This is a genomic window from Methanimicrococcus hacksteinii, assembly GCF_032714515.1.
Taxonomy (GTDB): Archaea; Halobacteriota; Methanosarcinia; order Methanosarcinales; family Methanosarcinaceae; genus Methanimicrococcus; species Methanimicrococcus hacksteinii.
In genome coordinates, this window is the sequence record NZ_JAWDKC010000019.1 from 57672 (window position 1) to 115342 (window position 57671).

Annotated in this window: 52 protein-coding genes, 1 tRNA gene and 1 CRISPR repeat array (1 of these 54 only partly in view); of the genes, 23 read left to right on the forward strand and 30 right to left on the reverse strand. The window is 44.4% G+C overall.

Going from position 1 to position 57671, the window contains the following annotated elements:
- Positions 1–852: a CRISPR direct-repeat array (repeat unit 32 nt; unit sequence GTCGCATCCCTTGCGGATGCGTGGATTGAAAC); it begins 3009 nt to the left of the window's first position.
- Positions 853–931: 79 nt separating this feature from the next.
- Together MmiAt1_RS05945 and MmiAt1_RS05950 are read right to left on the reverse strand one after the other, a co-directional pair.
- Positions 932–1004 (reverse strand) — tRNA-Glu (locus tag MmiAt1_RS05945).
- 131 nt (positions 1005–1135) lie between these two features.
- On the reverse strand, positions 1136–2107 hold the full coding sequence (locus tag MmiAt1_RS05950) for a type II secretion system F family protein (protein ID WP_318785974.1): 972 nt from the start codon (positions 2105–2107) through the stop codon (positions 1136–1138).
- Between the two features lie 94 nt (positions 2108–2201).
- Here MmiAt1_RS05950 and MmiAt1_RS05955 point away from each other — a divergent pair, with 94 nt between their 5' ends.
- Together MmiAt1_RS05955 and MmiAt1_RS05960 are read left to right on the forward strand one after the other, a co-directional pair.
- Positions 2202–3854 carry a type II/IV secretion system ATPase subunit gene (locus MmiAt1_RS05955; protein WP_318785975.1) on the forward strand — a complete coding sequence of 551 codons (1653 nt, stop codon included), beginning with the start codon at positions 2202–2204 and terminating at the stop codon, positions 3852–3854.
- The gene (locus tag MmiAt1_RS05960) at positions 3851–4753 is read left to right on the forward strand and encodes a type II secretion system F family protein (protein WP_318785976.1); all 903 of its coding nucleotides are present in this window, start codon (positions 3851–3853) and stop codon (positions 4751–4753) included. Before MmiAt1_RS05955 ends, MmiAt1_RS05960 begins: the two co-directional genes overlap by 4 nt.
- On the opposite strand, the gene MmiAt1_RS05965 is transcribed toward MmiAt1_RS05960, so the two are convergent.
- Together MmiAt1_RS05965 and MmiAt1_RS05970 are read right to left on the reverse strand one after the other, a co-directional pair.
- Positions 4754–5302, reverse strand: coding sequence for a hypothetical protein (locus tag MmiAt1_RS05965; RefSeq protein WP_318785977.1), 549 nt, complete (start codon positions 5300–5302; stop codon positions 4754–4756).
- A 379-nt stretch (positions 5303–5681) separates the two neighbouring features.
- Positions 5682–7178 (reverse strand): catalase, encoded by a 1497-nt coding sequence (locus tag MmiAt1_RS05970; RefSeq protein WP_318785978.1) that lies wholly within the window; start codon positions 7176–7178, stop codon positions 5682–5684.
- Between the two features lie 260 nt (positions 7179–7438).
- Between MmiAt1_RS05970 and MmiAt1_RS05975 the strand changes: the two genes are divergently transcribed.
- From MmiAt1_RS05975 to MmiAt1_RS06000, 6 genes are all read left to right on the forward strand, one after another.
- A complete protein-coding gene (locus MmiAt1_RS05975) occupies positions 7439–7834 on the forward strand; it encodes a hypothetical protein (RefSeq protein WP_318785979.1) in 396 nt (131 codons plus the stop codon).
- A 105-nt stretch (positions 7835–7939) separates the two neighbouring features.
- Positions 7940–8500, forward strand: a complete 561-nt coding sequence (locus MmiAt1_RS05980) for a DUF367 family protein (protein WP_318786028.1) — start codon at positions 7940–7942, stop codon at positions 8498–8500.
- Positions 8501–9930: 1430 nt separating this feature from the next.
- Entirely contained in the window at positions 9931–10710 is a 780-nt protein-coding gene (locus tag MmiAt1_RS05985) for a thymidylate synthase (RefSeq protein WP_318785980.1), read from the forward strand.
- A gap of 108 nt (positions 10711–10818) precedes the next feature.
- Positions 10819–11580 carry a uroporphyrinogen-III C-methyltransferase gene (gene cobA / locus MmiAt1_RS05990; protein WP_318785981.1) on the forward strand — a complete coding sequence of 254 codons (762 nt, stop codon included), beginning with the start codon at positions 10819–10821 and terminating at the stop codon, positions 11578–11580.
- Between the two features lie 62 nt (positions 11581–11642).
- Complete coding sequence (locus tag MmiAt1_RS05995; protein ID WP_318785982.1) at positions 11643–12437, forward strand: uroporphyrinogen-III synthase; 795 nt, start codon at positions 11643–11645, stop codon at positions 12435–12437.
- Positions 12438–12593: 156 nt separating this feature from the next.
- On the forward strand, positions 12594–12824 hold the full coding sequence (locus MmiAt1_RS06000; protein WP_318785983.1) for an Lrp/AsnC ligand binding domain-containing protein: 231 nt from the start codon (positions 12594–12596) through the stop codon (positions 12822–12824).
- Positions 12825–13970: 1146 nt separating this feature from the next.
- Here the strand turns inward: MmiAt1_RS06000 and MmiAt1_RS06005 are convergent.
- From MmiAt1_RS06005 to MmiAt1_RS06045, 9 genes are all read right to left on the reverse strand, one after another.
- Positions 13971–15950: a threonine--tRNA ligase gene (locus MmiAt1_RS06005; protein WP_318785984.1), complete on the reverse strand. Its 1980-nt coding sequence runs from the start codon at positions 15948–15950 to the stop codon at positions 13971–13973.
- Between the two features lie 435 nt (positions 15951–16385).
- The gene (locus MmiAt1_RS06010) at positions 16386–16673 is read right to left on the reverse strand and encodes a TfoX/Sxy family protein (RefSeq protein WP_318785985.1); all 288 of its coding nucleotides are present in this window, start codon (positions 16671–16673) and stop codon (positions 16386–16388) included.
- Between the two features lie 2 nt (positions 16674–16675).
- Positions 16676–17500, reverse strand: coding sequence for a transglutaminase-like domain-containing protein (locus MmiAt1_RS06015; protein ID WP_318785986.1), 825 nt, complete (start codon positions 17498–17500; stop codon positions 16676–16678).
- 77 nt (positions 17501–17577) lie between these two features.
- Positions 17578–17964, reverse strand: coding sequence for a hypothetical protein (locus MmiAt1_RS06020; protein WP_318785987.1), 387 nt, complete (start codon positions 17962–17964; stop codon positions 17578–17580).
- Positions 17965–18028: 64 nt separating this feature from the next.
- A complete protein-coding gene (locus tag MmiAt1_RS06025) occupies positions 18029–18331 on the reverse strand; it encodes a hypothetical protein (RefSeq protein WP_318785988.1) in 303 nt (100 codons plus the stop codon).
- Between the two features lie 104 nt (positions 18332–18435).
- The gene (locus tag MmiAt1_RS06030; protein WP_318785989.1) at positions 18436–18705 is read right to left on the reverse strand and encodes a hypothetical protein; all 270 of its coding nucleotides are present in this window, start codon (positions 18703–18705) and stop codon (positions 18436–18438) included.
- Positions 18706–18831: 126 nt separating this feature from the next.
- The gene (locus MmiAt1_RS06035) at positions 18832–19191 is read right to left on the reverse strand and encodes a hypothetical protein (RefSeq protein WP_318785990.1); all 360 of its coding nucleotides are present in this window, start codon (positions 19189–19191) and stop codon (positions 18832–18834) included.
- Positions 19192–19560: 369 nt separating this feature from the next.
- The gene (locus MmiAt1_RS06040; protein ID WP_318785991.1) at positions 19561–21525 is read right to left on the reverse strand and encodes a phosphoadenosine phosphosulfate reductase domain-containing protein; all 1965 of its coding nucleotides are present in this window, start codon (positions 21523–21525) and stop codon (positions 19561–19563) included.
- A gap of 61 nt (positions 21526–21586) precedes the next feature.
- Complete coding sequence (locus tag MmiAt1_RS06045; RefSeq protein WP_318785992.1) at positions 21587–21958, reverse strand: TIGR00304 family membrane protein; 372 nt, start codon at positions 21956–21958, stop codon at positions 21587–21589.
- 233 nt (positions 21959–22191) lie between these two features.
- Here MmiAt1_RS06045 and MmiAt1_RS06050 point away from each other — a divergent pair, with 233 nt between their 5' ends.
- Complete coding sequence (locus tag MmiAt1_RS06050; RefSeq protein WP_318785993.1) at positions 22192–23487, forward strand: proteasome-activating nucleotidase; 1296 nt, start codon at positions 22192–22194, stop codon at positions 23485–23487.
- Positions 23488–23592: 105 nt separating this feature from the next.
- On the opposite strand, the gene MmiAt1_RS06055 is transcribed toward MmiAt1_RS06050, so the two are convergent.
- The 3 genes from MmiAt1_RS06055 to MmiAt1_RS06065 all read right to left on the reverse strand — a co-directional run bounded on the left by MmiAt1_RS06055 (position 23593) and on the right by MmiAt1_RS06065 (position 26538).
- Positions 23593–24042: a hypothetical protein gene (locus MmiAt1_RS06055; RefSeq protein ID WP_318785994.1), complete on the reverse strand. Its 450-nt coding sequence runs from the start codon at positions 24040–24042 to the stop codon at positions 23593–23595.
- 154 nt (positions 24043–24196) lie between these two features.
- The gene (locus MmiAt1_RS06060) at positions 24197–25525 is read right to left on the reverse strand and encodes an NAD(P)/FAD-dependent oxidoreductase (protein WP_318785995.1); all 1329 of its coding nucleotides are present in this window, start codon (positions 25523–25525) and stop codon (positions 24197–24199) included.
- Between the two features lie 170 nt (positions 25526–25695).
- Positions 25696–26538: a methanogenesis marker 8 protein gene (locus MmiAt1_RS06065; protein WP_318785996.1), complete on the reverse strand. Its 843-nt coding sequence runs from the start codon at positions 26536–26538 to the stop codon at positions 25696–25698.
- Between the two features lie 320 nt (positions 26539–26858).
- Between MmiAt1_RS06065 and MmiAt1_RS06070 the strand changes: the two genes are divergently transcribed.
- From MmiAt1_RS06070 to MmiAt1_RS06090, 5 genes are all read left to right on the forward strand, one after another.
- Positions 26859–28025, forward strand: coding sequence for an LL-diaminopimelate aminotransferase (locus MmiAt1_RS06070; RefSeq protein ID WP_318785997.1), 1167 nt, complete (start codon positions 26859–26861; stop codon positions 28023–28025).
- Positions 28026–28126: 101 nt separating this feature from the next.
- Positions 28127–28855 (forward strand): UPF0280 family protein, encoded by a 729-nt coding sequence (locus tag MmiAt1_RS06075; RefSeq protein ID WP_318785998.1) that lies wholly within the window; start codon positions 28127–28129, stop codon positions 28853–28855.
- A 231-nt stretch (positions 28856–29086) separates the two neighbouring features.
- Complete coding sequence (locus tag MmiAt1_RS06080) at positions 29087–30046, forward strand: mechanosensitive ion channel family protein (RefSeq protein ID WP_318785999.1); 960 nt, start codon at positions 29087–29089, stop codon at positions 30044–30046.
- Between the two features lie 155 nt (positions 30047–30201).
- Entirely contained in the window at positions 30202–30366 is a 165-nt protein-coding gene (locus tag MmiAt1_RS06085; RefSeq protein WP_318786000.1) for a hypothetical protein, read from the forward strand.
- Positions 30367–30470: 104 nt separating this feature from the next.
- Positions 30471–31772 (forward strand): phenylacetate--CoA ligase family protein, encoded by a 1302-nt coding sequence (locus tag MmiAt1_RS06090; protein WP_318786001.1) that lies wholly within the window; start codon positions 30471–30473, stop codon positions 31770–31772.
- A gap of 220 nt (positions 31773–31992) precedes the next feature.
- Here the strand turns inward: MmiAt1_RS06090 and MmiAt1_RS06095 are convergent, their stop codons facing one another.
- A complete protein-coding gene (locus MmiAt1_RS06095; RefSeq protein WP_318786002.1) occupies positions 31993–32412 on the reverse strand; it encodes a nucleoside 2-deoxyribosyltransferase in 420 nt (139 codons plus the stop codon).
- Between the two features lie 939 nt (positions 32413–33351).
- The gene (locus tag MmiAt1_RS06100) at positions 33352–35361 is read right to left on the reverse strand and encodes a heavy metal translocating P-type ATPase (RefSeq protein ID WP_318786003.1); all 2010 of its coding nucleotides are present in this window, start codon (positions 35359–35361) and stop codon (positions 33352–33354) included.
- Positions 35362–35648: 287 nt separating this feature from the next.
- Here MmiAt1_RS06100 and MmiAt1_RS06105 point away from each other — a divergent pair, with 287 nt between their 5' ends.
- The 4 genes from MmiAt1_RS06105 to MmiAt1_RS06120 all read left to right on the forward strand — a co-directional run bounded on the left by MmiAt1_RS06105 (position 35649) and on the right by MmiAt1_RS06120 (position 39040).
- The gene (locus MmiAt1_RS06105; protein ID WP_318786004.1) at positions 35649–36104 is read left to right on the forward strand and encodes a hypothetical protein; all 456 of its coding nucleotides are present in this window, start codon (positions 35649–35651) and stop codon (positions 36102–36104) included.
- A gap of 53 nt (positions 36105–36157) precedes the next feature.
- Positions 36158–37180, forward strand: coding sequence for an N-acetyl-gamma-glutamyl-phosphate reductase (gene argC, locus MmiAt1_RS06110; protein WP_318786005.1), 1023 nt, complete (start codon positions 36158–36160; stop codon positions 37178–37180).
- Between the two features lie 296 nt (positions 37181–37476).
- Complete coding sequence (argJ, locus tag MmiAt1_RS06115) at positions 37477–38694, forward strand: bifunctional ornithine acetyltransferase/N-acetylglutamate synthase (RefSeq protein WP_318786029.1); 1218 nt, start codon at positions 37477–37479, stop codon at positions 38692–38694.
- A gap of 70 nt (positions 38695–38764) precedes the next feature.
- On the forward strand, positions 38765–39040 hold the full coding sequence (locus tag MmiAt1_RS06120) for a hypothetical protein (RefSeq protein WP_318786006.1): 276 nt from the start codon (positions 38765–38767) through the stop codon (positions 39038–39040).
- 72 nt (positions 39041–39112) lie between these two features.
- Here MmiAt1_RS06120 and MmiAt1_RS06125 read toward each other — a convergent pair whose 3' ends face one another.
- From MmiAt1_RS06125 to MmiAt1_RS06165, 9 genes are all read right to left on the reverse strand, one after another.
- Entirely contained in the window at positions 39113–39673 is a 561-nt protein-coding gene (locus MmiAt1_RS06125) for a DUF805 domain-containing protein (protein ID WP_318786007.1), read from the reverse strand.
- A gap of 263 nt (positions 39674–39936) precedes the next feature.
- Entirely contained in the window at positions 39937–40701 is a 765-nt protein-coding gene (locus tag MmiAt1_RS06130) for a sensor histidine kinase (protein WP_318786008.1), read from the reverse strand.
- A gap of 151 nt (positions 40702–40852) precedes the next feature.
- Positions 40853–42541: a hypothetical protein gene (locus tag MmiAt1_RS06135; RefSeq protein ID WP_318786009.1), complete on the reverse strand. Its 1689-nt coding sequence runs from the start codon at positions 42539–42541 to the stop codon at positions 40853–40855.
- A complete protein-coding gene (locus MmiAt1_RS06140; protein WP_318786010.1) occupies positions 42542–43864 on the reverse strand; it encodes a Coenzyme F420 hydrogenase/dehydrogenase, beta subunit C-terminal domain in 1323 nt (440 codons plus the stop codon).
- Positions 43865–44326: a hydrogenase iron-sulfur subunit gene (locus tag MmiAt1_RS06145; RefSeq protein ID WP_318786011.1), complete on the reverse strand. Its 462-nt coding sequence runs from the start codon at positions 44324–44326 to the stop codon at positions 43865–43867.
- Positions 44326–47352: an FAD-dependent oxidoreductase gene (locus MmiAt1_RS06150; protein ID WP_318786012.1), complete on the reverse strand. Its 3027-nt coding sequence runs from the start codon at positions 47350–47352 to the stop codon at positions 44326–44328. The genes MmiAt1_RS06145 and MmiAt1_RS06150 overlap by 1 nt, the downstream gene beginning before the upstream one ends.
- A gap of 2 nt (positions 47353–47354) precedes the next feature.
- Positions 47355–48296: a CoB--CoM heterodisulfide reductase subunit B gene (hdrB, locus tag MmiAt1_RS06155; RefSeq protein ID WP_318786013.1), complete on the reverse strand. Its 942-nt coding sequence runs from the start codon at positions 48294–48296 to the stop codon at positions 47355–47357.
- A gap of 46 nt (positions 48297–48342) precedes the next feature.
- A complete protein-coding gene (gene hdrC / locus MmiAt1_RS06160) occupies positions 48343–48867 on the reverse strand; it encodes a CoB--CoM heterodisulfide reductase subunit C (RefSeq protein WP_318786014.1) in 525 nt (174 codons plus the stop codon).
- Between the two features lie 322 nt (positions 48868–49189).
- Positions 49190–49516 carry a hypothetical protein gene (locus tag MmiAt1_RS06165; protein WP_318786015.1) on the reverse strand — a complete coding sequence of 109 codons (327 nt, stop codon included), beginning with the start codon at positions 49514–49516 and terminating at the stop codon, positions 49190–49192.
- 383 nt (positions 49517–49899) lie between these two features.
- Between MmiAt1_RS06165 and MmiAt1_RS06170 the strand changes: the two genes are divergently transcribed.
- Positions 49900–50022, forward strand: coding sequence for a hypothetical protein (locus MmiAt1_RS06170; RefSeq protein ID WP_318786016.1), 123 nt, complete (start codon positions 49900–49902; stop codon positions 50020–50022).
- Positions 50023–50027: 5 nt separating this feature from the next.
- Here the strand turns inward: MmiAt1_RS06170 and MmiAt1_RS06175 are convergent, their stop codons facing one another.
- Complete coding sequence (locus tag MmiAt1_RS06175) at positions 50028–51692, reverse strand: sodium:solute symporter family protein (RefSeq protein WP_318786017.1); 1665 nt, start codon at positions 51690–51692, stop codon at positions 50028–50030.
- Positions 51693–51803: 111 nt separating this feature from the next.
- Positions 51804–51914, reverse strand: coding sequence for a symporter small accessory protein (locus MmiAt1_RS09390; protein ID WP_338140873.1), 111 nt, complete (start codon positions 51912–51914; stop codon positions 51804–51806).
- Positions 51915–52844: 930 nt separating this feature from the next.
- Here MmiAt1_RS09390 and MmiAt1_RS06180 point away from each other — a divergent pair.
- The 4 genes from MmiAt1_RS06180 to MmiAt1_RS06195 all read left to right on the forward strand — a co-directional run bounded on the left by MmiAt1_RS06180 (position 52845) and on the right by MmiAt1_RS06195 (position 56123).
- Complete coding sequence (locus MmiAt1_RS06180; RefSeq protein ID WP_318786018.1) at positions 52845–53564, forward strand: CbiM family transporter; 720 nt, start codon at positions 52845–52847, stop codon at positions 53562–53564.
- 74 nt (positions 53565–53638) lie between these two features.
- Entirely contained in the window at positions 53639–54127 is a 489-nt protein-coding gene (locus MmiAt1_RS06185; protein WP_318786019.1) for a hypothetical protein, read from the forward strand.
- A gap of 87 nt (positions 54128–54214) precedes the next feature.
- Positions 54215–55018, forward strand: a complete 804-nt coding sequence (gene cbiQ, locus MmiAt1_RS06190; protein WP_318786020.1) for a cobalt ECF transporter T component CbiQ — start codon at positions 54215–54217, stop codon at positions 55016–55018.
- A gap of 28 nt (positions 55019–55046) precedes the next feature.
- Entirely contained in the window at positions 55047–56123 is a 1077-nt protein-coding gene (locus MmiAt1_RS06195; protein ID WP_318786021.1) for an energy-coupling factor ABC transporter ATP-binding protein, read from the forward strand.
- A 108-nt stretch (positions 56124–56231) separates the two neighbouring features.
- On the opposite strand, the gene MmiAt1_RS06200 is transcribed toward MmiAt1_RS06195, so the two are convergent.
- The gene (locus MmiAt1_RS06200) at positions 56232–57407 is read right to left on the reverse strand and encodes a Fic family protein (protein ID WP_318786022.1); all 1176 of its coding nucleotides are present in this window, start codon (positions 57405–57407) and stop codon (positions 56232–56234) included.
- Between the last annotated feature and the right edge of the window lie 264 nt (positions 57408–57671).

Below are 57671 nucleotides of genomic sequence, written 5' to 3' on the forward strand. Positions count from 1 at the left end.
CGAGTGCGCCGCCAATTTCCGCGGCAAGACGTCGCATCCCTTGCGGATGCGTGGATTGAAACCGTGTACTCCGATTGCTGGATCCCATGCAATACAGTCGCATCCCTTGCGGATGCGTGGATTGAAACGTTAAAAACATAAAGATAAGTTGCATTTGCCGGAGTCGCATCCCTTGCGGATGCGTGGATTGAAACTAAGCTATATCAGACTTATTACCTACTCTTACAGTCGCATCCCTTGCGGATGCGTGGATTGAAACGCACAGGCGTGAACAAACATTTTTAATTTTTCGCGTCGCATCCCTTGCGGATGCGTGGATTGAAACACTTTTTACCACATTACATTATAGAAGAAATGAGTCGCATCCCTCACGGATGCGTGGATTGAAACGGACTGCCGGGATTATTGCCCCCCGAACCGTTTTGTCGCATCCCTCACGGATGCGTGGATTGAAACATTTCCATGTCGAAAATGCGATTCCCGATCATGAAATCGCATCCCTCACGGATGCGTGGATTGAAACTTTACCGGAAATTGCATCTGTTGATTTCATAACGTCGCATCCCTCACGGATGCGTGGATTGAAACGGGTACAAGTTGAAAGAAGATGAAGAAGAAACTGGTCGCATCCCTCGCGGATGCGTGGATTGAAACTTTCGTGGGTTTGGCGCTGCTTCCGGCTACATTAGTCGCATCCTTCGCGGATGCGTGGATTGAAACATTGTCCTGCCTGACAATGAAACAAACACAACGCGTCGCATCCCTCGCGGATGCGTGGATTGAAACAAACAACCGGTCGAAGAAGAATTTGTCGTCACTTGTCGCATCTCTCGCGGATGCGTGGATTGAAACATCACGCTCGGAAGCGGAACCGCAAACGGCATATGTCGCATCCTTCACGATGCGTGAATTGAAACAAAAATAAAGAAAATGCTCCGACCGGGATTTGAACCCGAGTCACAGGAGTGAGAGTCCTGGATGATTGGCCGCTACACTATCGGAGCATTCCGATATATTTTTCCGATAAACAAATGATAAAACAGTTGCCGCGAATTCGAGAAAATCTCAAACTGCAAGCAAAAGAGAGATTTAAGGTATAAAAAGATTATTGTAACGTTTTTGAAATTGAAATTTGTTAAAAAACGCCGCCGGCTGAAAATGAAATCCAGACGGTAAGCAGCATGAGAAACGCGTATTTCAAACCGGCGGCGGCTTTTCCTTTTTGAAGTTTGCCGATCATAAGGCCCGAGAAGAATGCCTGAATCAAAAGCATCCGATAAATCAGAACGGCGGATTCATAAGCGGAATCCGCGGCATGGGTTTGAGCCGTTAAAGTATTCATGGAATCAAACTGTTTGATTAAAAGAACAGCAATTCCGATAAAGAGCAGAAATGAAATGAATAAAACGGTTCCGTAAACGGATTGTTTGGAATTTCTTTCTTTTTTTAAATTCACGGCTTCCTGAATATCAAAAACGGCGGCGTCAATGGATAAATGCATCAAACCGCCGGATTTTTCGGCGGCGGTTATCACCGATGCCGCTCTTTGGATGAGTTTGGAATCATTCCGCTTTCCGAAATTTTCAAGACACGTTTCAAACGGGATGCCCGTTTTCATTTTAAGTCCGATGAGCCGGATTTCATCTTCAAAACCGGTTCTGTTTTTGCCATTTATTTGATTCGTTTTATGAGAGATTTCAGACAAAGCTTCCTGAAGCGTTAAACCGCCTGCAACTAAATCAGATAAACCGCGTAAAAATCCGGGAAGCTGTTCTTCAATCATTTCAATTTTTCTTTGATGTTTTTCTTCAAAATAAATGAAAGGCAAAAAGAATACAAGAGCGGTGAAAAGAACGGCGGATTCCGTCGTGAGAAAGATGAAAAGAAACGGAAAATCGGAAATCAAATATGATTTTTCAAAAAACGCATAAAATACGAAAACGGTAATCGCCGCACAAACCAAACCGAGAATAAAAGACAAAAATGGATTTTGCTCAAAATGAGAAAACGGATTTTTCAAAAAATCAAAATAGGCGCCGTAATTTTCTCTTAATTTCATCTTTTCTGCAATCGAAAAGTCGTCATCATATTCTGTTTTTTGTCTCATTTGAATCCTCAAATTGAGAAAAACGGCACGGTTCATAAATTTTTTGATTTTTTCAAAATCGGCAGGTTTATTTTGAAGCATTTCAAATCGGATTATGAACCAATTTATCCGCTCTTATGATCTGATTAAACCGCACGCTTCCGTCTCGATTCTGAAAACAGATGACGGCCGGATTCGGTATCACATTTCCGAACCCGAAGTCAGTCCTGAAAAAAGAAAACTTTTTCAAAAAATTCTGGCGCTTTTGAACGATTCTTCAAATCCGGATTTGTTTGAATGGAATGATTTGAACGGGCCGAACAAATTGAATGATTTGAACGAATCGAACAAATTGAATGATTTGAACGAATCGCGCAAGTCGGACGAATTAAACGATTTGGTCGGCTCAATCGATTCAACGGATTCGAAAACTTCGGCTCACTCCGGCGATTCTGTTTCCGTTTTGGAAAAAAGCATTTCGAAATTATTGGACCTTTATTCAATTCATCTGACTGAGTCTGATTTTGAAGTTCTGAAATACTATATCCGCCGCGATTTTTATGAATTCGGCGCTGTTTGGCTGCTGCTGAATGATCCGGACATCGAAGATATTTCATGCAGCGGCGGCAATCTGCCGATTTATGTTTTTCATCGGCAGTACGGGTCGGTTCAAACAAATATTGTGCTTTCGGAAGATGAAGCTGACAAACTTGTTCGAAAAATGGCGCAATGTTCGGGGAAACAAATTTCGGTTGCCGAGCCGATGACGGATGCCGTTCTTCCGGACGGTTCGCGTGCTCAGCTGACTTTGGGAAATGAAATCACAACCAAGGGAAGCACTTTTACAATCCGCCGGTTCAATGAAAAACCGTTTACGCCTTATGAATTGGTTCAGAACGGAACATTTACGGCGGAAATGACGGCTTACCTTTGGCTGTGCGCCGAGTCCAATATGAATCTCATGTTTGCCGGCGGAACGGCGAGCGGAAAAACAACGTCATTAAATGCGGTCTGCCGCTTTATTCCGATTGACAAAAAAATCGTATCCATTGAAGATACGCGGGAAATTAATCTGCCGCATTTGAATTGGATTTCGGGAGTTTCAAGAATCAAGCAAAAAACCGTCGGTTCTGCCGGGTCTGCCGGGTCTTTTGGTTCTTTTAGTTCTGTCACTTCTGCCGGTTCCGCTGAAACGGCTGCCGGCGAAATTTCACTTTACGATTTGCTCAAAGCCTCGCTTCGGCAGCGCCCGGAATATATTTTGGTCGGCGAAGTCCGCGGTTCGGAAGCGTATGTTTTGTTTCAGGCGATGTCAACGGGACACACAACGGTTTCAACGATGCACGCCGAATCCGTTGACACGCTGATTCACCGCCTTGAAAATCCGCCTATGAATGTGCCGCGCGTTATGATTCAAACGCTGGATGTTTTGGTCATTTTGGCGCAAACGGAAGATGAAGGCCGTTTTTCAAAAAAATGTTTGTCGATTTATGAAATTTTAGAAACTGATCCGCAGACTTCGGAAATTTTGACGCAGGAAATTTTCAGCCGAAATGAAAACGAAAATGAAAACGAAAACGAAAAAATGAATTTGGAAAAGTCTTCGGTTTTGGAAAAAACAAGAATTCGAAAAGGATGGACGGATGAAAAGTTAAAAAATGAGTTTGAGAGAAGAGTTTCAGAAATTCAAAAAATCGTTGGTAATCTCAGCTCTGATTCTGAGTCTTCTGTCGATTTTGAATCTGAAATTTCGGAGGCGGAATTATGATTTCAAATCCTCCGATCCGGTTTGTTTTCAAAACTGCTTATCGTTTTTTCGGTAAAACTTCTGAAGAAATCCGCCTGCCGTTTTTGGGAAAAAATTTGAAAAAAAGCCGGATGTATTTTCCCGAATCTCTTTATTTGTCAGTGATGTTTTTTGTATTATCCGCCGTTACAATTCTTTGGATTTTGGCGGAAGCGGCTGTTTTCATATTCAAAACGGCAGGCGGGATTGAACCTGAAACAGCAGATCTGATCTCGGTTTTTGTTTTTGCCGGTTTTATTTTTGCAATTCTTTTCATCGCTGTTCTTTTTTATTTTATACCATATTTCAAAGCTTATGACCGTAAAATCAAAATTGAACAGCAATTGCCGTTTGCCGTCAATTACATGGCGGCGATGACGTTTGCCGGAATCCCGACGAGCGAGATTTTTGCCGCCGTCTCCCAAAACAAACTTCAAACCGTTTACAAAGAACTGTCCGCCGAAATGAAAAACATTGAACTCCAAGTTCATGTTTTCGGAGAAGATTATCCCGCGGCCCTTCAAAAAACGGCAAACGAAACCGTATCGCCGCTTTTTTCCGATTTTCTGGCCGGCGCAAAAAACACAATGGTTTCCGGCGGCAGCTTCCAAAAATTCATTCACTCCAAAAAACATGAATATCGAAGCCTGGCCGCGCGCCGAAAAGAAAAATATTTTCAAACCCTTGAAATGTTTTCCGAAATTTATCTGACCGTCTTTTTAGCAATGCCTCTTTTCTTTATGATTTTATTTTACACACTGGCGCCGCTTTCAGGACCCCAGACAGAACAAATGAAAATGCTGACATACCAGATTGTTCCGTTTTTAGGAATATTCTTCCTGCTGATTTTGGAAATAATGAATGAAAAAGAAGACTTGTAATCAAATGAATTTAAAAAACGGAGACGGATTGTTGAAAATTTTCAAAAAAGGAAGCAGCTCGCGCGCGGGAACGGCGGCAATGGCAGCGGCAGCAAGCAGGAATGGCAGCAGACAAGCCGGCAAGTCTGCAACTGTATTTACAGAAACAAGATGGCAGCGACAGCAAACGGAAACAGTAAAGTAACAGCGACAAAACGGAAACGGTGAGGTAACAGCGGCAAAACGGAAACAGTAAGGTAACAGCGGCAAAACGGAAACAGTAAGGTAACAGCGGCAAAACGGAAACGGTGAGGTAACAGCGGCAAAACGGAAACAGTAAGGTAACAGCGGCAAAACGGAAACAGTAAGGTAACAGCGGCAAAACGGAAACAGTAAGGTAACAGCGGCAAAACGGAAACAGTAAGGTAACCTGTGCCCACGCTCGCGTAGCGAGCGGATGTGATAAAAATGAGATGATACACACGGAAATGCAGTCAGCAGTGCATGCAATCGGCAGTGTATGCAGTCGGCAGCGCATGCAATCGGCAGCGCATGCAGTCGGCAGTGCATGCAATCGGCAGTGTATGCAGTTCACAATGAGAACGATCAGCAACATAAAAAAATAAAAATTCGAAATGAAATTTTTGAAAAACAGTTTATTGTTTAAATTGAAAATTATTGAAAGCAACGGCCCGTTTTTCGATGATTTTTTAAAACCGAAACATCATTTTTGTTAAAGTTATAGAAAAACGAACCCCCGTTTTACTCTCTTTATTTCAAGGAAGAGGGGGTTCGGGTTTGAAAAGTTCATGAAAACGATGTTTCGGATTAAAAACAGAATAAAAGTCGTTTTCCGGCCTTTATTCCTTTAATTTTTTTGTGTTTTGCATTGTGTTTTGCATTGCGTTTTACATTGCGTTTTACATTGTGCTTTACATTGCATTTCACATTAAACTTTAATCTGCTTCAAATCTTTGACATCCAGATTCTTTTCAACCAGATGCCATTCGATTCCCATTGCATCGGCGACACCCTTTCCGTAATTCGGATCGGCGCGGAAACAGTTGACAGCGTGGCGGACTTTTGTTTGGAGCGTCGCGCCTTCAATGTTTCTGCCTGTGTTTTCAAAGAGCAGCTTCTGCTTCTCAGGCGTCATCAAACGGAACAATTTTCCGGGCTGCGTGTAGTAATCGCTGTCATCCTCACGGAAATTCCAGTTGTCAATCGGTCCCGTCCAGTCGAGCGCCGGCACCTTAAACTCAGGCTGCTCTTCCCACTCGCCGTAACTGTTCGGCTCGTAACCGAGCGTGCTGCCGTAGTTGCCGTCAACACGCATCTGCCCGTCACGGTGGTAAGCATGGAGGCCGGAGCGCGGTTTGTTGACCGGAATCTGGTAGTGATTCACACCGAGTCTGTAGCGCTGCGCATCACCGTATGAGAACAAACGTCCCTGAAGCATTTTGTCCGGCGAGAAGCTGATTCCCGGGACAACGTGCGCCGGATTGAAAGCCGCCTGTTCGACGTCGGCGAAGTAGTTGTCCGGATTTTTGTTCAGCTCCATTACACCGACTTCCATAAGCGGGAATTCGCCGTGGTACCACACTTTTGTCAGGTCGAACGGATTGTACGGCATCTTTTTGGCCTGCTCGTCCGTCATCACTTGGATAAACATTGTCCAGCGCGGGAATTCACCTTTCTCAATGCTTTCGTACAAATCACGCTGATGGCTTTCACGGTCCATGCCGACAATTTTGCAGGCTTCCTCGTCGGAAATGTTTTTGATGCCCTGCTGCGTCGTCAAATGGAATTTGACCCAAACGCGCTCATTCTTGTCGTTCATCATGCTGTAAGCGTGACTGGAGAAGCCGTGCATATGCCTGTAAGAACAGGGAATGCCGCGATCGCTCATTGTGATTGTCACCTGATGAAGCGTTTCCGGCAGAAGCGTCCACCAGTCCCAGTTGTTTTTCGGGCTTCTCAGATTCGTCCTCGGATCACGTTTCACAACGTGGTTCAGGTCCGGGAATTTCAGCGGGTCGCGAATGAAGAAAACGGGGGTGTTATTGCCGACAAGATCCCAGTTTCCGTCTTCCGTATAGAATTTCATGGCAAAGCCGCGAATGTCGCGTTCTGCATCCGCTGCGCCGCGCTCGCCGGCAACGGTTGAGAAGCGGACAAACATTTCGGTCTGCTTTCCGATTTCAGAGAAGATTTTTGCTTTTGTGTATTTTGTAATGTCATGCGTGACGGTAAATGTGCCGAACGCGCCGGATCCTTTGGCGTGCATACGTCTTTCGGGAATGACTTCGCGGTCGAAGTGCGCCATCTTTTCAAGATACCAGACATCCTGCAAAAGAACAGGGCCGCGCGGGCCTGCCGTCATAATGTTGTTGTTGTCGGCGACAGGTGCGCCGTTTACGGACGTTAATTTATGTGAGCCGGACATTTGATTTACCGTTTCTTTTTTTTCTTGATTTGTATTCAAATCGAACACCTCTTTTGAATCAATTGATTCAGTTATTTTTATAATAGTGTTCTAGATGTATAAATATGTTGGTGAAATATAATTTTAATATATTGGAATATTGCAGATATTTCAAAGTAAACAAATTAAAAGTTAAAAACAAAAATAATAAAAAGACATAAAAACCGAAACAGAAGAACAAAAACAGAATTGAAAATAAAGAGCAAACAAAAAAATCGGAAATGAAAAAGTCAAGACCGAAAACACAAACAAAAAGATCAAAACCAAAAACCCAAATAAAAAATCAGAAACAAAAAACAAACAAAAAAATAGAAACGAAAACGATTAAAACCAAAACCCTCAAACAAAAAAACCAAAAACAAAAAGATTCGAAACCAAAAGCTCAAATAAAAAAATCAAAAACAAAAAGATTCGAAACCAAAAGCTCAAACAAAAAAATCAAAAACAAAAAGATTCAAAACCAAAACCTCAAACAAAAAATCAAAAACAAAAAAATCAAAAACAAAAAAATTCAAAACCAAAACCTCAAACAAAAAATCAAAAACAAAAAGATTCAAAACCAAAACCTCAAACAAAAAAATTCAAACAAAAAGATCAAAATCAAAAAATTAAAATGAAATCAAAAAGAATAAAAGGAAAACATTCTTTATGGAATCAAAATGCGATTATAAAAAGGCGGTTGTATGAATCAAAAAAGCAAAGCGGAACAATACGGCAAACAAATGAATTTCTCAAAAACGGCCGGCTCCGATTTGTCTTCAAATGCGCCGAAAGATGTCCGCCTCTATCTTTATTATGCCAATCAATGCGACCCGCGGAAATGCAGCGGCAAAAAGCTGGTTAAATTTGATTTGGCCCGCCAGTATGAAAACATCGGCGAAACGCCGAGGGGCGCAATTTTAATGGACCCGACGGCCGAGCAGGCGCTTTCCCGCGCCGACAGTTTGAAAAAAGGCATTATTGTTTTGGACTGTTCCTGGGAACATGCGGAAGAAATGTTTCCGATGCTTGAAAAATTCGATCTTCAAAGGCGTGCGCTTCCTTATCTTTTGGCGGCAAATCCGGTTAATTTCGGCCGCCCGTTTCGTTTAAATTCGGCGGAAGCATTTGCGGCCGCGCTTTATATCATGGGGCGAAAAGAGCAGGCTGAGAAAGTTATGTCCAAATTCAATTGGGGGCATTCTTTTTTTGAACTGAATGAAGAACCGCTGAAGGATTACGCGGCGGCGAAAAACAGCACGGAAGTCGTGGAAGCTCAAAGTTTGTATATTGATTTTGATTAAAAGATCTTGGGAAGTGCCATTCATGGAAAATTTTCAGACATTTAAACAAAACATCAGTTCATGGTCTTTTGAAACAGTATTATCTTTGCTTGGATTTGCTTTCGCCGTCTATTTTTTAGGAAGTTGGAGTAATATCGTTTTATCCGGCTTGCTTGGAATTATTTTAACAATTCTTATTTTCAACAGAAATGAAAAAGTGATTCGATTTTTGACAAACGGAATCGTTTTTTTAATGGGCGCTTATTTTTTGCTCACGTTATACGGCGCAGCCATCGGTTTTGATAAAACAAACGGCATGCTTTCCGAATCCTATTCTTACCCTGTTCTCTTTATCGTATTTTTTATTTCGTTTTATACATTTTTCGCCGGCTTAAATGAAATTAAAAAAGAATTCAAAAACAAAACAGAAAGCAAAATCGAAAACAAAACAGAAAACAAAAACAAAAAAGAAGTTTTTAAAGAAAAACAAATGACGATTGGGTTCGTTATTCTTGCTTTTTTCCTTATAATCATTTCAGCGGCTGCGATTCATTTTTTTGAAAATCCTCTGTTTCTGCCGAAATTCACCACTTTCTTTGCTCTTGGAATCCTTTTTCCGGTTTGCGTTTTTTACATAATGTATGTTTTATTATTTTGGAAAATTATTCCGGGCATTCAAAGTATCATTTGGCTCCCGTATTCACTTTACGTTGTTGACATTTTGACAATGTTTGTTCGCCTCATACATCCGGTCGGCGACTATTTCCCGAACATTGATCTCACATTTATTCACGCGAATGCGAATGAATTTCATGAAGTTATCGTCGCAGGCATTCTCGTTTCATTCTTATATATGATTGCGGTTTTTGTCCTTTTCAAAATATTTGCTCTTCTGAAACGGGTTATTCGGAAAAACCAAGCAAAATGGGATAACTTTAAAAAAGAATTAAGTGAACAAACAACAAAAGTCAAAATCAGCTTTTATACGCTTTTAACATTGATTTTTATATGTCTGACAAATCCGGTTGTTTCATTATTCAACGGGGGAACTTACGTGTTAAATAGCGGCAGAGTTCACTTTTTTATTGTTCACAGTTTTCAGCCGAGATTAAGCATAATGAAAAATGAGATTATGATGATGTATATACCGTTTCTTTTTATTTTGTTGATTTTTATCCTTTTAGCATGCGTTTTATTTTGTCTCAGCAAAAGAAAATCGGGTAAAATATCCAAATTTGAGTATCTTCCGATTATCTTGTACACGATACTCATATGCGTTTTCTTCTACGCATTGCTTGTGATTTTAACATTCATGTTTGTTCCGATATTATGACCGATTAACAAACATTTTACATAAATCTCAATAAAATTATTAAATCAGAAAGTGGTTTTGAATATATCTGTCACATTCTTTTAATAGCACGTTAACCTCTATGATAAAGTGATTTTTTATGAAACCGTCCTCACTCACATTTGTTAAAGCATATTCGGGAGATAATATTGATTTTTTGTACAAAAAAATCACGGAAGACATTGTTCTTGACGGCAAAGACATTACTTTCGGGCACGCCGGAGAACCGAAAAAAGCGCGTGAAATTTACGCGGTGATTCAGATTTACGGCCAAGCGATTGATGATGTTTTGGCCGGTATCACACCCGAGAATTTCAGATGGGCGGGAGATAAAATCACCGATTATCAGGACAGCTTCCTTGTGCCGCTCTGCGATGTCGGAAAACGCCAGGGCGATGACACTGATTTTGAATACACTTATATTGAGCTGATGCGCAAATTCCAAACGATTGAAGGCGAAATCGATCAGATGGAAGTTTCCAAAGAAAAACTGGCGGAAAACTTGGAATCCGGAATCCAGTCCAACCAGAATGTCGGCACCATTTATCATCCGATGTATTGGAATTCACACAATCCGCCGTGTTTTAACTGGTATCAGGTGCGTTTGCTGGACGACAATCAGGTGTCTCTTCGCCTGCTGTTCCGTTCCAACGATTACGGCGACGCGGTTTGGGCCAATCTCTGCGGTATCGCAAAAGCATTTAACGAACTCGTGATTAAACCCGCCGGCTGCGAACTGGTTGAAATCATTTTAACCTCAACGTCCGCGCACATTTACGCCAACGAAGCCGATTTGGCAAAAAAAGTGTCCGGATTTGATTGGGACAAGGAAAAGAATGAAAAGAAAGCGCCGATATTAAGATTACTCGGCCACAAATAATCAAAAAATCAAAAATAATCAAAAAATTAAAAATAATCAAAAAATCAAAAAATTAAAAATAATCAAATTTCAATTTTCAAATATATTAAAATATTGAGGATATAAAAAATGTCTGAAAAATACGGTAAAGTTTATTTGGCAGGTTCAGGTCCGGGAGATCCTGATTTGCTGACGGTGAAAGTCCGCCGTCTCATTGACGAAACGGATGTCGTGATTTACGATCAGCTTCCCGGGGAAGCGATTTTAAGCTTAATCCCTGAAAAAACCGAAAAAATCGACGCCGGCAAATATGCCGGAAATCATACGCTGACGCAGGATAAAATCAACGAAGCCATCATTGAAAAAGCCAAAGAAGGCAAAATCGTTCTGCGCCTCAAAGGCGGCGACCCGTATGTTTTCGGACGCGGCGGCGAAGAAGCCGAAGAGCTGGTCAAAGTCGGCATTGAATTTGAAGTCGTTCCCGGAATCACATCCGCCGTTGCCGCTCCGGCTTACGCGGGCATTCCGATTACGCACCGCGACAGCAATTCGATGGTGACGTTCATTACCGGACACGAAGATCCGACCAAAGAAGAAACCGGCCTTGACTGGGAACTGCTTGCAAAATTCGACGGAACGCTTGTCATTTTCATGGGCGTTAAAATGCTGGAACGCAACTGCGGCGAGCTCCTCAAGTACGGAAAAGACCCGAAAACGCCCGTCGCTTTGATTGAAAAAGGAACACGCCCCGACCAGCGCGTGACCGTCGGAACGCTTGAAAACATCGCCGCGTTGGCGGAAGAGAGAAATGTCAAAGCGCCCGCGATTACCGTCATCGGAAATGTCGTGAATTTGCATGACATTTTGGGTGAACAGCACACAGATTATTGATTTAATGTTACATTCAAATATTGTTCTGATATTGATTTGTTAATAATTTCGGAGAGATGAAGATGGAAAAAAAACCTGTTCTTGCAATTATGCGGCCCGAAACTTACACGGACGCTTCGGAAGATGCCGCAGCTGCCGCCGGATTTCAGCCGTTTTCGGTTCCTGTTGTCACATTGAAAGGAATGAAAGACGAGGCGTTTGACGGTTTTGCACAGCGTGTTCTCTCCCAAAAAACAGATCTTGTGATTTTCACAAGCGCAAACGGCATTGAATATACGCTGAAAAATTTGGACGGCGTCGGTGAAAAGGATTTTCTGGAGGCTTTGAAAAAGGTTCCAATCGCTGCCATCGGCCCGACAACGCGGAAGAAATTGGAGAGCTGCGGCCTGCAAAGTTCGATGATGCCCGGCGAATACAGTTCGGAAGGATTGGTCAGTGATTTGGGAAAAGATGTTTCCGGCAAAGTGATTGACATTCCGAGAAGCTTTTACGGATCGGAAGTCTTGGTCAAAGGCCTTGAAGATGCCGGCGCTGTTGTTTATCAAACGCATGTCTACACGCTTGACGTTCCGGAAGGCGCGCTTCAGGAAGAACTGATTGAAAAAGTGCTGGCGGGAGAAATTGATGCTTTTGCGTTTACCAGTACGATGATGGTGAAAAACTTCATGGCGCTTGCCGATAAAAACGGCGACCGGGATGAAGTCATTGAACGGCTGAATGAAGCAATTGTCGGCGCAATCGGCTACCCGACGGCGCAAACGGTTGAAAGTTTCGGCGTCAATGTGGATGTTGTTCCCGATGAATTTACGTTTGAAGCGCTGGTTGAAGCGATGAAGGAAAGAATTACCCATATTTGATTTTGGTTATAAACGATATCTATATAACAAAGAGAATTATTTTATTTCACATCCCGTTTCAAAATCGGCAGACGTAAGGATTTTTATTAAAAATAATTTAAATATAATCTAAATATAATCTAAATCATTCAAAAATTAACAAAAGAGGAAAAAAACATGGTTATCGGAGTTACAATGTTAAATGTATTGCCGGGTTCGGAAAAGAACGCTTACAACGATTTAAAGTCCTTTGACGGCGTCAAGGATGTTTACCACGTTTTCGGCGAGTTTGACTTTGTTGTCATCGTTGAACTTGACACGCTTCGCGAACTCAACGACATCGTCGACAAGATCCGCGAAAGCCCGAACGTGACGGCAACGCAGACGATTGTCGGTGCTGAGCTTTAAGTTTATTATTATTGGTTTGAGTGAAATTTTTCATTCAAACAAATTCTTTTTTGAAACGTTGTTAATTGTTAAGGCGAAGCCATAAAAAATCGCGAAGCGATTTTTCTGCAAACGCCTCCCTCCTTTTACCCTTGAAATTTTGTGAGCGAAGCGAGCAAAATTTGTTGACAAGATCCGCGAAAGCCCGAACGTGACGGCAACGCAGACGATTGTCGGTGCTGAACTTTAAGTTTATTATTATTGGTTTGAGTGAAATTTTTCATTCAAACGAATTCTTTTTTTTGGATTTTTAATCCACCCCTGTTAGATTGACAGATCTATTTTGCTCCACTTTCTGTTCGCAGCAAATTTTAATCTGCACATATAGAAGAATGCGGCAATAATATAATCAAATGTGGTTTCAATCCACGCATTCATGAAAGATACGACTCAATTACATAATCGGCAGGGAATCTCTGAGCGTTATTTCAATCCACGCATCCGCGAGGGATGCGACTGCCGGCGTTGTCAGCTATTGTTTGTTCGTTGTCGTTTCAATCCACGCATTGTGAAGGATGTGACTTTAAATCCCGGTCGGAGCATTTTACTTTTTAATTATTTTGTTCATTTTCAATTTTGAGTTTTTCAACATAATAAAACGGCCTGCCGTTTTTATTTTCATCATCTTTTGTCTTATTATTCATCAATTTGCTGTCGGGAAATCTTTCAAAGCAAAAATCCGTTATAAAATACAAATTTCCCGTTGATAATTTCATTTAACCATATCAAAAAAATCATTCATTCTATAATTGTTTTTAAAAAGAACCGGCCATTTATTTGAAGTCCGCCGCCGGCGGGCGGAAATACATTTAGCATCAATGGTGAGTAAACATCATTGAAGCCGGCAATTTATTTGGTCTCCGCATACCGGCAAGCGGAGATACATTTCGCATCCGAAATCAAAATTGAATTTCGGCTCTGATACAATGAAGTAACAGAGGAATTGACAAAGTAATTCTTGTCAAATTAAAAAAAGAACCGTGTCTATAAATACCTTTTTTAATATTTTCAAAAAAGATTTATCTAATTTCTATAAAAAAGAACGTTAATAAAAGAACCGAAAAAGAGTTTGTTTTTTCTCTTTTTCGCACATCGTTTCAGCAAAATTTAAACAAATTTCGCTCTCTTCGACAAATATTTCGGCAGCGGCAATCCTCTGTAAGGCATGCCGGCGATTTCTTTACCGATTCTTTCATTCAATTCTTCAACCGTCATTTCCTGCTGGAACGGCTTGTTCGGCTGAGATTCGGCACGGATTGTCACAGTCAGTTTACCGGTTTCAGCTTCTTTGTCGCCGATAACAACCGTGTACGGAATCCATTCGGTTCCGGCTTCTCTGACTTTTTTGCCGAGTGTGAGTTCACGGTCATCATAATCGACTCTGAACTTGAGATCGGAAGCCACCTTTTCAGCAATTTCAGAATGCTTTTCGGAAACCGGAATCACACGAACCTGAGTCGGTGAAAGCCAAACCGGAAGCGTTGCGATTTCGCCTTTGGCGCTGTTCATCGCCGCTTTTTCGAGAAGCCCGTAAATGCAGCGCTCGATGGCACCGCTCGGAGAGCAGTGAAGGACGGTCGGGCGCTTGATTTCGCCGTCGGAATCCGTGTAATTAATGTCATAGCGTTCCGCGTTTTCGACGTCAATCTGAACGGTTGAAAGCGCGCTGGCTTTGTCGGACGAATCAACGAAGTTGAATTCAAATTTCAAGACGAAATAGAAGAAGCGGGTGTCCCACATTTCAACAAGAACGGGCTTGTTGACTTTCTGAACCATCTTTTCGATGAGCTCTTTGTTTTCTTCGTAGAAATCTTTCGTAAAACGGATCGCAATTTCAAAGTCATCGAGTTCGATTCCGATATTGTCCAACACGTCAATACAGAATTCGTACTGCTCAAAGAACTGTTCCTTTGCTTCGTCCATGCCGCGGCAGAGCGTATGCATGTCCGGCATCGTAAATGCGCGGAGACGGCGGAGGCCGACGAGTTCGCCGCGCTGTTCTTTTCTGAAACTGTAGCGGGTGAGCTCAATCATTTTAAGCGGCATGTTTCTGTAAGAAATCGTCATGTCATGGTTCATCAAAAACTGGCCGAAACAGGCGGCGAATCTGAGGAACATATGGCGCTTATCGGATTCGATGGAATATTGTCTTGCCGGGAACCGATCCAGATACTTTTTCAAAGTCGGGTGGTTCATGTCATACATAATCGGCGTTTCCACTTCCATCGCGCCGAAATCAGAAACACTGCGCTCGACAACATAATTTTCAAGCAAAGATTTCATGAGGCGGCCTTTCGGATAATATCTCATGTTGCCGGAATCAGATCCCGGCTCGTAATCCGCAAGCTCAAGCTTTTTCATAAGCTCGACATGCGGCGGCGGCGCGTTGACCGCTCTGTTTTTGGAAACTTCATAATTGACGAATTTCTCAAGCTTTTCACGGCCCTTCAAATCAAAATCGGAAACCTCGTGCATTGCGCCCGTTGTGTCCATAATTTTAAAGTAAGATTTCGCGGCGCTTTCCGCTTTCAAAGCTTCGGAAACAACGTCGTCGTCTTCGGAAAGCTGAACACTTGCACCGCAGGCATTTCCTTTCAGCGCGGCAACACTTCCGCCGGCAGCCGTTCCTGCACCTGCGCCTACACCTGCGCCTTCCGCTGTTTCATCCACACAGATGTGTTTGGACAATTCCGACAGCGGATGTCCTTTGCAGCTGACTTTGAACGCCTTGTACCAGCCGAACGGCGCACGTTTCACAACAAGACCGTCTGCCGCAAGTCCTGCTTCAATTCCTTTTAACACGGAAACGCCGACATCCGGCGCGGAAAGACTGGAACTGAGATGAGCGTACGGATAAATCATCACTTTGTCGGTTTTGACCTGCTCTAATGTGTTTTTAATCTGAGCAACAGCGGCAGCCACAGTGCCGTCCGGATTTGCTTCATCGCATTTTTCGACTGCGATAAATGCCGTCAGCGCTTCTTCGAGGCGTCCGGCTTTCATATCGTCGCTGATTTCCTCAGCGATTTTCGTTTTCTTTTTGGTTTCATACTCGATGTAATCCGAGTGAATGAGAAGCATTTGCATAAAATTTACACCTGAAATTTTGAATTTTTCAAATAATCTAACAGTCTTAGAGATGGGAATTGAATGCGGTTCAATTATTTAAACATTAATGAAACAAAAAAGAAGCGTAAAAGGCTTCATCATTAAAAAACGGGGTTCGGATTTAATGAACGGATTCAAACATTTGTGCAGCCCGCGCGCGGAAGCGACATGGGAAGCAGCAAACAGCAACAGGCAGCAGCAACAGGCAGCAGCAAACAGAAGCAGACAGCAGCAGACAGGCGGGCAAGTCTGCAACTATATTGACGGAATTGATACGAAAACTGCCGAAAGCCGCGGCGGCAATAAGGTAATCTGTACTCCCGTTCGCGAAAGCGAACGGCTGCTCCTAAGAGAAACAGATGCCAATGAAACGCAGACCACGCTGTTGCTTAACGGATGCAGTCAGACTGCACATCAAAGATTCTTGTGGAACTCTTTTAATTCTTTTTTCTTCTCTTCCGGCAAATCATGCCATCGGACGCCTTGGATTGCACCTTCGAGTCCGCACAGCATGGAAAGGCAAGCGCCCGGATCGCGCTCGCGCAGACGCAGAAGCGCTTCTTTGCTCCCGACGGCACAAAGCTGCTTCGGTGTTTCGATTCCGGCTTCCCGAAGACGAACGGCAGCAACTTTTCCGATGTTGGGCATCTCTTCCAATTTTTCATATTTTTGATTTTGAGAATTCTGATTACAGCAAGTCATTTTCAGCACCTTTTACAAATATTTTCCCATCCGTTTTTGTTTTTATTTCCGGATTTATTTTCTTCATTTTTATTTTCCGTTTCATCTTCATTGGCCGATTCATTTTCCTTGATCGTTTCATTTTCATTGATCGGTTTGTCTTCATTGATCGGTTTGTCTTCATTGATCGGTTTGTCTTCATTGCTTTTCCCGTAAATTTCGGTCGGCAAATTTTCCCACAACCCGTCACACGTTTTGTTTTCCGTCAGCGCCCGAACAACTTCCGGCGCCGGGTTTACATAAATTGTATGAAAATCTGTTTCGCCGAGTTCGGGACGTGCAATGAAGGCGGTTTTTTCTTCATTCGGATTCAATGAAAATTGAGCGTCAACGCCTTCTTTATTTCCGCGCGGGTCCAAACGAACCCAACCGCCCGTTTTGTCATCATTTTCAAAATAAACGCCGCAAAGACCGTGAATAATCAAAACCGGCGCCGTGTCATTCTGCACCGTTTCATTGTCTAAAATCAATTTTTGATAACAAAAACCGGCGGGAATGCCGTTTAAGCGGTATAGCGCCGCCAATAAATGAGATTTTGCAAAACAGATGCCTTGTTTTTCTTTTAAAACATCGGATGCTTTCAGCGTGACAATTCGGCCGCCGATGTCGGCCGAATGAGAAATTTCGTCGCGGACAAAATCATAAATCCGCTTCATCAAATCAGTTTTGCCGGAAGCTTCCTGATTCAATTTTTCGGAAACCGCTTTGATTCCGGGATTTGAAAAGTCAATGATTTCCGTTTCGTTCAGATAATCGGATAAATCGGCGGACTCGGGTATTAATTTCACGCTATCATCTGAGAATATTTTTAATAAATTTCATTTTTGAATGACTTTTAATAAATTCTCAATATTTTGGAATGACTTTAATAGATTTTTCGACTCAGCTTATCCTCCTGGACTTGTTTTTCTTTTTTCGGTTCGGACGGTTCCGGCGGGTCTTTCTTTTTTCTCATGAAATAAATCACATAAATGAGAGCGACAATGATTGTCGGAACATTCCATAAAACAAAATTTGAGAGAAACGAAACCAATACGAAGCCGACCTGAAAGCCGTTTTCCGTTCCGAACGCCGTATAAGCCGACAAAAACAAAGAAACCGCAGCCGCTAAGACAAACGATATACAAAGAACAATTTTGGCTTTCTTTTGATTGTTTCGGGCGCCGTAATAAATTGAAGAGACGATTGAAACAATAAACCAAATCAAAAAGAAATAAGATAAAACGGTCAGAACCGGATCTCTAACAATCATAATTTTGCCCCTTTTTCGTCTCTTTCTTTTATGATTCGATTATTTTATTTTATTTTATTTTATTTTATTGTCTTCTCTTGCCGAAATACAAGGAATGAATCGCAGCCAGCATAATTGTGATGATGTTGATTCTGACAAAATACGAAAACGCCGTTGTGAAACGTCCGCCGTCGGGGAAGTCCATGAAGAAGAACGCATAAATAACCGCTAAAATTGAGATAACGAACGGAACGACCAAAAGCCAGAGTCCGGCCTTCATTTTTCCTTTTTTCCCTAAATAAATCTGCACGGCAATTAAAATGATTGCCAGCCCCAGAAGAAGAATAATCTGTTCAATCCCGAGTCCTAATCCGTCAATATAATCCATTTGCAAGCCCCCAAATTATTTTAAAATGAAACAGCGGTGATTATTTGTTTTTCTGTTCCTGTTTCATGATATTGTTTTGATTCATTTTCATTTTATTTTTGTTATTATCTTCTGCCGTGATATAAGATATAAATTCCCGCTAAAATCACGGTCGGAACATTCATGATAATAAAAACCTGAAGCCACAGATAAATCATGCTGATTAAATTCGGCGGCGCGGAATAGAAATGAATGCCGATGACAGCCAAAATTGAAATCAGAAACGTCAAAGCCGGCAGAATTAAGCCGGTTCGTTTGTTTTCCCGTTTGCAGAGATAAACCTGAAGCGTGAAAAGAAGAACCAAAATAACGATAAGCGCAATTGTTCGGTACATTGTTTGTTTTCCCTCTATTTTCAAATCATTGCAGACCAATTTTTAGGAAAAATACACCGAAGTAGTATAAAATGTATCCGATGACTGAAAAGAGGGATTGTATGAAGATACAGATCAATTTACAGATCAATTCTTTTTCTTTCCCGCGGGAAGACAAAATGCATCCTGAGCCGCCAGCTTTTTGGCCGCGTTGCCGGACACCTGCTTTGTTGTGTCTCCGGAAACGGCTTTTTGCGCATTTCCTGCCGGCAGCCGGCCCGCGCCGCTTGAAACCTGTTTGGGCGCGCCGGTTTGACTTGGCGGCAGCCGCTTCATATTGGCGGCAAGCGCCGGATTTTCTTTTTTGGCCTGAACTTGCGGCGGCGCTCTCGGACGCTCGGCTTTTCCGATTTCAATCGTTTTGAACGGGAAGCCGGCACCGTCGCGGAATTCCGTGATTTTGGTAATGAAGAAAAGTTCTTTCTTTTCAAAAAGACAAACTTCCATTTTGTCGCCGTGCTCAAACGGCGTCTGCATATCGCGAACGACAACCGTGAAGTTTTGGAAAGGCTATCCGCTGAATATGATATCTTTAAAAACACGCCCGTCTTTCTTGACCAGGTGAATTTTAATGTCTCCCGTTCTGAAATTAATCATATTCTTATGCCTCCGTTTTTGACAATTTAAGACAAATTAAAATAAATTAAGCTGAGGATGTTATTTCAACATCCGTAACAGAAGAAAAGAACGAAATGATATTATTTATAATGTTTTCACTCTGATTTACTATATTCATCAGACATTTTAATATTCATCATAACAGTCATCATAATATTCATCATCAACTCAGTAAAACCGCTTACAGTTCCGGGTAAATTATAATTCATCGTTTCGCTCAATATTTATTTTTAATTCTTCCGCCAGTTTGATCATTTTCGGCGGCAGCTGCTCCCAGCGCCAAAAGCCGTGTTTGACAAATTCATCGGACACGCCTGTTTTCTTTGCCCATCCGCTCAAATACGTTTCCCAGCGGCCGGCGAGTTCGGGATGAATTTTTCTCATGCGTTCGTATTCGGCCTGGAACGCCGCGGGGCACATCCAGCAGCCGATTCGTTCTAAACCGTTGTCATAGAGCGAGTTGTACGGCAGTTTTCGCCAGTGAATGTAAAGCCAAACCTCACTGGCCCGCCAATCGCGGATCGGGAAAATGTTGAGCTGTCCTTCCACATTCGGATTGGTATCCATTGTCGGAATTCTGGACCGCATAAACGATTCTTGCCGGCGTTTGCCGTCAAGCGACAAATGCGGTTTGCCTTCGGCAAGGCGGTTGCTTGAATTGAGCTTGCAGACTTTGCAGCACCAGCGCGAATCCTTTGTCGGATGATCCTTTTCTTTGAGCGTTTTCCAAAAATCATCGCCGGCACTCATCTCTTTGAACGGAATGTTTCGGCTTTCACAATATGCCCGCGCGAATTCGACCGTTTCGGGATAGTCGATTCCGGTGTTCAAAAAAACGGCCGTAAACGGTCTGTGAACCAGCGCCGAGGCCGCCAAATCCAAAACAACAAGGCTGTCTTTGCCGCCGCTGAACGAAACAAAAACAGGCTTGTCTTTGTTGTCTTTCAAATTCACGGCGCCTTTAATGGTGTTCATGGCGTTTTTGCCGAGCGCTTTGATGTGTTCTTTATTCGCGGCAACAACGTCTTCCATCGACGGCGTTTTTTCGGACAATTGAAACGCGGCCGGGTCTTCGGAAGTGATATTTTTAACTTTCAGAATCTGAGCGTCCCGAATTTCCTCGTCGGATTTTGTGGACATTCCCGCCGATTCGCCTTCGTTTTCCTTTTTGACGCGGTAAAAATCTTCGCTTGAAGCATGCGTGACGCCGTATCCGGTTGAGTTGCCGCTGACAATTAAAACCGGCTCTCCTTTCTTGATTCCCGGCGGGAATTCTTCGATTAAATCGTACGTCACATTTTTGCCGTTCAAATGCGTTTTGGCTTTTCCGATCCTGACAACGCGGCCGGCCGACGCAAAATTGTACGGCTCGTTAAAGAAGAGTTTCGAGCCTTCCAAAGACGGTTCAAAGACGAAATCCAGAATTTTCAAATCAAAACGAAGTGTTCCGACAACGCGGCCGTCAGCGATAATTTCAAGCGACTGGTCGTCCCCCGGAATTTTATTCAGCAAAAGAACACGGCCTTTGAGCGGATTGCATGAAAACAAATTCAGCATATGCTTTTCAATCAAATCGTAATCATAACCTTGGGCAAAACGGACGTCTGCCGGCTGGGAAAGTGTGATTTTTTCACCGGCCGATCCGCACAGGCCGCAAGTTTCCCCGATGAGCGGGAGATTGCATTCTCGACACCAAAAAATAAAATCATTGTCATAATGAACGCGGTTATTGTTGTTTTTCTTAAAAGTCCGCGTCTCTGCTTCCTGAAGCTTGCCGAGGTCTTTTGCGCTGTAACCGTCGGTGTAACGGCTGTTTCGATTGCTGCCGCCGTTTTCGCCGCCGCGGCCGGTATTTCTGCCGCTTCTGCTGCTGCCGTTGCCGCCGCCTCGGCTGCCGCTGTTGCCTGCGTTTCTGTTGTTGCCGTTGCCTGCGTTTCTGTTGTTGCCGTTGCCTGCGTTTCTGTTGTTGCCGCCGCCGCCATTGTTATCGGTGCTGCCGCTGTTGCCGCTATTGCCGGCGTTGGTCCTGCCGCCGCTGCTGCCGCCCTTATAGCTTCCGCTTTTCGGAGCGTTTTTTGCGTCTTTGTTTCCTTTTTGTTCCCCTCTGCCTTTGACGCGGTATGTGTCCTTTGAATTTTTTTGAGTCGGCGGCCGTCTTGCCATAATTTTCACCCTGAATTTATGTTTTTTATTGTACTTGGAATTGGCTAATGTGTTTCTGTTATTAAAGGCGAACTATTCGGGACATGATAAACCAAAGAATTAAAACGATCAGAAAAAATGTCAGCGCATATTTAAAAATGCTTTTATCGAATCGGAATCCGCCGTCTCCGAAAACAATCGGAATCGGGCCGATCAGAATCATACCGCCCGTCTTTGAACGCGGTTCGCCGCCAAAATTGTCCGCCCCGTTTTCGGATTCTTTTTCAAATCTGTTCGGCTCGGAGTCATAAAACTGAAAATCTGATTCCGGATTATGTTTCCGGTTTTTCGCCCAAAAATTTAATCCGATTGTCAATAAAATGGAAAGGACAATTGAAATGATGATTGAATAAATCAGTCCCGGCCAAAAGAAATATACATTAATGTCTGCCATGCGCCTCTGTTTCCTTTTCGTTTCCCTTTTGTTTTCGTCTCTGTTTCCTTCTCTATTTTCTTTCTGCTTCCCTTTTGCTTTCTTCTCTGTTTCCCTTTCTGTTTCTCTTTTTGCTTTCTTCTCTGTTTCTTTTTACTCCTTTTGATTATTACGGCGGTTTTAATTTATGAGTTTTGCCGATAGATTGCTGACAGAAAAAATTATTATAGAACAAACCTTCAAGGATAGATATTATGTCAGAAAACGATTTTGAAAATACACAAAATTTATCCGATCCGGTTCCGATCGAAAAAACGGCGGGAACAGATTCGTCTGTTTCAATTGATCCCGAGCAGCTGGCGTTGGAAAACGAAGAGCTGCATGAAAAAGTCAAAACGCTGACGGAAGAAGTGTCGGCTGCTCAGATTGAAAACGGCGAACTGAAAGCAAATGTCCTGAAAATGACGCAGATCATTGAGGATCACCGCTGGGAAATCCGCCGCCTTAAGAATCAGATTGACGATTTAACGAAAACGCCGTTTTTCATTGCAACCGTTATGGAAATTTTTGATGAGGAAGTGCTGATCAAACTGCACGGCAACAATCAGGAAATTTTAACGCACAAGGCGCCGGATTTCGAAGACGATCTGGAGCCCGGAATGCGCGTTGCCGTCAACGGCGCCGCTTACGTGATCATGGACATTTTGAGCCAGTCAACAGACGTCCGCGCTCAGGTGATGGAACTCATTCAGTCGCCCGATGTCAGCTACGACCAAGTCGGCGGTCTCGGCGATGTGATTCAGGAAGTCATTGAAACGGTCGAACTGCCGCTTACGCAGCCGGAACTCTTTGAAAAGATCGGCATTGAACCGCCGTCGGGCGTTCTCCTTTACGGAAGCCCCGGAACCGGCAAAACGCTGATTGCCAAGGCTGTCGCAACCCAGGCAAACGCGACATTTATCCGCATGTCCGGATCCGACCTCGTTCAGAAATTCGTCGGCGAAGGCGCCCGCCTTGTCAAAGATATTTTTGCAATGGCCCGCTCAAAAGCCCCTGCAATTCTTTTCATCGATGAAATCGATGCCGTCGGCGGCACAAGAACATTTGACGGCACCAGCGGCTCCGCCGAAGTGAACCGAACAATGCTTCAGCTGCTGGCCGAAATGGACGGTTTTGACGGCCGCGGCGATGTCAAGATCATGGCGGCGACCAACCGAAAAGACCTGCTCGACCCCGCGCTTCTGCGCCCCGGCCGCTTTGACCGCGCGATTGAAGTGCCGATGCCCGATGAAAAAGCACGCTTCGAGATCCTTCAGATTCACACCAAAAAAATGAACTTGGATTCCGGCGTGGACCTCGCGAAACTTGCCAAAGAAACAACAGACTTCAGCGGCGCCGATTTAAACGCCGTCGCCAGAGAAGCCGGCATTTTCGTCCTCCGAAGACGCGGCAACACAGTCACAATGAAAGATTTGAAAGATGCCGTTAAAAAAGTCAAAAGAGACGAAGAAGAAAACAAGTTAAATGCGCCGAATGATATGTTTGCATAATCGCAAACATCCCTTCCTTTTTTTTATTTTTGTTTTTTTATTTTTTTCAAAAAACGCAGTGCCCTTTTATTTTTGTTAAATAACGAGTTTTCTTTTTTTAATTTTTCAAATTTGTGCGGCTCGCGCGCGACGGCGGCGGCAGGAGCAAAGTCTGCAAGTCGGCAACTGTATTAACGGAATCGGTAAGGTAGCTGTGCAAACGGAAACAGTGAGGCAGCAGTACAAACGGAAACAGTGAGGTAGATGTGCAAACAGAATCGGTAAGGTAGCAGCGCAAACGGAATCGGTAAGGTAGCAGCGCAAACGGAATCGGTAAGGTAGCTGTGCAAACGGAAACAGTGAGGTAGCAGCGCAAACGGAATCGGTAAGGTAGCAGCGCAAACAGAATCGGTAAGGTAGCTGTGCAAACGGAACCGGTAAGGTAGCAGCGCAAACGGAAACAGTGAGGTAGCAGCGCAAACGGAACCGGTAAGGTAGCTGTGCAAACGGAATCGGTAAGGTAGCTGTGCCCCCGTTCGCGTAGCGAACGGATGTGCTAAAAATGAGATGATGCATATGGAAACAATGAGCTGACTGCCAACACTAACTGCTGCGCCAACGCCAACTGCTGCGCCAACACCAACTGTGTCAACGCCTGCTGCGCCAACACAAACGGCAACAATGCAAACGGCAACAATACAGACCCGCCGAACTGAAAAAGAAAAACAAATCAGAACAACGTTTTCAAAAAAGTCCCGAACAACTTCGCCATTTTCAAAGAATGTTTTGAAAGCATCAGTTTTTGAATCAAAACAGAAGGATGGTCCATGTCGCCGTATTCGGTAATCAAATCCAAAATTTCCGGATCATTCAGCCCGTCAAAGATTTTATTCATTTCTTCATCGCTCAGCTTCATTCTGTAATCATGAATCCGCATTCCGATCTCAAGTTCGCGCCCGAGTTCTTTTTTCCAGCGCTTTTCATACTCCGACATTTTCCGTTCGGAAAAATCGCCTTCTTCAATCGCTTCCGCCGCAACCTTTGCCGCAATTTTCGCGGCAACCGCTCCCGTGTAAATGCCGCCGCCCGAAACCGGCTTGCATTGGCCGGCCGCGTCGCCCGCAATCATCAACCCGGCCGCATAAGTTTTTTTCATCGGACCGATCGGAATGCCGCCGACAACAAAATCAGAATATCCAGGCGTGATTTTTGCATCAATCACAGGATTCTGCAAAAGAGTGTTCAAATAATCGCCGGCAGAAACCGGTTCAATTTGCTCGGTTAGTCCAGCCCGTTTCAATTCCGCTTTTTTCATATCAGAATCAACCGCAAGGCCGATTCTTGAAATCGTTTCAGAAGCCGGTATCGACCATGCAAAAAATCCCGGCGCTGCGCTTCCGACAAACATTTCCACAAAATCAGAATCTTCCGACAAATAATTCGCTTCAATTTGAACGCCCGACAATACTTTTTCACACGGCGCAAGCCCGGCAAAACCCGCTGTTCGGCTTCGGACACCGTCGGCCGCAATCACAACTTTGGCATAATATGTTTGAATCTCACCGTTATGAATCACTTCAAGCGCTTTGACTTTCATATCGCCGCTGTCATCCGCAAAAACGCCGTCCGTTAAGCCGACAACCTGCGCTTTCATCAAATAATCGGCGCCTTCGTTTGCCGCCATTTCCGCCAGCCTCCTATCAAACATTTTTCGGGAAACGACATACGCTTTCGTTTCTTTGCCGACAATTTTCAATTGCTTTCCCGACGGCGGATAAACTTTCGCACCTTTGACCGCGTTCAGCACGAAAGAAGAATCCGGTTCCATATCCGGTTCCAGAAGCGCCGCCGTGCTGAGAAGGCCGGCGCACTGGACCGGAGATCCGATGCTTGCGTTTTCTTCAATCACAAGAACGCGGGAAACGCCGTTTAATTTCGCATATCGGGCGGCAACAGATCCCGTCGGGCCGCCGCCGACAACAATCAAATCATAAACAAAATCATTCAAATCCTTCAAATCATTCAAACCATTCCGTTTATTATTGTTTTTTGCAATCAAAGCGTTCACCAATTCCTTTTATGGTTGTTTGTTCCGATTCGTTTATTTCGACCGTTTCGGCTGCTTATTTTGACCGGTTTTGTGTTTATTTCGATCGTTTCGGCTGTTTATTTCAACCGATTTTGTGTTTATTTCAGCTGCTTTTGCTGCTTATTTTGACCGGTTTTGTTTTATTTCGGCTGCTTCTGTTCGGGCAGATACGGCAGCGGCATTGTATTCACCAAAAGCGAACCGTTGACATATTTCGCGCGCTCCAGAAGAAGTTCTTTGCCGTTTTGCGTCAGCGCTATCAGCGGAACCGACGTTCCGACCTGGAGCAGCGGTTTGACTTCTCTCAGGCAGCGGGAAGCGCAAAGTGTAATGATGTCGGCATTTTCGGCCATTATCTTGGAATCCGTTCCCGATAATCCTGTTGTGTGAACGCCGATAATTACAAAAGAAACGCCGTCCAACGTTTTTTCATATTCTCTGATGTCGGCGGCGGTTTTGGCATCTGCCGTTGTGACCGCGATTTTTATGTAGCCGAGTTCCGCCGCTTTTTCGGCGCCGGCAAGCGGGTCAATGGCGGCGGTTTTTTCATCCAGTATGATGCCGTCCCGATCTTTGATTTTTTGAATCGTTTCGGGAATCGGAGATGTTTCGACAAGGCCGGACATTCTTGCGCCCATGCCCTGAACCAGTGACGGATTGGCTGTGATGACCGTTCCCGCGCCGTCGCAGACGCTGACGGACGCATCAATAATGCCGTGAGAAAGGCCGGACATCATCGTTTCAGAGGCGCCGAAGCCGACAAAATCTTCAAAATCATCCAGCAGGCGGTTCGGTGTGAAAAGGCCGAACTTTTCAATGCGGAATTCCATATTTTCCTTGATTTTTTCGGGCGTGATTTCTTTGATGCCGCGCGCTTTTTCAAAAAGGGAACACCATTTGATTTCAGGCTCCGATACTTCGACAACTTTTCCGTTTTCAACGACGACGCGTGCGTTTCCGACCATTTCCATTACATGATGCATAATTTTACCTCTCGCTCAAAAATAAATAAAAAACGTGATATTAACAGATAATCCTTAAAGAACAAACCATTTATCATTTTAAAAATGTTTCGTCGGCTTTTGATTTTATTTTCGCGGCGGATTCGGCGGCGAAGTTTTCAAAAACAAGGCGCAAAATATTAAATATTGAATCTCGTACCCCAAATGAAAATAAAATTTATGAATTCATTATTGAAATTTATAAAAACTTTAAATCATAAAATCGATTTGAATTTTTTACAGAATTTAACAAAGTTTAACAAAATTTAACAGAAATCATTGATTCTGACAAGTGATGTATTATGAAATATGCCCAACGTATTGAAACCCTTCCGCCGTATCTTTTTGCTTCGATTGACGAGTCCAAACAAGCTTTGATTCAAAAAGGCGTTGACGTGATTGATTTAGGCGTCGGCGACCCCGACAGACCGACACCGAAACACATCGTTGATTCCATGGTTGCAGCCGTTCAAGATCCGTCCAATCATCAGTATCCGTCTTACACAGGCATGCTTGCGTTTCGAGAGGCGGCCGCCAAATGGTGCAAAGAATCCCGCGGCCTGGACTTTGACCCGAAAACGCAAGTCTTGTCTTTGATCGGCTCCAAAGAAGGTGTCGCGCACGTTCCGCTCGCGTTTGTCAATCCGGGAGACGTTGTTCTCTGCCCGAACCCGGGTTATCCGGTTTATGCCATCGGCACGAAATTCGCCGGCGGCGTTCCCTATGATATGCCGCTTCTTTCGGAAAACGATTTCCTGCCGGATTATGAAGTGATTCCGAAAGACGTTCTTCAAAAGACGAAAATGATGTTCCTCAATTATCCTAATAACCCGACGGGCGCGGTTGCCGACAAAAAATTCTTTGAAGAAACCGTTGAGTTCGCGAAGGAAAACGATATCTTGGTTGTTCACGACAACGCTTATTCGGAAATGGTTTATGACGATTACAAAGCCCCGAGCTTTTTGGAAGTTGACGGCGCGATGGACCTCGGCATCGAGCTTTATTCCATGTCCAAAACCTACAACATGACCGGCTGGCGCCTTGCCTTTGCCGTCGGAAACAAAGACATGATTGCAGGCTTCGGCAAAGTGAAAGCCAACATCGACTCCGGCGTCTTTGACGCGGTTCAGCATGCGGGAATTACGGCGCTCACCTCTTCTCAGCAATGTATTTCGGACATGAACAAAGTTTACCAGGAAAGACGCGACGTTCTCGTCAAAGGATTGGCTTCCGTCGGTTTGGAAGTCAAGCCGCAGAAGGCGACGTTCTATCTCTGGTGTCCGGTTCCGGAAAGCACGAACTCCATGGACTTTGCCAAGATCTTGCTCGAAGATGCCGGCATCGTCGCAACGCCGGGCGTCGGCTTCGGCAGCGCCGGCGAGGGATATGTCCGCTTTTCACTCACCAAAGAAGTTGACCGCATCAACGAAGCGGTGGCCAGAATGGATAAAATCCGCTCCAAAATTTAATTGAAATTTTAATTTAACAAATTTTAATTTTAATAAATTTAAATTTTTGATTCTGAATCGGTATATCCGATTCTTTCTTTTTTATTTTCGGGTCTGTAAACATGTATCAAAAAGAAGTTTTTCAGTTTAAGCAGACGATTGTAACGATTTTGGCGGACAATGCCGATTTGATTGAAATCGCGAAAGCCGAGATTCTCAAAAGCCGCTCGATTATTGAAAATTATATTTTTCAGAATCCTTTTTTTGAAATCACGTTGGAAGCTTACGAAATTGATGAAAATGCGCCGCCTTTGATTCAAAGAATGATTGAAGCCGGCAATGCGTTCGGCATCGGTCCGATGAGCGCGGTTGCAGGAACGATTGCCGAAGCCGCGGTTTTGAAAATGAAAGAAAGCGGCGCGTCTTTCGCGCTTGTCGATAACGGCGGCGACATCGCGATTTACAATACGGAAAATAAACCGACGGTCGTCGGCGTTTACGCGGGAAACAGCACGGTTCAAAATTTGGGCTTTTCAATCGAGCCTTCCGATGAAATCATCGGAATCTGCACGTCATCGGGAACGGTCGGTCCGTCAATCAGTTTCGGGAAAGCCGATGCCGCGATTGTTTTTTCAAAAAATGTTTCGCTTTCCGATTCGGCGGCGACGGCGCTCGGAAACGCTCTCAAAGAAGGCGGCGCCGAAAATATTGAAAAAGCATTGCCCGCCGTTTCAAATGTCGAAGGCATTGAAGGCGCGGTTTTGATTCAAGGTGAAAACATCGGGATGGCCGGCAAAATTCCGAAAATCGTGAAAGCGAACGTTGATTACGATATTATCACAAAAGGCTGAGTTTTACTTCGTTTTTTGTAAACCCTTCATCGGTTTTGCAACTGTTATTTCGTTTTTTTGTTGTTATTTTGTTGTTATTTCGTTTATTATTTCGTTTAATTTGCAAACTTTTCATCATTTTTTGTAAGTTAAATATTTATAAAAACTTCCTAATATTCCATTTGTATAATATTTCATTTATAACAATTCTGACAACTTTACAATTTTGATAATTTTGACGCGGGTGAAAATATGGCGCTTTTGATTGATTTAAATTTGTGGGAAAGATTTCACGACAATGTGGAAGCGATGATTGGAAATTTTGTCGAATACCTTCCTGAGATTGTTTTTGCTTTGATTATTTTTATATTAACGTTCATTGTCGCTCAATTCATAGATAAAAAAATTACCAAATATTCGGCCCGCCTTCAAAAAAGGATGCGCGTGGGGCCGACGAAATTCGTGATGCTGCGTCACGTCATCATCGGCTTGGTTTATTTGATCGGCTTGGTTTTGATTTTCTATACGATTCCGCCGCTTCAAAAATTATCAACGGCGATTTTGGCGAGCGTCGGCGTCCTGGGTATCATTTTCGGTATTGCGGCGCAGGATTCTTTTGGAAACATTATTTCCGGAATCGCGCTTGTCTTTTTCCAGCCTTTCCGCATCGGGGATTTGATTACGGTCGGCAGCAATTACGGCCGCGTCACGGACATTAATCTGCGGCAGACAACGATTAAAACAAGCGACGACCGCATCATTCTGATTCCGAATTCCGTCCTGAACAAAGAAACCGTCATCAACTGGACTTACGACGATACGATTGTGCGCTGGTCTTTTACGATTCAGATTTCCTACGACTCTGACATTGACCGAGCACGTGCAATCATGATTGAAGAAGCACGCAAAAATCCGTATGTCCTTTCAAAAGAAGTTTTGGCGCGCAAAAAAGGCGCCGGCGAAGATGTCCGCGCCCGCGTCTCGGACTTGGCAAATTTCGGCGTCAATATTCTGCTGGATTTCTGGGTGAATGACCGCGACAACGCCTATTCCGCCGAATACGCGATTCGTGAAAATATCAAAAAGAGATTCGATAATGAGCCGAATGTTTCAATTCCGCTTCCTCAATATGTTTTGTCGACCGGCGCGCCGATGGATGTCCGTTTGAACGGCAGCGGCCCGGCAGAACCGGAAGAAGAAGCAGCGATTTGAAATCGCTTTTTCTTTTATCTTTTTTTATTTTTCTTCTTTTGTCTTTTTTGGTTTTTGCTTTTGATTTTATTATCCGGCTCTTATTTCTGTTTTTTAACTTTTTCATTTTTCTAAATTTAAAAAATGAACCCCGGTTTTTCAAATCCTTTTGAAAATTGAAGCGGCTCGCGCGTGAACGCCGCCGGCCGCAAAAACAACAACAAAACAACAGTAAGGGCAACAAAGAAACAGCAAAGCAACAAAAAACAACAAAAAAACAACAACAAAAAAAACAACAACAAAAAGTAACAGAAAAAGCAACAGCAAAAAATGAACAATAACCGTGACTTTATATATCATGACAGTCATTATCACGGTTAAATCATTAATACATTCAATCCAAATTCAAATTATATAATTTATAAAAACAAAAGCAAGTGTCATTATGAAATATTGGGATCCGAAAATCGAAACGATGAATCGAAAGGAGATGCAGGCTCTTCAGTTTAAGCGCCTGAAAAAATCCGTGAAAACGGTTTACAGAAACGTTCCGTTTTATAAGCGCAAATTCGATGAAGTCGGGGTCAAGCCTGAAGACATTCGCTCTCTTTCAGATGTTTCCAAACTGCCGCACACGCTGAAAACAGATTTTACCGACAATTATCCGTTCGGCATGTTTTCCGTTCCGATGGATGACATCATCCGCATTCATTCGTCTTCGGGAACGACCGGAAAACCCAAAGTTGTCGGCTACACGAAAGGCGATATTGAAACCTGGGGCAATCTTTTGGCCCGCAATTTCACAATGGTCGGCTTGTCCCGCAAAGATATTTTCCAAAATTCCGTCAACTACGGCCTCTTCACGGGCGGCCTCGGCATTCACAACGGCATTGAAACACTCGGCGCAACCGCCATTCCGGCCGGCACCGGAAACACTCTCCGCCAGCTTGAAATGATGGTTGATTTCGGCGTCACCGCGCTTCACTGCACGCCGTCGTACGCGCTTTACCTCGCGGAAACCGCCGTTGACAACAATCTTGTCGGCAAACTCAAACTCAAAACCGGCTGCTTGGGCGCAGAACCCTGGTCGGAAAACATGAGAAAAACAATCGAAGACATGCTTGAAATCAAAGCCTACGACTCTTACGGCCTTTCCGAAATGTTCGGCCCGGGAATCGCTTTTGAATGCCCCTGCCAGGACGGCATGCACATTTGGGACGACCACTTTTTGGTGGAAGTTTTGGACAAAAACGGCGACCAAGTGTCCGTTGGCGAAAAAGGCGAACTCGTTCTCACATCGCTCACCAAAGAAGGATTAATCAACATCCGCTACCGCACCGGCGACATCACAAGACTGCTGGAGCCCGAATGCGAATGCGGCCGCTGCTCAACGCGCGTGTCGCGCATGATCGGGCGCGCCGATGACATGATTATCGTTCGCGGCATCAACGTTTTCCCGACGCAGGTTCAGGATGTCATTTCCAAGATTCCGGAAGTGACGAATCAGTTCCAGATTGTTTTAACCCGGAACGCCAAAAATTTAGATGAAATGACGGTTCAGGTCGAACTTGAAAAAGATGCTTTCACCGACGATTTGATCAAGCTTGAAAAAATTCAGCAGCGCGTCATCAACGAATTGATGAACGTGCTTTCCATCCGAACCGGCGTTGATTTGCTCGAATTCGGAAGCATCGAAAGAACAGGCGGCAAAGCAAAAAGAGTGATTGATAACAGGGCGCCGCTCTGATCTTTTACTTTTTTTTGTTTTCCTTTTTTTGTTATCTTTTTTTTGTTATCTTTTTTTTGTTTTTATTTTTGTTTTTACTTTTGTTTTTATTTTTGTTTTTATTTTTGTTTTTATTTTTGTTTTTACTTTTACATTTGGTTCTTTCAAATCTGTTTTTATTCTTTTTGATTCTCAATTAGATAGATTTTTGATGAAAAATAATCGGTTTTGAAAAAAGAAATTAATTTTTGTATTTTTCCAATGCTTTCTTCAAATCATCAGCATTGTCAACAAATTCGGTCAGCGTTTCCTGAATCATTAAATTAACGCGTTCATCGGGCGTTTGAATTCTGAAGTCCGTTCGAATTCCGATAATCGGCTTTTTCTGCGCGTAAGCGTAACCGAGTTCCCAGGCGGTTCCGGAATCAACGTCAACGCCTTCCAAAACGGCGACAACAAGATCGCTTTTTTGAAGGCCGCCGAAACAGTTGTTAAAAATAGAAGATTGGTTGCGGTCGTCGCGCTGATCTTTATTGTCTTCCGCGTCTTCCTGCGGCAGAAAAACGGAAAAACCCGAATCAAGCATCATTTTCTGAAGATTCTTATTAAACGTGCGCTCGGCTTCGGAAAAAAGAGCGCCTGCAAGATAAATTGTCGTCATAATCCAAAAAGAACCTGAAAAATATAAAAAGATGCTGATTTGGATGAAACGTTTTGGCAAAATAATGTTTTGGTGAAATGATTTGTTGTTTTGTTGTTTATTGAAATTTTCAAACGAAACATCGACTTTTCTTATTTTTCAAAAAATTGAACTCCGGTTTTTGCTTGAGCTGTCTTTAGGTTTTTGTTTTTTTGGTTTTATCGGGAGTTCGGGTTTGCCGGAAATTCAAAAAACCGATGTTTGGGTTTGAAACAAATACAGCAAACCCCACTCCAAATTACGAATTTCGGGCGACGCGAAGCGGCGAACGAAATCGGAATTTGGAGAGGTTTTTAAAAAAAGAAAATTTAAAGAAAAAGCACTCCGTTTTTTCCAGTTTATTCCCACCGTTTGCATTTTTCGTTGAATTCATGGGACGAATCTCCAACTCCTCCTTTCGCTCGCTGACGCTCACGAAACTCGTCGTTGGAGGCGGTTGTTTTGGTTTTTCAATTCATTTCAACACAAAATAAACATCGTTTTTCTTCAATTTTCAAAAATCCGAACTCCGTTTTTTGCTTGAACTGTTTTAGAATGCTGTTTTTGTTTTTCGGGGTTTATCGGGAGTTCGGGTTTGCCGAAAATTCAAAAAACGGATGTTTGTGTTTGAAACAAATACAGCAAACCCCACTCCAAATTACGAATTTCGGGCGGCGCGAAGCGGCGAACGAAATCGGAATTTGGAGAGGTTTTTAAAAAAAGAAAATAAAAAAAACGAATTTACGTTTTTTAATTTAAGTTAATTAATCACAGTTTCGAGATTTTTCGTTGAAAATATTTGAAATAAAAAAGTTCAAATTTATTGATTATGAAAACCGAACCCGAAAAACGGAATTTAAAAAATGGTGTCGTTCGCGCGCGACGCCGGTGCCGATGAATGAAAAGTGAAATGAACTCATTTCACTCATCATCAGCGGCAAACCGCCCGCATTTCGTCGGCAGCGTGTTCGAAACGGCGTGATCATTATTGGCGGGACTTGCGGAAACTGAAATCTTGTGATCGGATTTGGCATCCTTGTTTTTCTTTTTCTCAAAATTCCTGTCATAAAGCAGCGCCGCGTTTAAAACGACCAAAACCGACCCGACATTGTGGACCAGCGCGCCCGTCACCGGGGTTAAATATCCCGTGACCGAGAAGTAAATCGCAATCGCATTGATGATCATTGAAAGCGTGATGTTGAACTTGATGGTCCAAATCGTCGCATTGGACAAACGCTTCAGATACGGTATTTTCTCAATGTCGTCGCCCATTAACGCAATGTCCGACGCGTCAATCGCAATATCGCTTCCCATGCCGCCCATTGAAACGCCGACATCCGCCGTTTTCAAAGCAGGCGCGTCGTTCACGCCGTCGCCGATCATACAAACAATATGACCTTCGTCTTTCATTTTCTGAATCTCGGAAACCTTGTCCGCCGGCAGCAGCTCGGAACGGACTTCCGTGATGCCGACAATGGATGCAAAATAATCCGCCGTCTGCTTGTGATCACCCGTCAGCAGAACAACGTTCGTGTTCATCTCTTTCAGCTCGGCAACCATTTCCTTTGCCGCCGTCCGCAGCGTATCCGAAAGCGCGACCACGCCGATAACGCGGCTGTTTGCGGCAATCAAAATCGACGCCTTTCCTTCGGAGCGCAAATGTTCCAATTCCGAATGAACCTCATCACCGACAGAAACATTATTTTCCGCCATGAACCCCGCGTTGCCGCAAAAAACGGATTTGCCGTCCACAATCGAGCGGATACCTTTTCCCGGAATCATGAAGAAATCGGAAGATTCGGGAATTTCCAAACCGCAATTTTTAGCGTGCGCTGTCACCGCTTTTCCGAGCGGATGTTCCGAATAAGATTCCGCGGCAGCCGTCATTGACAAAATATCCGTTTCGGACAAATCCGGGTCAAACGAAACAACGTCGCTCACTTCCAAATCCCCGTGTGTGAGTGTTCCTGTCTTGTCAAACGCGATGCTGTCGACTTTTCCCATGTTTTCGAGCGCTTCACCGGATTTGATAATGACGCCGTGCTTGGTCGCCTGGCCGATGGCCGCAATGATGGATGTCGGCGTTGCGAGCACGAGCGCGCAGGGACAGAAAACAACGAGAACGGTCACGGCCCGAACCAGCTCGCCGGTCCAAAGGTAAGCCGCAACGGCAATGCCGAGCGCAATCGGAACCAGCCAGGTCGCCCATTTGTCGACAATGCGCTGCATCGGTGCCTGATTGTTTTCGGCTTCCTGAACCAAACGAATCAGCTTTTGAAGCGACGAATCTTCACCGACTTCGGTTGCGCGGATATCGACGGCGCCGAAACGATTCACGGTTCCGCAGAAAACGTTGTCGCCGATGGTTTTGTCAACCGGAAGGGATTCGCCGGTCATGATGGATTGATCAACGGAAGTATTTCCCGTAATGATTTCGCCGTCAACCGGAATGGTTTCTCCCGGAAGAATCCGAAGAAGGTCACCTTTTTTAATTTCTTCGGCGGGCACCATTTCTTCGGCAGCGACGCCGTCTTTCATCGTAATGCGCCGGCCCTGCGTCGGGGCAAGGTTAATCAATTTTTTAATGCCCTTTTTGGAACGCTCAACCGTTTTCTCTTCCAAAATGGCGCCGATCGCCATGATGAAAGCCACTTCACCCGCCGCGAAAACTTCGCCGATGTAAATGGAAGCAACCATCGCAATACAAATCAGCAGGGCGGATGACACCCATTTTTGATACACCAAACGTGTAATTGCCAAATACATCAGCGGATACCCGCAGACAATGACCGTCACCCATCCCGGGTCAATCAAAACGCTTTGCTCCTGTCCCGTTAAAAAAAGATACAAACTGGGAATCAAAAAAAGACCGGCAAAAATCGTTGCCGGTGTCCCGCTGCAAACATCAAACAGTTTTTTCAATAAGTTCATTTGAATCGGCTCCCTAAAAACCCAATAACCAAAAGTTATAAAGATAAAATAAACTGAATCTGTTTTAGTTTCAAAATTATATTAAGCTTACTGCTATCGTTTTGTTACACAAATTCAAATTTGTAAGAGTGTGTGTAACAAAATTTTACATTTTGCATAACAAAAACGACAAAACATGAAAAAACGTAAAATCAAAAATGAAATAAACGAGGATAAAAGACTGTTTTTTTGAAAAAAAGGCGTAATAAAAACGTGAATTTTCATCATAAAAACAGGATTTGAAAAATATGCAGGATTTCGGTTGTTTGATTCATTTATTGAAAATAAATTCAAAATCAAAAAAACAAAGTAAAGGTGAGGGTAAAAACAAAATCAAAAACAAAATCAAAAACAAAATCAAAAACAAAATCAAAAACAAAATTAAAAACAAAAATTTAAAAGTTCAAATCAAAAGTTCAAAATCAAAAGTTCAAAATCAAAGTTCAAAATCAAAGTTCAAAACTAAAAGTTCAAAATCAAAGTTCAAAATCAAAAGTTCAAAATCAAAAGTTCAAAATCAAAAGTTCAAAATCAAAGTTCAAAATCAAAAGTTCAAAATCAAAGTTCAAAATCAAAAGTTCAAAATCAAAGTTCAAAAATTTAAAATTAAACAAATATTCAAAAATCCGGAAATTCGAAACAAGATTTTAAATCATTATAAAAGATTTATATATACAAATTTCTTAACTCAAATAAAAAACTGAGAACGGCAAACTGAAAGAAAGATTGCCGGTTCGAAGCAGAAAAAGGAAAAATTATGATTAAAATCGGTATTGTCGGTGCTTCCGGTTACACGGGGGAAGAATTGCTGCGCCTTTTATCAAACCATCCGTCAGCGGAAGTTGTTGCCGCGACGGCGCGCGCGGCTGCGGGAAAGAAAGTTTCGTCTGTTCATGAAAATCTGAAAGGCCTTTATGATTTGACGTTTGAAGAGCCGGATTATGAAAAGATCAAAAAAGAGTGCGACATTGTTTTCATGGCGGTTCCGCACGGAACGGCAATGGATGCGGTGCCTGAAATTTTGAAGGACAGCAAATGCAGAATCATTGATTTGAGCGCGGACTATCGTCTCAAAACGAATGTTTTCGAAGACGTTTACGGCATGAAGCACAAAGCGCCGATTGACGCGGTTTATGCGATTCCGGAAGTTCACCCGGAAGTCAACGCCGATTTAAAAGACCGTTTGATTGCAAATCCGGGATGCTTCCCGACAGGCGCAACGCTTGCCGCAGCGCCGCTTGCTGCCGCCGGCCTTTTGAAATCCGTGATTTTTGACTCCAAAACCGGCGTCACCGGCGCCGGAAACACGCCGTCTGCCACATCCCACTATCCGAATTTGGCGGAAAACATCATCCCGTACAAATTAACGGCGCACCGCCACTTAGCGGAAATGGTCCAGGAAGTCTCCCGCCTGCAGCCCGGATTTGAGAATGTTTCATTTACGCCGCATGTCATTCCCGTTTCGCGCGGCATCATGACGACGGCACACATTGAGACGACGGAAAAATTGACGACGGCAGACGTTCAAAATTTGTATGAAGATTATTACGACGGCAAACCGTTCGTTCAGTTCGCCGAAACCGTGCCGTCGCTGGCTAACGTTCGCGGTTCAAATTTCTGTCACATCGGCATGGAAGCGGATGCGCGCAGCAACCGTGTTGTTGTCCTCTCAGCCATTGACAACCTTGTAAAAGGCGCCTCCGGCCAGGCCATCCAGAACATGAATCTGATCTGCGGTCTCAAAGAAACAGAAGGGCTTTGGTTCCCGGGATTGATTTAAATGGAAAAGTGAAAATCAACACCAAATTAAATATATAAATATGGTCGTATTTAATGATGAAAAGCCGATAAACCGGTTGAAAAACAATATTCAATATTAAAGGCACATTTAAAACTATATTCAATATTAAAGGCATGTTTAAAACTGTATTCAATATTAGAAGCAATGTTTAAAACTGTATTCACTATTAGAAGCAATGTTTAAACCAATATTCAGCATTTAAAACAATTTCAAAAACAATCATTAAAAACAGTCTTAAAAACGACATCAGTAAAAACAAACGAGGAAGTCAAATGATTCAGAAAATTACAGGCGGTGTCTGTGCCGTTGACGGTGTTGAAGCTTTCGGCATCAAAGAAGGCAAATACGGTCTTGCGATTATTACCGCGAAGGGAAATGCAGCGGGCGTTTATACGAAAAACAGGGTGGTTGCGGCGCCCGTTATCGTGACGAAGGAAAAGCTGGAAACAAACGGCGGTTATTTGGAAGCCGTGATTGCAAACAGCGGCAACGCCAATGCTTTTACCGGTGAAGACGGGATTTTCGATGCCAATGAAATGGCCGATGTTTTGGCACAAAATCTTGAAATCGACCCGAAATATGTCGCCGTCGCTTCAACTGGCGTGATCGGGCGCAAACTTCACATTGATAAAATTAAAAATCAAATCGGCGACGTTCTTCCGAAACTTTCCTCAACGGAAAAAGCAAATGAAGAAGCAATGAAAGCCATCATGACGACGGATTTGGTGCCCAAAGGATTTGCTGTTGAAGCGCAAACGAGCAAGGGAAATTTCAGAGTCGGCGGCATTGCCAAAGGCTCGGGCATGATTGAGCCGAACATGGGAACGATGCTTTCTTTCGTTTATACGGATGCCGATGTGACGTCAAGCCTGCTTCAGATGTGTTTGAAAGATGCGACGGACTGCACGTTTAACAGAATTGTTGTTGACGGCGACACCAGCACAAACGACATGTGCTTGATTACGGCAACCGGAAAATCGGGTGTGAACATTAATCTGGATGATGAAATGATTTATTCCGAATTTCAAATCGCTTTGGAAACGGTCATGAAAGAGCTGGCCAAGATGATTGCCAAAGACGGCGAAGGTGCAACCAAACTGATTGAATGCACGGCCTCCGGCGCATACACGGAAGAAGACGCTGTGTTGGCTGCAAAAGCAATCGTTCGCTCACCGCTTGTCAAAACCGCGATTTTCGGAAACGACCCGAACTGGGGACGAATTGTCGCCGCTGCCGGATATTCGGGCGCCGAGTTTGACCAAGATCAGATTTCTTTGGAAGTTGCCGACGGCTCTCATTCCGTTTCGTTGGTTGACAAAGGAGAAATTACCAAAAATGACGAGGCGACGCTTGGAAAATTAAAAGCGATCATGAGCGCCGAAACCATTTACATCAAAGTGGATTTGGGAACGGACTACACCGGAACGGCAACCGCTTGGGGCTGCGATTTGACATATGATTATGTTAAAATCAACGCCGATTATACGACGTAATTCGGAGACCAAATTTCTCCGAACTTTTTTTATTTTATTTTAATTTTAATTGTGTTTTTGATTTCTGATTTTGAGACAGTCAGTATTGTTAGTCGGTATTGCTGCTGTCTGTTTGCTGCTTCTGCCTGTTATTGTCTGCTGCCTGCTTGTCTGCTGCTGCCTGCAATGCAGATGCATTTCTGTGTGTATCATCTCATTTTTAGCACATCCGCTCGCTACGCGAGCGTGGGCACATTACCTTACTGTTTCCGTTTGGCACAGATTACCTTACCGATTCTGTAAATACAGTTGCCGACTTGCAGCCTTGCTCCTGCTGCCGCCGCCGCGCGCGAGCTGCACCCGTTAAAAAAGAGAATGAAAAATTAAATCCCGTTTTTCAAAAATATTACAATCGATCTCGAATTTTGAGAAAATGAATTCAAACTGAATTTTCGGTTTCTTCGATTTCTTCAACTTCCCCGGTTTCTTCAACTTTTTCTGTCTCAATTTCGATTTCTTCGTATTCGCCGCTCGTAACCGGAACGCGTCCTTTCGGATCTTCGCCGTATTTATTCGGGCCGGGTGTTCCGTCCCAAAGACATAAAACCACATCCAAAAGAAGGCCGATCGGAATCGGTATGATGCCGATTGAGATTGTTAAAAGTTTCAGCGGCCAAAGCCAGCCGGTGACATCAACATCGTGAAGGCGGCGAATGGTTTGACAGATTGTAAAAAGGAAGGTCAGGACAGCCAGTAAGATGAGAATCATCATTGCGGCAAAGAAGAGGAATGACAGGATGGAATCAATGACGGGCGGGAACGGGCCGAAAGAGTAAATGAGGTCTGCAAGTTTAAAATGCAAGCGATATTTTAAAATGCCGTAAGCCAAGAAGCCGAAAAACAGCCAGTAAAAAATGTTGACGGCAATATAAGTGCCGCGGGAAATCCTGTCGTTGTAAGTAAAATTCTCACGAACCCATGAAATTAAACTGAATACCATTTTGTTTGTCCTGCGCCTGAATCAATGAAAATAATCAATCCTGAAATTAAAATTGAAAGAAAATAAATAAAACTGAAATAAACAAAGTTAGAATAAATAACAGAAAATGAATAATTCCGACAGGATAAATATCATGCGGTTTGAAATAAAAATTTAAACTGTTAAAACGGAGACTGTTTAAACTGAAATAAACTGAAATTAAACGGAAATTGTTATTGAGATTGCTTAAACTGAAACAATTTAACTGACCTGTCTCATTCCGATTACATATTAATCGGCAGGTCAATGCAGAAATAGGTTCCTTTTTCTTCCGTGCTTTCGAAGTGAACGTGGCCGCCGAGCGCCTTTTCGCCGAGCAGGCGGATGCTGAACATGCCGAGGCCGCGGTTGACGCCTTTGGTTGAAAATTGCGTGTTGAAAAGCATTTCCTGAATTTCGGGGTCAATCACGCTACTGTTGTGAACCCAAAAGCTGATCCTGTCATCTTTTTTGGAAGATCCGATTTGGACCGAGCCGCCCTCAACGGTCGCTTCAATCGCGTTTTTGGTCATGTTTACCAAAATGCGGGACAGCAAAACCTTGTCGGTCGCGATTGATTCGACGGGGCCGTCAACAATCTCGATGCTCCGTCCTTTTGAAACATCATGAAGCTTCAGCTTCATTGCCGTCAGCTCCAAAATTTCATGCGTTTTCGTGACTTCCAAAACCGGCTTGAACTGATTGCCTTCCGCCTTTAAAAAAGCGCGGTGATATTCAATCTCTTCAACCATCGAATCGCACAAAAGAATCGCGTTGGCCGAATACTTCTTCATCTTTTCGGGATCGTCAATTTCCGTCAGCAATTCCAAATAACCCCGCAAACCGCCGGCCGAATTTAAAATGTCATGAAGAAAAGCAAATTCTGTCTGCTGCATCATCTCAGGCGACCGGACCGACAGGTGATGAGACGCGCTCGGCGTTTCAAACAGATCTTCCCGCTCCGGTGTAAACGGCCGCGGTGCCGTGCATTTTTTGGTATTCTGAGACATTTCATCAATCCGAAAATTTGAAAGATTTTAGAGAGTGATAAACGCGATGATATTATAAAAACATATCAGAGAGATGCTGACATAAAATTATGAAAAATAAAAATGAAAAATAAAAATGAAAAATAAAAATGAAAAAAATAATGAATGAACCTCAGGATTGAGGAACATTGCATTCTTTGACAATTTCAGGTTCGTCCGGCTTTGTCGGGGTGTGCCGAATCGTCACATCCGTCACCGGCGCCTTTGCAAACGGCTGTTTTCTCAAAGACAAAACATATCCGTCAGCCATCGGCGAAACCTTAAAGCGCGTTGTTTTGGTGACTTCACCGCAGGCGCATGTCACATCCGCCGTGTAGCCTTTCAGAAGCGCGGAGGTTCTGACTTGTCCGCGGCTGATCTCAATGTAGTTGTCATTGTCGATCATGCCGTTCCAGATGAACGGATTCATCAGATAAACGTGCTTCACCGCATCGCCGTTTTCGCCGTCGCCGCCTGCTTTGGAAACAAATGATTCCGGCTGTGAAAAGTCCGAAAACGTTGCTTTCAAGTCCGGCAGACCGTCGGAGATCTTTTTGATTTCAGAAGCCGATTTCTTTTCCGGAACCGTCACTTTATACTCATCCGCGGACGCGCCGAGCATTTCGGCGGCTTCGGCAGAGATTGCTTCAAAGTCAAGCGCAGATCCGCCGAGCGCTTCTAAAATGCCCGAAAGCACATTAAAGCCCGTCAGCGGCGTGTCGCCGGCAGCAGCCGTTGTCTGAATCAAACGTCCTTCCGCGTTCATGACAGAGCCTTTCTTCTTGTAAAACGGCTCCGTTGCAATCACAATGTCAGCGGCGGCACAAGCGGTCGTGTCGCGCGACGCAATCACAATCGCATGTTCCAAATTCTTAAAAGATTCCTTGAGATTCTCGTTTAAACAAAGATCAATCAAATCAGAATCCAGACAAACCAGCACTTTCAAGTCGCCCGTTTCCATCTTCGAAACGATGTCGTCAAAAGACTGCTGCTTTGTGTGCTTGGACAAATATCCTGCGCCGGTCGCGTTCATGAACGGGCGCATAAAAAGGAGTTTGGATTTGCCGCCCGCCATTTCAACAAGTTCTGCCAGCTGCTTTGCATAAGTGTAAGGCGTCAAATCGGAAACAATAACGGTGTCTTCATCCGGCGCAAATTCCTTCACATCGTAAAGACTCGTTCCAGGCTCAACCGTCACATTTGCCGTCGCAATCGCCAATTCTTTCAAACCGAAAGAAACGATCTCGGCACCTTTCTCTTTGGCGTGCACCAAACGTCTGATCAAAAGCGGATAAGAAACGTACGGGTCAACGAAAAGATAAATTTTCTTTGCCGTTTCCACATCATCATACGTTGTGCCGCGGCCCGTGTAAGCATGCAGCTTTCCGATGTCTTTGAAAAGGCCGGTCATTCCGGTGTTGACGGGAACGCCCAGTTTCTCGCCGATTTTCATCAGCGCCAAATGCTCTTCATTCGTCGTTCCGCCGACAGAGAGGAGCGCAATTTCAGAGGCGTCCGCATTTTTCAAAGCTTCCGCGGCTTTTGCAGCGGCTTCTTCAGCAGATGCGGCTTTTCCGGCGATGCTTGAGACAGCCGGACAATAGCTGTTCGCCAAATTCACGCCGAAGCGGCAGAGCTTTCCCTGGTTGACGGGAGACGCTTTCCGGTAGTCGATGTTTAACATCGGCGCGCCGCAGGCCGTGCCTGTCTGAACAGCTTGTGTCTCCAGTTCTCTCATGTAAACACCGCAGCCGAAACCGCAGCCGTAACAAACGGTTGAATAAACATTTTCCTTAAATTTAGGATCAACAACTTCAGGCATTTACTGCACCTCCTCCAATTTGATTTCAAAGAACGGCGGCGTTCTGTCATCCATTCCGGTCACATAATTCAGCTCATCCTGAATCGGGTTGGCGAACTTTCTGTAAAGCCTTGCCAGCGGAATATCAGCCGGACAGACATCCGAACACTGACCGCAGCCGACACAAGAGTCCATCAAGTGCAGGAAACGGATCATATGGAACAGTGAAATGTCATAGCTGTCGACCGGATCATTAAACGCCGTGCATTTGGCTTCCGTTCCGCACGCGCAGGGCGGGCAGACAGAGCGGCAGGCACCGCAGTTGATACAGTTGACCAATTCTTTTTGGAATTCCTGAAGCGTTTGGTCATGCAGCGGCACAAAGATTTCCTCTTTGGTTTTGGCCGACATCTTCAGCATAATGCCGTTCACTTTTTCGCGGGCAACGGCTGCAGGCTCGCTGGCCTCTTTGACCTCGGCGTAGCCGCCTTCAACAGCGTTTCTTAAGAATTCGGCACCTTTTTCAGTCATCACTTCAACGAAAGTGCCTTTGCCGGCGTAATCGGGCATGACGCCCCAGTTGCCGCAGGCCAAGTCGGAATTGGTCGCAATCTTAACAACACAGTAGCGGCAGTTTTCACGGCGGCCGTTGTCTTCTTCTTCCAATTCGTCGATGGATTCGGCGTGGTGTTCGCCGTCGACCGTTTCTAAAATCAATTTGCCTTTTTCGATTTCTTCGGCGCGGACGTCGTCGGGATTGACTCCGTAAACTTCCTCCGTCACCTTTCGAATCTTGTACGGCATCATTGTTCCGCCGCAGTTCAGACCGATTGTAAAAATCTTATCCAGATCAATCATATTGCGCTTCTGCTGCTCGCGAATACCGCGCATATCACACGGCTTGACGGCAAGCGCAATCGTCGCGTCATTCTGGAACTGGCGCAGATATTTGGTCGGGTTGGAAATCAGCATATGCATCGAACCGGCCGATGCGTAAACATCGTCAACGTCAGACGTCAAAACCGGAACAGCTTCATACTGGCTGGTTTTCTTCAGAACAACAACGTGTTCGATCAATCCCTTTTCAAGCGCGCCGGCCAAAACGGATGTCACCAAACCGCCGGATCCGCCTTCCTTTCGAACTTCGTCGCGGATGGACCAGCCGATGTATTTGCCGCCGACTTTAATATCGGACGGTTTTAAAAGATCGCCGACGGTTGACGGTGCCGGAGGTTTCTTCTCGGGCGGCTTTCCGGCCGGCGGTGCGCCTGCTGCCGGTGCACCTGCTGCGGGAGTGCCTGCTGCCGGTGCGCCTGCGGGTGCCGCATTCTCGGGTGCGGACATTTAAATCACCCCTTCCTTGCGAAGCGGACTCGGACCCAGAGCCTTCACCTTTTCAACCATTTCGGTCACAAATTCGGCGAACTGCTGACCTTCGGAAGCCGAGATCCAGCGAAGAATCAAACGGTTGTCTTCCAAGCCCATTTCATTAAGCATAGACTTCACGAATTTGTATTTCACAAGCGTTTTGTCATTGCCGTTGACATAGTGGCAGTCGCCGATATGGCAGCCGGTAATCAAAACGCCGTCGGCGCCTTCCAAAAAGGCCGTGTAAATGTGTACCGGGTCAATCCGGCTGGAGCACATCACACGAACGACACGGACATTTGTCGGCTGCTGGAAACGGGCAACACCGGCACCGTCGGCACCGGCGTAAGAACACCAGTTGCAGCAGAACATTACAATTTTCGGAACATATTCGCCGGAAGAGGCAGAGCTGCTTGCGACTGTTTTAACCTCGGACATCAGTTCACCTCCTCTTCGAAATAAAACACACTCTTGACCTGGGACAGAAGCTGGACATTGTCAAAGTGAGACTGGTCAATCGCTCCCGTGGGGCAAGACATGGCACAGCAGCCGCATCCTTTGCAGGCTGCCGGATTAATCACAGAGCGGAGCGCTTTAAAGGACAAACCTTTTTGCGTCACCACTTTTTCTTCAAGTGTTATCGCGTGGTACGGGCAGACATCTTTACAGGCGCCGCAGCCGACACAAACTGCTTCATCAACAGAAGAGAGTTCGGCCGGAGACAAAAGCGCGTCTCTGGAAAGAATCGTGCAGGCACGGGATGCTGCTGCCTGGGCCTGATAAACAGATTCCTCGAAAAGTTTCGGGAACTGTGCCAAACCGCAGACGAAAACGCCGTCCGTTCCGAAGTCGACCGGTCTGAGTTTCGGGTGAACTTCCATGAAGAAGCCGTCTCTTGTGAGCGGGACTTTCATCATCGGACCGACATCGTGATTGCCTTCTTCGGCGACCGTTGCCGCGCTGAGAACAACGCAGTCGGCTTCCAGATTGAAGTGCAGGTTGATGGTACGGTCGTGAACCGCCACCGTGTTTCCGGAAACGACCGGCGGCTCGTCTTTGTCGTACATCATGAAATGGATGCCGGCTTCACGGGCTTTGGTGTATTCTTCCTCGTACATGCCGTAGGTTCGGATGTCGCGGTAAAGAACATAGATTTCCGCATCGGGATTCTGGGCCTTGTACTGAACCGCATTTCTGACCGTGTTGGTACAGCAGATTCTGGAACAGTACGGGCGTTCGGCGTTTCTGCTGCCGGCGCACTGAATGAAAACGACATTCTTGAAACCGCCTTCATTTTTATCAACCATTTCCTTGAATTCAAGCTGCGTCTTGACAATCGGATTGTCCTGATAGCCGAAAAGGCCGGGCTGCTTTAATTCGTGGGCGCCGGTGGCAATGATAATAATACCGAAGTCCAATTCTTTGGAAACCTTGCCGTCCGTCATGATTTGGCCTCTGAAGTTGCCGACGGATCCGGTGACGTTTTCCATGACAGAATTATAATGGATGTGAATTTTGTCACTGGCTTTCGCTTTCTGGATGATTGCTTCCAGCTGCGGTTTGTAGCTTTCCAAATTTTTGATGTTGCCGCCGAGTTCGCCGGTTTTTTCAATCAAATCAACAACGTAGCCGTTGTCGGCAAGTTCGTTGGCTGCCGTGAGTCCTGAGACACCGCCGCCGAGGACGACCGCGTTGTGAACAAGCGGCAGGGACTGGCTGTAAAGCGGTGTGTAATATTTGACTTTGCCGACAGCCTGGCGCACCAAGTCTTTGGCTTTGTGCGTTGCTTCTTCGGGCGCATCATGGTGAATCCAGGAACAGTGCTCGCGGATGTTTGCAAATTCGAAAAGCCACGGGTTGAGGCCGGCTTCCTGGCAGGTCTGCTGGAAGAGCGGCTCGTGCGTTCTGGGCGTACAGGCTGCCACAACGAAGCGGTTGAGCTTGTAGTCCTGAATCATGTCGTAAATGCGGCTCTGGGTGTCATCCGCACAGGAATACATTTCCTCTTTGGCAATGACGACATTCGGAAGTGTTGCCGCGTAGTCGACGACGGCCGGGACATCCACAACGCCGCCGATGTTTGTTCCGCAGCGGCAGATAATCACGCCGATACGGGGTTCATCGCCGATCGGGTTTTCCGGCGGGATTTCAACAATCGTTTCCAAGCTTTTGCGGACTTCATTCAAAAGCGCGCCGGCTTTGGATGCCGCGCCGCTGGCTTGAGCGACGGATTCCGGAATGTCTTTGGGACCTTGCGCGACGCCGGCCGTAAAGATGCCTGGGCGGCTTGTCTCTGTCGGTGTTTCCGTGCCGGTCTGAATGAATCCGTATTTGTCGAGTTCAACGTCAAGGATTTTGGCAAGCTCAACCGTTGATTTCGGGGCTTCCAAGCCGACGGAAAGAACGACCAAATCGAATTCTTCGTGAAGCACTTCGCTTTCGGGACCTTCATAACGAAGGGAAAGGACACCGCTGTCTTTGACGTCAACGCCGGACGGGCGGGAGTTAATGAAACGAACACCGTCGTCCTGAGCGCGGAGCGCAAATTCTTCGTAGCCTTTGCCGAACGTTCTCAGATCAATATTAAAGATGGCCACATCCACTTCGGGGTGGTGGTCTTTAATCAGACGGGACTGCTTGACCGCGTAGGTACAGCAGACGGAAGAGCAGTACGCTCTGTTAATTTCAGGGTTGCGTGAGCCGATGCACTGAATGAAAGCAATTTTCTCAGGGAGCTCGCCTTTGGAGGTCTGAATGTGACCGGCGAACGGACCGGAAGCGTTGGTGTATCTTTCAAACTGAAGGGCGGTCACGACATCGGGGTGGTCGAAGCGGTAGGCTTCCAAAATGGTCGGATTGAACGCTTCAAATCCGGTGGCCATGACGACGGCGCCGACTTCGATGTCCTCGAATTCGTCGGTCAGCTCGTAGTTGACCGCGCCGCGCTGGCAGACTTTTGCGCAATTGCCGCACTTGCCGTTTTTGAGCATGAGACAGTTGTCGGGATCAATCGTCACGATTTTCGGAATCGCCTGCGGGAATTGGAAGTAAATGGCTTTTCTCTTGGCGAGGCCTTCTTCGAATTCGTCGTCGACTTTCTTCGGACATTTTGCCAAACAGTCACCGCAGCCGACGCATTTGTCAACGTCGATGTAGCGGGTCTTTTTCTTAACGGTCAATGTGAAATTGCCGACGTCGCCGGAAATGCCGGTGACTTCGGAATAAGTCATGAGCTGAATGTCGGGATGGCGGCTGGCTTCCACAAGTTTCGGGGACAAGATACAAGCCGAACAGTCCAGTGTCGGGAAAGTCTTGTCAAGCTGTGCCATGACACCGCCAATCGACGGCTTGGATTCAATCAAATAAACGCGGTAGCCGCTGTTGGCTAAGTCAAGCGCGGATTGAACACCGGCAATACCGCCGCCGATAACGGCGACTGCGCCGACAGCATTTGAGTTTGCCATATTTAAGCCTCCTTTGCTTTCTCTTGAAGCGCAGTAATCTTCTCTTCAAAAGCCGGATTGGTGATCATATTCATCTGAATGCCGAGCTCTTGGGGCGTGTAGCCGAAGGCGAGGCCGAGCAGCTGGGAGTAGTGCAGAACCGGGATGTGATAGTCTTTGCCGTTCTTGTTGAGTTGAATCTGGCCGGAGTCGAACTGCAGGTGGCAGAACGGACAGGCATCGACAATGCAGTCGAATTCGTCTTTCTGCAAAATTGTCAGTTTCTTTTCGGTCATTTTAAGCGTTGTGTCCAGGAAAGCGGAACGTGCACCGCCGCCTGCGCCGCAGCACATCATTTTCTCTTCGTAATCGACGCTTTTGGCGCCGGTTGCGTCCACCAGTGCGTCAAAGAAGCGCGGGTTTTCGGCGCTGCCTAAGCCTTCTTTTTCTTTGGACGGGCGGATGAGGTGGCAGCCGTAATGAACGGCGACTTTAATGCCGTCGAGCGGAACGGTGACTTTTTCTTTGATTGTCTCGGGTCCGACATCTTTTTCGAGGAATTCGATGATGTGGCGGACTTTTGCGCTGCCTTTATATTCCAGGCCGACTTCGCCGAGCTTTTCGTTAACTTTTGCTTTGTAATCGGGATCGTGCATCAGTGTGAGGTTCGCTTCGCCGAGCGAGCCGTAGCAGCCGTTGCAGATGGTTAATAAATCCATTCCCATCTGTTCGGAAAGAACCACATTGCGGCTGGCCATTGTGAGCCAGGTGGTTTTGTCGAATGACTTGAAAACGCCGGGTGCCGGACAGCAGGAAGCGCCTTCAAGTTCGTGAAGGTCAACGCCTAAATCTTTCATGACCTTGCGGCTGGCAAGTTCGATTCCCGGATAACGGTTGGGCGCAACGCAGCCGAGGAACAAAGAAAGGCTTTGGGGTTTTCCTTGTTTTTCAGTATCTGTAGACATTTCTTGATAACTCCTGATAAATTTTATTGTGCAATTTCTGCATCCGTTATTCTTTTTGCGTCAGTGTGTCGAATTCGCAGACTTTCAAAAGTTTGCGGACTTGTTCGTACGCTTCGGGGTACATGTGAACCGTGGGCGGGACTTCTGTGAGGCCGAGTTCCAATCTTTTCTGTCTGTTGGAATCGTTAATCGGCACGGCGTGTCCTGTTTCGATCACAAAATGCGCGACTTCGCGGTGGGGTTCAAGCATAATCCCTTCATGGACCGCCATTGTGCGCATGCGCAGAAGTGTGTCGACGTTCAAAACGCCTTCGGGACATCTTTCCTGGCATTTGTAGCAGGTGGTGCAGTACCATAAGTATTCGTCTTTTAAAATGCGGTCCTTCATACCGAGCCCGGCCATGCGGATATATTTTTTAATATCGAAATTCTTTTCAATATCCTTCATGGGACATCCGGTGGAACATCCGCTGCAGTTGAAACACAGCAGAATTTTGTCCATCCCTTTTTCTCGGGTAAGCTCTGAAAAGAAGCTTTTATCAATTTCAGATGAACTGACTGGATCTGTCATGAAATTTCCCTCTCATATATATTTAGATAGATTATTTAGACAAATTATTTAGATAGAATTTAATGGTTCAAAGTAAAAAGATCAAATCATAAGCCAAAGAGGCATACCGAAAATCAACAAAAACGGCGAATCGAACCCGTCAAAATATTTCCGTTATTGATTTGAAAAAAACCCCGCAAGAGACGTGCACGAAAATTGCGCGGGTTATGTAATGATAAATTATGAACATACACAAAAACATGAAATCCTATATAAAGTCTGCCGTTCGGCGCAAACAGGTTTACAAATAAACCGTTTAATCTTCATTTTGATTTTCGTTTTGTCAAAAAAAGTTAGGTTTACAATTGGAAATATCTGTAAAAAGAAATTGCAATTTTAATGAATTCTCGGAAAAATTTGACCGGCTCGCGCGCGGCGGGACCGGCACGCAGGCGCAGGCACAGGCGCAGGTGCAGGCCGGCAAGTCTGCAACTGTATTACGGATAAGGCGGCAGCGGCAGGCAGAAACAGTAAGGTAGCAACGGCGGACGGAAACAGTAAGGTAGCAGCAGAACGGAAACAGTAAGGTAACGGCGCAAACAGAAACAGTAAGGTAATCTGTGCCCACGCTCGCGTAGCGAGCGGCTGTGCTAAAAATGAGACGATACATATGGAAATGCTGCCCTCATTGCATTCTGCTCCCATTGCACATAGTCTGCATTGCGTTCGGCCTGCATAATAGAAATTTGCTGAAAATAATTTTGAAACAGTTATTTTGTTTTAATTGAAATCATTGGGACGAATCTCCAATCTCTCCTTTTGCTCGCTACGCTCACAAAACTCGAGATTGGAGGCGGTTGTTTTGTCTTTCATTTATTTTTTGCAATGAAACATCGTGTTTTTTTAATTTCATAAAAATTGAACTCCATTTTTTGCCTGAATTTTTCCGTTTTTTTGTTTTCCGGTTTTATCTGGAGTTCGGGTTTGATAAGTTTTTAAAAACGGATGTTTCGGTTTGCAGAAACGAAAACAAAAACGGAATTGAAAATAAAAATGGAATTGAAAATAAAAAAGAAAGAAAGAAGAAAGAAGAAAGAAAGAAAGAAAGAAAGAAGAAAGAAAGAAAGAAAGAAGAAAGAAAGAAAAAAGAGAACGAAGAAAGAGAACGAAGAATAAAGAAATTAAGCCGCTTCCGCAGCTGTAATTTCTTCATCTTCATTGTCCGAAAATAAATTTTCAACGAATTTTTCTTCCGGCGGCTGCGTCATTAAACTGACAACGATTGCCGCAATAATTGAAAGCGGCGTTGCAATCACAATCGGGTCGACAAACACCCACATACCTGTCAGCAGTGTCGGCTGTCCGAAAAGCATTTGGCAAATTTTGAACGGAACGGCTTCGGAAGCGTGAACGAAAACGTACCAGAAAATTGAAACGGAAAGTCCGGTAAAGAAACTGGCGTACGCGCCTTTTTTTGTCATTTTCTTCCAGAAAAGGCCGCCCGCGTACATCGGAAGAAGCGCCGACGTACAAATGCCCATGAAAACGGCGGTTGCTCTGGCGATGATGCTGCCGGGCAATTCGAAAGCCAAAATGACGGAGATAATCACCGTAATCACCATGCCGATTCGCGTAAACGTAATCGTGTGAGGGGAACGTCCTTTGAAGATGCCGTTTCGAATCAAATCGTAGCCCACAGATGTGCCCATCGTATGAATCTGAGAGGCCGCTGTCGACATGGCTGCCGAAAGCAGACTGAGCATGAAAATCATCACAAATATTTCAGGCATCGCGCTGTTGATGTAAGCGGGAATGATGGAATCAATATTGCCGCCGGCAATGTCCAGCGCGATTTGTCCCGACTCGTTGAAGAAGTAAACATTCGAAAGCGAACCGACAATGTACGCGACGCCTGCCATCATAAAGATGAACGGACCGCCTGCAAAAACGGCTCTTCTGAGTGTTTTATTGTCTTTGACGGTCATGAAGCGGACTGCCAGCTGCGGCTGTGCGATAATGCCGATACCGACACCCAAAATCAATGACGAAACAATTGTCCACCACAGTTCCGATCCGAAAGCCGGCATCATCGTCCATCCTTGATGGCCGATGGCCTGAAAAGAGTCCGGAACCATCGGGGCCAGATTTGTCAGCGCCGTATGAGCTTCGACAATGCCGCCCAGCTTAACATATGTGAAGATGAGCAGGAACGCCATGCCGATAAACATGATCGCGCCCTGGAAGGCGTCTGTGTAAAGAACCGAAATCAAGCCGCCGACAATCACATAAACGGCAACAATGATCGTAAAGATGATGAGTGCCGTATCGTAAGGAATGCCGAGCGTTGTTTCAAGGAAACGGCCGGAGCCGATTAAAACACTGGCCGCGTACAGCGGCATCAAAACGGCAATGAACAGACCGACCCAAGATTGGAGGCCGCGTGATTTAAACCGTTTGCCGATGAACTCGGGAAATGTGGAAGCGTGAAGCTGTTTGCCCATTTTTCTCATTTTCGGACCGAAAACCAAGAAAGCAATAATGATGCCGACGAGAATGTTCAAAAACGCCAGCCAAAGCAAACTCATGCCGTAAGTTGCCGCAACACCGCCGAAGCCGATAATGGCTGACGTACTGATGAATGTCGCGCCGTAAGAGATTGCCATAACCAGCGGATGCGTTTTTCTGCCCGCAATCATAAAATCCGAAGCATCTTTCGTCTTTTTATAACCGTACCAGGCCAAGCCGAAAGTTATTCCGAAATAAATAACAACCAATATCGCAAATATCAGCATACTTGAGCCGGATGACGATCCGAACAAAGAAGAAAGGGTAAACCCGTCAGTCATAAACAATCCTCAATTTTTCTAAATATTTTTCCAATCATTTCAATAATAATAACACGCAGTTCACATAACTGCGTTTTTAATATCTTTGCGGCATAAGCAAGCGCTCATGCATTAATCCGTATCATTCCAGTGACGGATGCCGTAAACCATGCACCATACCGCCCCGAAAAAACACAGAAGATAAGCCGCCAAAATCAGCGGATCCGGTATTCCAAGAATCATTGTACAAACCTTTTTGATATTTTTCAGTGGTTGAAAAACCATTCAATGGATGACATCCTATTATAAATGATTCATTATTTTATTTTTTTAACTTGAATCAAATCATGTCAATTCGTGTCATGTCATTTGATAGCATGATACACAGTTTCACTATATAAAGATTATGTCATAAAAATGTTAAATGTTAAATGTTAAATGTAAAATGTACAGAATTTGAATTATGTGAAAAGTAATAAAAAATTAAGCAAAATGTAATAAAGAATAAATAAATTGTATTACGTTTTTAATACAAGCGTTATTTTCATATATGAAGTAAATTTAGTCAAAAGAAACAAAATTAGTCAGGCCGAAAAATTGCGGATAAAATTCAAAGAATAGTTATATTTCAGCTCTGTTTCGGGTATATTCTCGGTTATGTTCCGAGTCTGTTCTCGGTTATGTTCCGAGTCTGTTCTCGGTTATGTTTTCAATTATGTTCCAATTTCAAAGAAAATCAAACATCCTAAAAACTTCAAAACAGCAACAAGAAAACTTAAAAATCCTAATCTATAAAGGTGACATGTGTTATCGAAATGAGAAGCCTTATAAACAATCAATCGGATATAGAAAGCTCAAATGGAAATGATTTTTAAAAATTTTAAGTCATCTTCATTCATATTTGAATCTGTTGAATTCAGTCAAATATGTTTAAGTGATGCGTGTTTGAATGAACACGGAAATTTGAATATTGATTGAATCTGTTTGATAAAATTGTTATTGGATGTATTCATTGCACTGAATTTGTTATCGAATTTGTACTGAATTTGTATTAAACTGTTATTAAATTTGTATTGAATTTGTTATTGAAACTGTTATTGAAACTGTTATTGAAACTGTTATTGAATTTGTTATTCTATTAATTTATGTCATTCATAAGGAGTCAGGTTATTTATGCACATTTCAGATGGTGTTCTTCCGACATGGGTTCTTGCTGTCGGATGGATACTTACGATAATATTATTGGGCATCAGTGTTCTGTGGGCGAAAAGACAAACAAACGATTTAACGGAAAAGGTGCCGCAGGTTGCCGTTGTGACGGCTGCGCTTTTTGTGGCCTGTATGTTTAAAATTCCCATGCCGCCGACATCTTTGCATTTGATGCTGGCCGGTCTTGCGGGAATTTTGCTCGGGCCGATCGCGTTTGTCTGCGTTTTTATCAGTCTTTTGCTTCAAGCGATTTTGCTTCAGTTCGGCGGCATTACGGTTCTCGGGGTCAACAGTCTTTTAATGGGCATTCCCGCGCTTGCCGGTTATCTGGTTTTCATGGCGCTGTCCAAAACAAAGCTGCCGTCCTGGTTTAACGGTGCTGCGACAAGTTTTATTGCCGTCACAATCACAACGATTCTTTTGGGAATCATCTTTTACGTGTCCGGCATTGACTTCGGCAGTTTGAACGCCATGCTTGACAGAGTGGAAAACATTCCGGTTCTTTCAACAATTGCGGATGTTCTTCAAAGCACACCCGGTCTTTTGACATTCTTCATGATCTTTCTCATGAATGTTCCGCTCATGCTTGCGGAAGCCGTCATCAGCGCGTTTATCATTCCGTTTATTGAAAAAGTAAAGCCCGAAATGCTTGAACGGTACAGAACAGACAAAGGAGAAGCCTGATTGTTTTGAATTGGGATTCTAAAACGGGATTCTGAAACAAAACATCATAACAGGGAAATTTAAGGAGTTATAAAATGTCATTTAAAAAATTGAAATATTTGGTCGCATCGCTTTTGATTTTGTCTTTGCTCATTGCCCCTGCGGCAGCACACGGTGTTTACATGAGCTGGACGCCGATAGGTAATCAGGTTCAGATTCACGCGTATTATCAGGGAAACGACCCGATGGCCAACTGCGACATCACCGTTGAAACAATTGATTCGGCCGGAAACGCGGCGGCATACATCACGGACAAAACCGATGCGAACGGAAACTATACATTTGACGTCAAAAGCGGCATTACTTCCTACCGCATCAAAGTGGTCGAGGGCGAGCACGCCATTTCCAAAAAGATTGATGTCGCCTCCGGCTCCGGCGGCGTTGAAAGCGAAGTCGGCTGGTGGGGAAAACTCATGGGAACGGAAGGCCCGTCTCTCTTTACAATCGGCGCCGGTCTCGGCTGGATTGTCGGTATTGCCGGAATCATCATGTATCTCCAGGCGCGTAAATTGAAAAACAGCTGAATGTTTAAATTAAGCAAAGAAATAATAACAAATCAGCGGATTTCAGAATGCAGATAAATTATTGAAATGAAAGACTGAAGTGACAAGATGGCCTCTCCCGGAATTGACTCTCATTTGTATGCCAAAACGTCGGTGATTCACCGCATGAACCCGATGACAAAGGTGATCGCCGTTTTATTGATGGTGATTTCCGCGGCAATTGTCAATGACATCCGAATGGCCGGTCTTGCGCTGATTCTTTCATTTTTAATGGTTCTTGCGGCAAAACTGCCTTTCACATTTGTTGTCCGCCGGATTTGGTCTCCTTTTCTGTTTATTTTTATTTTTGCAGCGGCCTTGCTTCTCAGCGGCGAAGGCGGCGAAGTTTTGTGGTCGGTCGGATTTTTGGACATCACAAAAGAAAGCGCTTTAAACGCCGGCCTCATTTTGATTCGGGCAACGGCGGCAATTATTATGATTACGGTACTTTTGGCAACCACGCGTTTTGATACGATTATTAAAGTTCTTTATGATTTGAAAATGCCGGTCTTCTTGCTTCAGATTTTGATGTTTTCTTACCGTTACATATTCGTTTTTTCCGACGAATTGGAAAACATGAAAAACTCGATGGCTTCAAAGGGCTTCCGGCCGAGATTGTCCTTGCGCATGTTTTCATCAATCGCCAATATGCTCGGCATGCTTCTGATTAAAAGTTTCGAGCGCGGCGATGAAGTTTACCGCTCAATGGTTGCGAAAGGATATACCGGAAAGCCGACGATTATTACGGAAAATAAAATGAAAATAAAGGATTATGCAATTGTTTCAATTGTCCTGATTCTTGCCGCCGCCATTCATGTGCCGGCTATTCTTCAAAGCGGAATGCTGAACGGAATACTGGGCGGACTCTTATAATTGATTCCCGGGACGGAAGTGAAAACAGATGACAGAAACTGAAATGTGTGAAAAACAAAATGCCGGAAACACGGTCGTCGACGAAAACGCCGGCCAAAATGTCAATCAAAGCATCAGCCAAAATGCCGGTCAAAGCGTCGACCAAAATGCCGGTCAAAGCGCCGGTCAAAGCGCCGGTCAAAGCGCAGCTCCCGTCCTTTCCGTGAAAAATTTAACTTATCATTATCCGAAAAATAAAATGGCTTTGGAAGATGTTTCTTTTGACATTTATCCCGGGGAAAAAGTCGCCGTTGTCGGCCCGAACGGTGCCGGAAAAACAACGCTTTTCCTTCACATGAATTCAACGATTAAAAGCAAGGGCCATATTTTCATTGACGGAAAAGATGTCGCCGGCATGAATCCGACACAGCGTGTCAAGGAAGTCGGCATCATGTTCGCCGATCCCGACAACCAGCTTTTTATGCCGACCGTTTTTGACGACGTCGCGTTCGGTCCGCTCAACCTGGGTCTTTCCAAAGCGGAAGTTGAGCAGCGCGTCGAAGAAGCGATGGCAATGGCCGGCATCAGCGATTTAAAAACGCGCGTTCCGCATCATCTCAGTTTGGGACAGAAGAAAAAAGTGGTTTTGGCCTCCATCATTTCAATGAAGCCGAAAGTGCTTGTCCTGGACGAGCCGACCGCAAATCTGGATCCGAAAAGCAAGCGCGATGTTTTGGATATCGTGAACCGGTTAAACGCAGACGGCATGACCATCGTCATTTCAACGCATGACGTTAATCTGCTTTCGGAGCTTGCCGACAAAGTTTACGTCCTCAACAAAAGAATTATCGAAACGGGAACGCCGCGAGATATTTTTTCAAACCCGAATCTGCTTGAAGAAAACAATTTGGAAGCGTCCGACATTTTCAAATTTTTCCGCCTTCTCTCAACGCTCGGCTTTGACTGCGACGAACTGCCGCTCAGTTTCGATGAAGCCGTCAGCGAAATTTTAAAACAGATGGAAGAAAGCGGCGGACATATTCATTTACACACGCATGATTGTTCTCACGAGCACATGGTGAAATTAAGAGAACAATTCCAATATCGGATTGAGCGGATGGATTGAAAAGGATAAAATCTTTTTTAATTTGTTTTAAGTTTCCTTTTTAGTTTTTTAAGTTTCCTTTTTAATTTTTTAAATTTCCTTTTTACAATTGTCCTGATATTTGAATGGTTATTCGAATATGCTGTATTTCGTCCGCCCGCCGTATTTTTGGCTTTTCAGCAATCCGAGTTCCTCAAATTTCAAAACAAATGTCCGAACGGTCGCGTAAGCGACATTTCTGTAATCTTTTTCCAAATCCTTTGTCGAAAATTCGCCGCTGCCGTAATTGGAAAGAACAAAATAAAACAAATCTTTCTCTTTTTCCGTCACGTTTCCGGATTCCAAAACGGCGCGGAATTTTTCCGTGATGCCGTCGCCGACGTCATAATTTTCAAATTGTGAAAAGACATTCTGCGTGAAAAAATACAAAAACGGCGTCATATCGGAAACGTTGTCTGTTTCCTGGTTTTCCGAAATCAGTTTGAATGATTTGTAATAGCCCGTTTTGTTTTTGTTCACAAAAAGCGAAAACGGGATGAATAAGGCGGACGTGTATCCTTTCTGAACCAAATACCAAAGCTGAAGAAGCCGCGCCGTTCGGCCGTTTCCGTCAAAATACGGGTGGAGGTAAGCCAGATAATAATGAATCATCGCTGATTTCAAAACCTGGTCGATGTCGTCGCAGTCGTTGTCAATGAACCGGATTAAATCATCGATATATGCCGGCAGCTTTTCATGATCCAATCCTTTATGAACCGGCTTTCCCGACGAATTGACAATGTAAACCGAATCGTTCCGATACATTGCTTTGGGGGGCAATTTCGAATCGTCTTCCAAATAATCGTTAATCGCAATCCGGTAGAGTTTGTTTAAATTTTCGGCCGTGATTTTGTGATTCGGGTCTGAAATGAAATCAAGCGCTTTTTTGATGCCGTACGCTTTCTCTTCGCTCGGCGAAACGGGAGCCTGCCCCGCTAAAATCCGGTGAACGCTTTCCCGCTTCGTTTCAATATTCTCAATGGAAAGCGTCGAAGTGATTTCATCTTCCATTGCCTTTATTCCGTATTTTTCGCCGGAATAATTCTGCATCAGCCGCTTCAGACTTTGAGAAACAATTTGAACTTGGGCGGGCGTATAAACAAAATGATTTCCCGAAAAATCCTTCAGCGGAATCTTCCGATAGAAATAATCCGATACCAAGGTGAAATATTCGGCAAAATTGTCTTTGCCGTATTTGTATTTCAATTTTTGAAAACTGAACGTGTTCTTGTCCGTCAGCATTTGAGTTAAAATTTGAGGTTCCATAAAAAGAACAAAGAATTACTGATATAAATAAGTATCAAAAAGTATCAGTTAAAAAAAGTATCAGTTTTAAAAATGCCAAGAAAATAGAATAAAAAAATAGAATAAAAAAATAGAATAAAAAATAGAATAAAAAATAGAATAAAAAATAGAATAAAAAAATAGAATAAACTAAAATAAAAAAATAAAATAAAAACATTCGAAATTTCAGAAACGCGGGAAAATTTTCACTTTTCGCCGGAATTAAAATTATTCATTTTATTCAAA

Coding starts and splice junctions, on each gene's coding strand:
- MmiAt1_RS06020 (WP_318785987.1), bottom strand. CDS start 17,964: ATGATTGTTAGAGATCCGGTTCTGACCGTTTTATCTTATTTCTTTTTG.
- MmiAt1_RS05975 (WP_318785979.1), top strand. CDS start 7,439: ATGAAAAAGTCAAGACCGAAAACACAAACAAAAAGATCAAAACCAAAA.
- MmiAt1_RS06000 (WP_318785983.1), top strand. CDS start 12,594: ATGGTTATCGGAGTTACAATGTTAAATGTATTGCCGGGTTCGGAAAAG.
- MmiAt1_RS06065 (WP_318785996.1), bottom strand. CDS start 26,538: ATGCATCATGTAATGGAAATGGTCGGAAACGCACGCGTCGTCGTTGAA.
- MmiAt1_RS06055 (WP_318785994.1), bottom strand. CDS start 24,042: ATGCATCATCTCATTTTTAGCACATCCGTTCGCTACGCGAACGGGGGC.
- MmiAt1_RS06090 (WP_318786001.1), top strand. CDS start 30,471: ATGAAATATTGGGATCCGAAAATCGAAACGATGAATCGAAAGGAGATG.
- MmiAt1_RS05965 (WP_318785977.1), bottom strand. CDS start 5,302: ATGCACTGCCGACTGCATGCGCTGCCGATTGCATGCGCTGCCGACTGC.
- MmiAt1_RS06185 (WP_318786019.1), top strand. CDS start 53,639: ATGTCATTTAAAAAATTGAAATATTTGGTCGCATCGCTTTTGATTTTG.
- MmiAt1_RS06165 (WP_318786015.1), bottom strand. CDS start 49,516: ATGTATCGTCTCATTTTTAGCACAGCCGCTCGCTACGCGAGCGTGGGC.
- cobA (WP_318785981.1), top strand. CDS start 10,819: ATGTCTGAAAAATACGGTAAAGTTTATTTGGCAGGTTCAGGTCCGGGA.
- MmiAt1_RS06150 (WP_318786012.1), bottom strand. CDS start 47,352: ATGGCAAACTCAAATGCTGTCGGCGCAGTCGCCGTTATCGGCGGCGGT.
- cbiQ (WP_318786020.1), top strand. CDS start 54,215: ATGGCCTCTCCCGGAATTGACTCTCATTTGTATGCCAAAACGTCGGTG.
- MmiAt1_RS09390 (WP_338140873.1), bottom strand. CDS start 51,914: ATGATTCTTGGAATACCGGATCCGCTGATTTTGGCGGCTTATCTTCTG.
- MmiAt1_RS06175 (WP_318786017.1), bottom strand. CDS start 51,692: ATGACTGACGGGTTTACCCTTTCTTCTTTGTTCGGATCGTCATCCGGC.
- MmiAt1_RS06080 (WP_318785999.1), top strand. CDS start 29,087: ATGGCGCTTTTGATTGATTTAAATTTGTGGGAAAGATTTCACGACAAT.
- MmiAt1_RS06140 (WP_318786010.1), bottom strand. CDS start 43,864: ATGTCCGCACCCGAGAATGCGGCACCCGCAGGCGCACCGGCAGCAGGC.
- MmiAt1_RS05960 (WP_318785976.1), top strand. CDS start 3,851: ATGATTTCAAATCCTCCGATCCGGTTTGTTTTCAAAACTGCTTATCGT.
- MmiAt1_RS06005 (WP_318785984.1), bottom strand. CDS start 15,950: ATGCAAATGCTTCTCATTCACTCGGATTACATCGAGTATGAAACCAAA.
- MmiAt1_RS06010 (WP_318785985.1), bottom strand. CDS start 16,673: ATGACTTGCTGTAATCAGAATTCTCAAAATCAAAAATATGAAAAATTG.
- MmiAt1_RS06130 (WP_318786008.1), bottom strand. CDS start 40,701: ATGTCTCAGAATACCAAAAAATGCACGGCACCGCGGCCGTTTACACCG.
- MmiAt1_RS05985 (WP_318785980.1), top strand. CDS start 9,931: ATGAAACCGTCCTCACTCACATTTGTTAAAGCATATTCGGGAGATAAT.
- MmiAt1_RS06045 (WP_318785992.1), bottom strand. CDS start 21,958: ATGGCAGACATTAATGTATATTTCTTTTGGCCGGGACTGATTTATTCA.
- MmiAt1_RS05970 (WP_318785978.1), bottom strand. CDS start 7,178: ATGTCCGGCTCACATAAATTAACGTCCGTAAACGGCGCACCTGTCGCC.
- hdrB (WP_318786013.1), bottom strand. CDS start 48,296: ATGTCTACAGATACTGAAAAACAAGGAAAACCCCAAAGCCTTTCTTTG.
- MmiAt1_RS06170 (WP_318786016.1), top strand. CDS start 49,900: ATGGAATTGAAAATAAAAAAGAAAGAAAGAAGAAAGAAGAAAGAAAGA.
- hdrC (WP_318786014.1), bottom strand. CDS start 48,867: ATGACAGATCCAGTCAGTTCATCTGAAATTGATAAAAGCTTCTTTTCA.
- MmiAt1_RS06100 (WP_318786003.1), bottom strand. CDS start 35,361: ATGAACTTATTGAAAAAACTGTTTGATGTTTGCAGCGGGACACCGGCA.
- MmiAt1_RS06195 (WP_318786021.1), top strand. CDS start 55,047: ATGACAGAAACTGAAATGTGTGAAAAACAAAATGCCGGAAACACGGTC.
- MmiAt1_RS06135 (WP_318786009.1), bottom strand. CDS start 42,541: ATGCCTGAAGTTGTTGATCCTAAATTTAAGGAAAATGTTTATTCAACC.
- MmiAt1_RS06095 (WP_318786002.1), bottom strand. CDS start 32,412: ATGACGACAATTTATCTTGCAGGCGCTCTTTTTTCCGAAGCCGAGCGC.
- MmiAt1_RS05995 (WP_318785982.1), top strand. CDS start 11,643: ATGGAAAAAAAACCTGTTCTTGCAATTATGCGGCCCGAAACTTACACG.
- MmiAt1_RS06035 (WP_318785990.1), bottom strand. CDS start 19,191: ATGGAAGTTTGTCTTTTTGAAAAGAAAGAACTTTTCTTCATTACCAAA.
- MmiAt1_RS06050 (WP_318785993.1), top strand. CDS start 22,192: ATGTCAGAAAACGATTTTGAAAATACACAAAATTTATCCGATCCGGTT.
- MmiAt1_RS05955 (WP_318785975.1), top strand. CDS start 2,202: ATGAACCAATTTATCCGCTCTTATGATCTGATTAAACCGCACGCTTCC.
- argC (WP_318786005.1), top strand. CDS start 36,158: ATGATTAAAATCGGTATTGTCGGTGCTTCCGGTTACACGGGGGAAGAA.
- MmiAt1_RS06105 (WP_318786004.1), top strand. CDS start 35,649: ATGCAGGATTTCGGTTGTTTGATTCATTTATTGAAAATAAATTCAAAA.
- MmiAt1_RS06075 (WP_318785998.1), top strand. CDS start 28,127: ATGTATCAAAAAGAAGTTTTTCAGTTTAAGCAGACGATTGTAACGATT.
- MmiAt1_RS06040 (WP_318785991.1), bottom strand. CDS start 21,525: ATGGCAAGACGGCCGCCGACTCAAAAAAATTCAAAGGACACATACCGC.
- MmiAt1_RS05950 (WP_318785974.1), bottom strand. CDS start 2,107: ATGAGACAAAAAACAGAATATGATGACGACTTTTCGATTGCAGAAAAG.
- MmiAt1_RS05980 (WP_318786028.1), top strand. CDS start 7,940: ATGAATTTCTCAAAAACGGCCGGCTCCGATTTGTCTTCAAATGCGCCG.
- MmiAt1_RS06145 (WP_318786011.1), bottom strand. CDS start 44,326: ATGTCCGAGGTTAAAACAGTCGCAAGCAGCTCTGCCTCTTCCGGCGAA.
- MmiAt1_RS06125 (WP_318786007.1), bottom strand. CDS start 39,673: ATGGTATTCAGTTTAATTTCATGGGTTCGTGAGAATTTTACTTACAAC.
- MmiAt1_RS06070 (WP_318785997.1), top strand. CDS start 26,859: ATGAAATATGCCCAACGTATTGAAACCCTTCCGCCGTATCTTTTTGCT.
- MmiAt1_RS06025 (WP_318785988.1), bottom strand. CDS start 18,331: ATGGATTATATTGACGGATTAGGACTCGGGATTGAACAGATTATTCTT.
- MmiAt1_RS06200 (WP_318786022.1), bottom strand. CDS start 57,407: ATGGAACCTCAAATTTTAACTCAAATGCTGACGGACAAGAACACGTTC.
- MmiAt1_RS06030 (WP_318785989.1), bottom strand. CDS start 18,705: ATGTACCGAACAATTGCGCTTATCGTTATTTTGGTTCTTCTTTTCACG.
- MmiAt1_RS06180 (WP_318786018.1), top strand. CDS start 52,845: ATGCACATTTCAGATGGTGTTCTTCCGACATGGGTTCTTGCTGTCGGA.